Genomic DNA, 57,429 nt, shown 5'->3' with positions numbered 1-57,429 from the left:
CCGTCTTCTTCAGCCAGTACTTCCAGCTGGCCCGCGACAAGTCCCCGACGATGTCGGGCGTCATGACCATCCCGATGATCGGCGGTCTGTTCGTCTCCTCCACCGTCTCCGGTCAGCTCATCACCCGCACCGGCCGCTGGAAGGCGTGGCTGGTCAGCGGTGGCGTGCTGGTGACGGCCGGCCTGGGCCTGCTCGGCACCATCCGGTACGACACCGACTACTGGAAGACCGCCGTCTTCATGGGCCTGCTGGGTCTCGGCATCGGCATGATGATGCAGAACCTGGTGCTGTGCACGCAGAACCAGGTCGCACCCGGCGACCTCGGCTCGGCCAGCTCCACGGTCACCTTCTTCCGTTCCCTCGGCGGTGCGGTCGGCGTCTCCGCGCTCGGCGCGGTGATGGCCCACCGGATCACCGACTACGTCAAGGACGGCCTGGCGGACCTGAACCCCGAGTACGCCCGCGCCCTGGCCGGTTCGGCCTCCGGCGACAGCATCCCGCACATGGACGCGCTGCCGAGGCCGCTGCGCACGGTCATGGAGAGCGCCTACGGCCACGGCATCGCCGACATCTTCCTGATCGCCTCCGGGCTGGCCGCGGTCGCCTTCCTGATCACCCTGTTCATCAAGGAGGTCCCGCTGCGGACCAAGGGCGCTCTGGCGCAGGCCGCCGACGGCGAGTCCCTCCCCGTCGACCCCGCCGCCACCCCCGCCGTCGCGGAGGCCCAGGCTCCCGCCGCCGAAGTCCCGGCCGAGCAGCACGCGCCGAGCCCGGCACCGGCCACCACCACGGAGGCCGGCCCGGAGGGCACGCAGCGGCTCGCCGCCGTCGCCATCGCCGCTCCCCCGGAGACCGGCGCCGGGGGCGGGATCCCGGTCCGCGGCTTCGTCCGCGGCGCCGAGAGCGCGCCGGTGCCGCGGGCCGCCGTCACGCTGATCTCGCTGACGGGCCGCCAGCTGGGCCGCTCCGTCGCCCAGGCCGACGGTGCCTACGCGGTGGACGCGCCGGGTGCGGGCTCGTACGTGCTGATCGCCTCCGCCGACGGCTACCAGCCGCAGGCCTCCACGGTCGTCGTGAACGGCGAGCCGGTGGCGTACGACGTCCTGCTCAGCGGCACCAGCGGGCTGAGCGGTGTGGTGCGGGCCACGGAGGGCGGGCTGCCGGTCAGGGACGCGATGGTGATCGTCACCGATGTGCGCGGGGACCTGCTGGCCACCGGGACCACCGGTGAGCAGGGCGAGTTCTCCTTCGCCGAGCTGGTGCCGGGCGCGGTGACGGTGGCGGTGAACGCCGCCGGGTACCGGCCGCGGGCCCTGCCCGTCGAGGTCGGCGGCACGGGGGTCACCCGGGTCGAGGTCGACCTCGACGCCGGCGCCGAGGTGCAGGGTGTCGTGCGGGCTCCGCACGGTCCCCTCGCCGACGCCCGCGTGACGCTGGTCGACGCGGCGGGCAACGTGGTCGGCACGGCCACCACCGGCGCGGACGGGGCGTACGCCTTCACCGACCTGAACAGCGGCGAGTACACCGTCATCGCGACGGGCTACCCGCCGGTGGCGACGGCGCTGACGGTCTCCGGCCGCGGCGTCGACGACCACGACATCGAGCTCGCCCACCCCGGCGAGTAGCACGGCCCCGGCCCGCGGCGGGCGCGCTCCGAACGGAGACGTGCCCCCGCGGGCCGAACTGCTTACGACCATTTTGTATGGGTTTCCAGGGAGAAAACGGGATGGGACTGACCGCGAGGATCCGCACCCGGGACGGATGGGCCGTGTCGCACGCGGTCGTCACGGTGACCGACATGACGGGCACGCAGGTGCTGCGCGCCGAGGCCGACCAGGAGGGCGCCGTCCGGGACGCGACCGCTCTGGCGCCGGGGGCGTACACGGTCATCGTCACGGCGGTCGGCTACGCGCCCGCCGCCGCGAGCGCGCTCGTCACCGCGAGCGGCAGGGCCGAGATCGGCACGGTCACGCTGGCCCGGCAGGGCGGCACCGAACTGCCGCCGCCCGGACCGTGGACCGTCGACCCGGCGCACTCCTCGGTGGCCGCGGTCGCCCAGCACCTGGGCATCTCCAGCGTGCGCGGCCGGTTCACGGACTTCGCGGCCACCCTCGAGATCGCCCCGGACGACGTCACCAAGTCCCGCGTGGAGGCGGTCATCCGCGCGGCCTCCATCGACACCGGCAACGGGATGCGCGACGGGCACCTGAAGTCCGCCGACTTCCTGGACGTCGAGCAGCACCCCGAGATCACCTACCGTTCGACCGGCGTGACGGCGGCCGGCGCGGAACGCTGGACCGTCCACGGCGAGCTGGGCATGCGGGGCGTCGTCCGCCCGGTCGACCTGGACCTGGCCTACCTCGGCACCGGCGCCGACCCCTGGGGCGGCACCCGGGCCGCCTTCCGCGCGACGGCCGAACTGCACCGCGAGGACTTCGCCATGAACTACAACCAGGTCCTCCAGGCGGGCATCGCGGCCATCGGCACGACGCTGAGGGTGGAGCTCGACATCCAGGCCGTGCAGGGCGAGGCGCTGCCGGCCGTCTGAGACGCGCCGGCCCACCGGGGGCACCGCGCCCGCGCGACCGGGCCGGGCGGGTGGTAGGCACGACAGGGTCACCCTCCGCGGCCCCTCCACCCGCCCTCCGGCCCCTAGGCTGCGGGCATGGCACCGAACATCGCGACCAACACCCGCGTCTCCCTCGACGAACTGCTGGACTTCGTACGCCCCCGGCACCACGCCCTGCTGCTGACCCGGCGGTCCGACGGCGGCCCGCAGGCCTCGCCGCTGACCTGCGGGGTGGACGACTCGGGGCGGATCGTGATCTCCACCTACCCGGAGCGCGCCAAGACGCGCAACGCCCGGCGGGACGCGCGGGTGAGCGTCGTCGTGCTCAGCGACGACTGGAACGGGCCCTGGGTGCAGATCGACGGGACCGCCGAGGTGATCGACACGCCGGACTCCGTGGAACCGCTGGTGGAGTACTACCGGAACATCGCCGGGGAGCACCCCGACTGGGACGAGTACCGCCAGGCCATGGTCAAGCAGGGAAAGTCGATCATCCGGGTCACCCCGGAGCGCTGGGGACCGGTGGCCACCGGCGGCTTCCCGGCGCGGCTGGTCGAGGAGGAGGGCTAGGACCGGGCGGACTTGGGGTCCGGCGACCGGCCGGACGAGGGGCCCTGCGGCCGGCCGGACGAGGGGGGCCGGGGCGCACGATCCGCCGTCGTCCGGCGGACCATCGTCTCGATGCCCGCCACCAGCAGGTCCAGGGCGAAGGTGAAGTCGCGGTCCAGCATCTCCTGGACCGTGTCGCCGCCGCGGGCCGCCATCAGGCTCGCGGACTCCGCCAGGACCTCGGCGGCGTCCGGGGCCCGCGTCGCCGCGCTCATGGCGTGCCGGAAGTAGTCGTCGGGGGCCATCCCGGCGTCGGCGCAGCGGGCGACGAAGTGGCCCTCGATCGTCCCGTAGCCGTAAACGAACCGGAAGACGGCCGAGATCGCCCCGGTCAGCGCGTGCTCGGGCAGTCCGGTGCGGCGGACGACGCGCTGGACCGTGCCGGAGAAGGCGAGCGCGTGGGGGCCGATGTTGAGGAAGGTTCCGGCGAGCGGTGACAGCCACGGGTGGCGCACCAGCAGCGACCGGTACTCGACGGCGAGCCGGCGCAACTGGTCGCGCCAGTCCTCGCCGGCCTCCGCGTCGGGCAGGCGCAGTTCGCCGAAGGCGGCGTCCAGGGCGAGTTCGAGCAGGTCGTCCTTGGTGTCGACGTACCAGTACAGGGACATCGCCGTGACGTTCAGCTCGGCGGCGAGGCGACGCATGGAGAACCCGGTCAGTCCCTCGGCGTCCAGCAGGCGGACCGTGGTCGCGGTGATCCGCTCCCGGTCCAGTCCGGAGGGCTGCCCGCTCCCGCGCCCGGCGCCGCGCGCCTTGCCCTCCAGCCAGACGCTGGTCCGCGCCGCGCCCTTGGCCCTCGGGGCTGCCTTCGCCATGGCGCACCTTCCTCAGCTTCTCACCGCCGGCTCCGCGGGGCGCCCACCTGGGCCGCGCCCTCTCCGAGTCTGCCCGCTCCGCCCCGCCCGGCAACAACACCGCCACCGGCCGGGCGCGGTGCGCGCCGCTCCCGTACGGCGGAAAGGCGGTGGCCCGGGGAGTACGCACCCCGGGCCGCCGCCCGTCTCCCGCGCAGCTTCCGCGCTTCCCCCGTCCGTCTCCCGCGCGGATCGCATCCTCGTCCGTGGCGGACCGTCAGCCGTCGCGGACCGTCAGCCGCCACCGCTCGTGCGCCGCGTGAGGTCGTAGAAGGTGGCCGAGCCGGCCGTGACCTTCTTGAAGTTCTTCTCGACCCAGGAGGTGATCCGCGCGGAGGTCCCGTCGTCGCCGCCCATGCGACCGCCCATGCCGCCGCCCGCGATGAAGTAGTGGATCCTTCCCGCTGCCACGTACGTCTGGAACTGCGCCAGCGTCGGGGACGGGTCGGTGCCGTTGAAGCCGCCGATCGCCATCACCGGGTCGCCGGTGGCGAGTTGGTAGCCGGCCGCGTTCTGCGATCCGACGGAGGCGGCGACCCAGGTGTAGCGGGAGGCGTCCTTCTCCAGCAGCTTCTTGGCCGCGGAGCCGACCCGCGCCCCGTTCAGCAGGCCGCCGGGGCCGCCGCCCGTACGGCGCCCCTCGCCCAGCGGTCCGCCCCCGGGGAAGCCGTTGCCGTTCCGGCCCTGGCCCTGGCCCTGGCCCTGGTTCTGGCCCTGGTTCTGGCCCGGCGCACCTCCCCCGGGGAGACCTCCGGGACCGCCGCCCGGGAATCCGTTGCCGTTCCGGCCCTGCCCCTGCGCGGCGCCGTTCCCGTTGCCGTTCTGCTGGTTCCGGCCGGGCATCCCCCCACCGGGTGCGCCGCCGGGGAAGCCGCCGGGAGCGCCGCGACGCCCGCCGAAGCCCATCGTGCTCGCGCCCGCGGGCCCGGCCGTCGGGAGGGAACCGGTGTGCGCGGAGTTCACCGTGCTCAGCGTGTACGCGGTCGGACCGGCCAGCGAGGTCACGATGCCCGCGGCCACCGCGGCGAGCGCGAGCCGCCGGCCCAGCCGGGCCGCGAAGATCAGGCCGAGCGCGGCGGTCAGGCCCCCGACCAGGACCAGCCACTTCAGCCAGGGCAGGTAGTCGGGCGTGCGGTCGAGCAGGACGTAGCCCCAGGCCGCGGTCGCCGTGACAGCGGCCGCGAGGGTGAGCGACGCCCACGGCCGGGAGCGCTCCTCCCACAGCGTCGTCGCGCCCATGCCGACGACGGCGGCGATGCAGGGAGCGAGGGCGACCGTGTAGTACTGGTGGAAGATCCCCGCCATGTAGCTGAAGACGACGGCGGTGACCAGCAACGAGCCGCCCCAGGCCAGGAAGGAACCGCGGGCCGGGTCGGTCCGCCGGGCCCTGAGGGTCAGGACCAGGCCGGCGACCAGCAGGATCAGCGCGGCCGGGAGCAGCCAGGAGATCTGGCCGCCGATCTCGGAGTCGAACATCCGGTCCCAGCCGGTCTCCCCCCAGCGCCCGAGGCCGTTGCCCCCTCCGCCACCGCCGCCGACGCTGCCGGTCTCGTCGCCGTTGATGCGGCCGAGGCCGTTGTAGCCGAAGGTCAGCTCCAGGAAGCTGTTGTTCTGCGAACCGCCGATGTACGGCCGCGAGGAGGCCGGCCACAGCTCGACGACCGCGACCCACCAGCCGCCGGAGACCACCAGGGCGACCGTCGCCAGCGCCAGCTGGGCCAGCCGTTTGCGCAGCCGCACGGGCGCGCAGACCCCGTACACGAGGGCCAGCGGGGGCAGGATCAGGAAGGCCTGCAGGGTCTTGGTCAGGAAGGCGAAGCCGACCGCGACCCCCGCCCACACCAGCCACCTGGTACGGCCGTCCTCCAGGCCCCGGATCACGAGGAACACGGTGAGCGCCATCAGCAGCGCCAGCAGCGCGTCCGGGTTGTCGAACCGGAACATCAGCGCCGCTACGGGGGTGAGTGCCAGCACCGCGCCCGCGATCAGTCCCGCCGCGGGGCGGAACCGGCGGCGCACGGCCGCGTACACCACGGCGACCGTGAGGACGCCCATGAGGGCCTCGGGGACGAGGATCGCCCACGAGTCGAGGCCGAAGAGCCGGACGGACAGCGCCATCGGCCAGAGCGCGGCCGGGGGCTTGTCGACGGTGATGGCGTTGCCCGCGTCCAGCGAGCCGAAGAACATCGCCTTCCACGACGTACTGCCCGCCTGGGCGGCCGCCGAGTAGAAGGAGTTGGCGTAGCCGGAGGCGCTCAGGTTCCAGAGGTAGAGCAGCGCGGTCGCGAGCAGCAGCGCGAGGAACGCGGGGCGCGCCCAGCGCGGGTCCTCGGGTCGGCCGCGCCACAGCCGGCGCCCGAAGGGCTGCCGCGGCTCCCCGGCCGAGGGGGAGCCCGGTGAGGGGGAGTCCGGCGAACCGGGGCCCGACGAGGGGGAGTCCATCGAGGGAGGGTGCGGTGAGGGGGAGTCCGTCGAGGTGGAGTCCGTCGACGCGGTGGCCTGGTCGGTCGGCGGGGGATTCGGGGGAGCGGCCGTGGGCGGCCCCCAGGAGGACGGGCTCGTGCCGCCCTGCCCGCTCGGACGGTCGTGGTCAGTGGTCATCGCGGGTCCCTCGGGTCGTGTCGTACGGACGCACCGGCCGCAGTGGCATGGCCGCGTCGCGCCGGGCGCGGTCCGCGACGTCACCGGCTCGGAGGCGGTGGAGGTCGAAGTCGGTGCCGAGACCGGTGTCGTGGTCGGGGCGGGCCACCGGGCGCCGGGGCCGCGGGGCGGCCGGCGGGGCGCCCTGGTCGCGCTGCTCGGGGAACACCCAGGCGCGGAAGAGCAGGAACCGCAGCACCGTCGCCGCGAGGTTGGCCGCCACCAGGACCGCGAGCTCGGTGGAGTGCGCCGGGCTGTCGGCCGCCGTGTTCAGGGCGGCCAGCGAGCCGCTGGTCAGCGCGAGGCCGATGCCGAGGACGACGAGTCCCTGCGCCTGGTGGCGCACGGCGCCGCCGAGGCCGCGCACCCCGAAGGTCAGCCGCCGGTTGGCGGCGGTGTTGGCGACCGCCGAGACGAGCAGGGCGAGCGCGTTGGCGGGCTGCGAGCCGGCGAACTGCCGGAAGGCGCTGTAGAGCAGCAGGTAGAACAGGGTGGACAGCCCGCCGACGACGCAGAAGCCGACGAGCTGGCGGGCCAGTCCCCCGGGCACGTCGGCCAGGCCGCGGTCGCGCGGGTCGTCGCCGAAGGGGCGGGTGAGCCGGTCCAGCGGCAGCGAGCCGGTGGCCAGGGCCCTGCCCACCCGCCACACCCCCTTGAGGTCGTCCGTGGCCGTCCGTACGAGGTCCACCGTCGAGTCGGGGTCGTCGACCCAGTCGACGGGCACCTCGTGGATGCGCAGCCCGGCCCGCTCGGCGAGCACCAGCATCTCGGTGTCGAAGAACCAGCCGGTGTCCTCCACCAGCGGCAGCAGCGCCTGCGCCACGTCACGCCGGATGGCCTTGAAGCCGCACTGCGCGTCGGAGAAGCGGGCCCGCAGCGAGCCGCGCAGGATCAGGTTGTACGAGCGGGAGACGAACTCCCGCTTGGCGCCGCGCACCACGCGCGAGCTGCGCGCCAGCCGGGAGCCGATCGCCAGGTCGGAGTGGCCGGAGATCAGCGGCGCCACCAGCGGCAGCAGCGCGTTGAGGTCGGTGGACAGGTCGACGTCCATGTACGCGAGGACCGGAGCGTCCGAGGCCGCCCAGACGGTCCGCAGCGCCCGGCCGCGGCCCTTCTGCTCCAGCCGCACGGACCTGACCTCGGCGATCTCCGCCGCCAGCCGGGCCGCCACCCGCGGGGTGGTGTCCGTGGACGCGTTGTCCGCGACCGTGATGCGGAACGCGTACGGGAAGGTGCGCGTGAGGTGCGCGTGCAGTCCGCGCACACAGGGCGGAAGGTCCTTCTCCTCGTTGTAGACGGGGATCACGACGTCCAGTACAGGCGTGCCGGCGTCTGCGGCCGGGAGGTGCTCCCGCACCGGCAGGGTGCCGGGAGAAGAGTCGGTTCGCATGGGACCGACTCTTCTCAAGTGCCCTGTCCCACCCGTGTGGTGACGCTGTGCCCTGCCTGTGAGTGCGCTCGCCGGACGGTCGCGGCCACCGGGTGCGGGGCGACCGTCAGCGGGGCGACCGTCAGCGCGGGCAGCCGCACGGTGAACACCGTCCGCCCGGGAACGCTGTCGACGGTCACGGCACCGCCGTGCGCGGCCGCCACGGCCCGCACGATGGCCAGCCCCAGACCGGTCGAGCCGGTGGCGCGGGAGCGCGCCGAGTCGCCGCGCGCGAACCGCTCGAAGACGTGCGGCAGCAGCTCGGCCGGGATCCCCGGCCCGTCGTCCTCCACGTCGGCGCACAGCCACGTCCCGTGCCGCCGGACCCGGGCGGTGACGGTGGTGCCCGGGGGTGTGTGGGTGCGCGCGTTCGCCAGCAGGTTGACGAGGACCTGGTGCAGCCGGGCCGCGTCCGCCGAGACCGGGGCCGGTTCGTCGGGCAGGTCCAGCCGCCAGGCGTGGTCCCGGCCGGCCGCGTGGGCGTCGCTGACGGTGTCCACGACGAGCGGGACCAGGTCGGTCCGCTCGAACCGGAGCGGCCGGCCCGCGTCCAGGCGGGCGAGCAGCAGCAGGTCCTCGACGAGCAGCGTCATGCGCCCGGCCTCGGACTCGATCCGGCCCAGCGCGTGCCGGGTGTCGGGGCCGACCCGCTCGCGTCCGCGCCGGGTCAGCTCGGCGTACCCGCGGATGGAGGCGAGCGGGGTCCGCAGCTCGTGGCTGGCGTCCGCGACGAACTGCCGTACCCGCGTCTCGCTCCGCTGGCGGGCGTGCAGGGCGCCGTGGACGTGGTCGAGCATCCGGTTGAGGGCCGCGCCGACCTGGCCGACCTCGGTGTGCGGGTCGGTCTGGGGCTCGGGCACGCGCTCGCTGAGATGCACCTCGCCGGTGTGCAGCGGCAGTTCGGAGACGTGGGTGGCGGTGGCGGCGATCCGCCGCAGCGGACGCAGCGCGACCCCGACGATGGCGGCCCCGGCGAGCGAGGCGGCGATCAGCCCGGCGGCGGTCACGCTGATCTCGACGAGGACGAGGGTGGTGAGGGTCCCGTCGGCCTCGCCGGTCGGTATGGCGACGTAATAGGCGCCGTGGGGGCCGGTGGCGTACTGGACGCGGTAGCCGCCCAGGCCCGGGAGGTCGACGGTGTGCTTCGGGTCGTCTCTGGGCACCGCGCCGAGCGCCTCGCGCTGGGCCTCGGTGAGCGACTCGGGGCTCATCTGCAGAACGCCGTTGCCGTCCCTGGTCTTGTCGCCGACCTTGGCCTCGGTGATGGATCCGTTCTCGACCCTCGCCGCGACGGTGCCGCTCGGCTGCGGCCCCCTGGTGACGAAGTCCGCGAGACTCGTCTCCTTGGGCTCCCTGTCCTGCCGCCCGGGCGCCTCGAACTTGTCGGGCTGGCCCGGCGGGCGGAACACACCGGACGCCCGCGCCGCGATCTCGTCCAGCTGGCCGTCCAGCTGCTCGTACAGATGGGACCGCAGGGCGAGCGTCGTCACCGTGCCGATCACCGCGCAGACCACGGCGATCAGCACCACCGACGCGACGACGAGCCGGGCCCGCAGGGTGCGCTGCCGCCCCGCTCGCCGCCGCGGACGTCGCCGCGGACGCGGCCGCCGTCGCACGCTCACGACGTGGCGGGCTTGATGAGGTAGCCGGCGCCGCGCCGGGTGTGGATCATCGGCTCCCGGCCCGCGTCGATCTTCCGCCGCAGATACGAGACGTACAGCTCGACCACGTTGGCCTGGCCGCCGAAGTCGTACGACCACACCCGGTCCAGGATCTGCGCCTTGCTCAGCACCCGTCGAGGGTTGCGCATCAGGAAGCGCAGCAGCTCGAACTCCGTGGCCGTCAAATGGATGTGCTCCCCGGCCCGCGCCACCTCGTGGCTGTCCTCGTCGAGGGTGAGGTCGCCGACGACCAGCACGGAGTCGGAGCGGCGGTCGGCCGCGCCCGACCGCCGGATGAGCCCGCGCAGCCGCGCGACGACCTCCTCCAGGCTGAACGGCTTGGTGACGTAGTCGTCCCCGCCGGCGGTGAGCCCGGCGATGCGGTCCTCCACCGCGTCCTTGGCCGTGAGGAAGAGGACGGGCACGTCGGGCAGCTCGCGGCGCAGCCGCCCGAGGACGGCGAGACCGTCCATGTCGGGCAGCATCATGTCGAGGACGACGGCGTCGGGCCGGAACTCGCGCGCGGCCCGGACGGCGCCCTGCCCGTCGCCCGCGCTGCGGATCCGCCAGCCCTCGTAGCGCAGGGCCATCGAGAGCAGTTCGGTGATCGACAGCTCGTCGTCCACCACGAGCACCCGGACGGGGCTCCCGTCCGGCCTCAGCAGTTCGGTGCGCCCCTGGGGCGAGATCGTGGTCATGGTGCACACCCTGTCGGGGGCCTCTGAGAGCACGCTTTCACGTGTCTGTGATTTCCCTGAGAAACGCACAGGCGCCGCTCAGGGAACTCCTGGGAACCGCCTGCCCGATGGGCTGCCTCGGCCGGGCCGGACGGCCGTCCCGGTACCCGCCGGGCTCAGGACAGGCCGAAGAGCCGCGCCCCGTTGTCGTGGCACACCGCCCGCAGCCAGGCGTCGCCGAGGCCGAGACGCTCCAGGGCGTGCAGCTGATGGACGTACGGATAGGGGATGTTGGGGAAGTCCGAGCCGAGCAGGACGCGGTCGCCGAGGCCGGCCAGCCGGGGCAGGGCGTGCCGGGGGAAGGGGGCGAGCCGCTCGCTGAAGTCGGTGAACGCCATCGTGGTGTCCAGCCGCACCTCGCCGTAGCGCTCGGCGAGGTCGAGGAAGTCCTCGTACTCCGGCATCCCGCAGTGCGCGACCACCAGCCGCAGCCGGGGGTGCCGGGCGAGCACCCGCCCGATCGGCTCCGGCCCGGTGTGCTTGCCGGGGGCGGGCCCCGAACCGCAGTGGACGACGACGGGAACACCGGCGTCGGCGAGCAATCCCCACGCGGCGTCGAGGAGTTCGTCGGCCGGGTCGTACGCCCCCACCTGGACGTGTGCCTTGAACACCCGGGCGCCCGCCTCGACGGCCTCACGGACGTACGTCTCGACGTCCGCCTCCGGGAAGAGGGTCGAGGTGTGCAGGCAGTCGGGCGTGCGGCGGGCGAAGTCGACCGCCCAGCCGTTCAGCCACCGGGCCATACCGGGCTTGTGCGGGTAGAGCATCGCGGTGAAGGCGCGGACGCCGAACTCGCGCAGTCGGGCCAGGCGTTGGTGCTCCTCCTCGCGATAGGCGATCGGCCACTCGACACCGCCGGTGAGCGGGCCGAGCCCGTCGAAGTAGTCCCAGACCTTGCGCAGCACCCGCTCGGGCATGAAGTGCGTGTGCACGTCGACGAGTCCCGGCAGCCCGAGCCGCTCCCAGAACGCCCGCACCTCGGCGGCGTGCCCGGCCCGTGCTGTGCGTTGATCACTCATGCCGACCACGATGAGGCCGGGCGCCGCACGACGTCCAGCCTCCCGGGCACGGGAGGCCCTCCTCGGCACACGCCGCGCCCCCGGTGCCGCTCAGAACAACCCGTCCTGCACGCCGGGCGGCTCCCTGAACTCCCGTACCGGCACGGTGAGTCCCCCGCCGGAAGCCGGCCCGAGCGCCCACCCGGTCACCAACCGGGTGTCCAGCACCACGATCCCCGCCTCCGACGCCAGGTGCAGATCCGGTCCTGCGGCGGCGACCAGCTCGCCGCTCACCACGCCCCCGGCGACGAGCTGGCGCACCTCGCCCACGGCGGCGGGCAGCCCCGGCAGGCCGAAGGCGGCGGCGTGATCGACGGGCCGGAACGGCTCCCGCCCGAGCGACTCCGGCCAGCCGCCGAGCGCCACGGCCCGGCCGTGCAGGTCCGCCACCTCGGCCGCGCGCTCCGCCGCCGTCGCGGGCAGCGCGGACCGTACGGCACGCTTCTCGGCGTACGGAACGCGGTCCGGGACGCCGAGCGCGGCGCGCAGCAGCTCCTCGGTGCGGCGCGCGGCCATCAACGGCCCGGCGCCGAGCCAGGTGAAGCAGACCGCGCCCTGCTCCAGCAGCCGCGCCGGGCCCCGCTCCAGCGCGGTGATCCCGACCTTGACCATGCCCGGCCCGAACCAGGCCAGGTACACGCGGTACGGCCGTGGGTCGTCCGCGATCGTGTCGGCGGCCACGGAGTGCGCCCGGTCCAGCCGCGCGCACTCCTCGCACCGCGCGCCGGTGCTCCGCCCCGGTACGGCCGCCCGTGCCGGACACGCGTGCCCCCGCGCCCCCACGCAGGTCCGCACTCCCCCTCCCACGACCTCGAAGGCCACCCGCTTCCCCCACGACAGCGCGCTCGTGCGCCCCCCGTGCCACGCCAGCACGGGACCGGCCGCCGTCCACCGCAGCCCCGCACACTCCCACGCCCGTGCCATCGCTCCCACGGTAGAGGCACCCACTGACAACGCCCGAACGATCGCGCCCGACCGGACCGCCCGGGACCGGCCACGTTCGGCCGTGGCGCCCCGACGGGTCGCGCCCCTCTCAGCTCCGGCCGCCGTGCCCGCCCGTCCCCTCGTGCGCCGCTGCCAGCGCCTGCCGGTACAGGTGATGGGCCCACACCTCCAACCCCAGCGTGGCCTCGACGTAAGCCCGGGCGGCGCCCACCCCGTCGGCGGCGTGCTCCTTGCACTCCACGGCCCGCCGGTGACGGTCCTCCACCTGCTCCCGGACGATGTCGCACAGCAGCCGGGTCAGCTCCTCGGCGGAGCCGGTCTCCACGGCCCGTTCCGCCGCCGGGATCACCGGCCCGACGTCGAGCCCGGCCGGCTTCAGCCCCGTGAACGGCGCGCCCTCCCCCGCCCGGTGCACCCGGACGACCGTCTCGAAGAACCAGCGATCGGCCACGTCCCGGGCCGTGGCCCCGGCCGCCCGCGCCTCGACGGCAAGCCGGAACGCCTCACGGACGTCCGCCTCCCCCTCCTCGTGCACATAGGGGAGGACGAGATCGACGTCCTGCTTCATCAGAGCCTCCCGCGCGGCCGTGACCACGGGCCCGTCGAGGGAGTCGCAGTGCGGTGGCATCACGGATCACCTCCTCCCTCCACCATGACGACGGGGAGGGCCCCCGGCAACGCGGGCGGGCGGCACCCGGCGACGGCGCGCACACGGGCCCACCCAAGGCGCCGTGAATCCGGTGGACCACCCCCGGGGCCGCCGCCGCACCCTCGGTCCAATCGGACGACATACGTATGGATAAGCAACGAAACGTAGACATTTGACCCTACCGTTTGACCCGCCGTCCAAACGGGGGCGAAAGGAAGGTCAGTACATGCGGAGGTACGTAGAGATGCTCAGATCGTGGGGGAGACCTGGCCGTTTCCCCCGGGCACGGGGTCTCCTGACGGTATGGATGTCGATGGTGACGGCGACGGCGCTCGGACTGGGAGCCGCCCAGTCCGCCGCGGCCGTGTCGCCGTCCCGTCAGCCGGTCAACTGCCCGTCGAGCCGGGCCGTGAACGAGTTCGTCACGGCCGACAACGTCTCTGCCGCGTTCACGAACAATGGGGACACCACCACCTACACGTTCGACTCCCTCAGGGACGAGAACCCCGTCGGCGGTGTTCCGGGGCTGATCGGCTACTGCGTCTATCCGGGAAGCACCCAGCCCACCGACGTCACGGCACAGGCGGTGGGAGCCAACGGCGCGGCATGGTCCGGCACCACGGACACCGACCGTTTCGCCTTCTCGCGCCCCGACGGGAACCCGAGCAACATCCCGCTCGACGGGACCTCCACCACGATGGGCACCGCCGTCTTCCCCGGCACCGCTCCCACCAGCCAGACCATCCTGCTCCACATCAACGACGCAGCGGTGTGCGAGGCGCTCTACGGCCACGGCGGCAAGCCCGGCGACCACGGCGACCACGGCGACCACGGCGACGAACCGGGGAAGCCCGAGAAGCCCGGGGATCACAACAAGCCCGGGGACCACGACAAGCCCGGCGACCACGAGAAGCCCGGCGACCACGAGAAGAAGTCGACGTGCTACGTCAAGCCCACCCCGCCCTCGACCGCCTGCGACTTCGGCGGCCGGGCCCCGGGCACGGTGTACTCCTCCATCCCCACGAACTTCCCCGCCTGCCAGGCCCCGCCCAGCCTCGGCTTCGAGGCGACCGGAACCAGCGAGTTCGGCGACGGGGTGGGGCTCAGCACAACCGGCGTGCTACGCACGCTGAAGGTGGACTTCCAGAGCTACGGGTGCAGCGTCAGCGGGCACTGGAACACCGGTGACTGCGTGACAACGCCGGGGGCGACCTTCACCCACCCGATCACGGCGAACATCTACGCCGTGAACGGTTCCGGGACGCCGGGCGCGCTCCTCGCCACGGTGACCCAGACCCAGACGATTCCCTACCGGCCTTCGGCCGACCCGAGGTGCACGGGTGCCGACGCGGGCAAGTGGCTGAACCCGGCCACCAACCAGTGCGTGAACTCCATCTCGGCCCCGCTGACCTTCACCTTCCCCGCCGGGACGAATCTGCCCAGTCAGGTCATCTGGACGGTCGCTTTCAACACGACGCACTACGGCGCCACCCCGATCGGCGAGCAAGCGGCCTGCTTCTCCACCGCACCGGGCTGCCCGTACGACTCCCTCAACGTCGGGACGCTGACGTACCCCGGCTCGCCCTACGTCGGCACGGACCTCGACCCGAACGGCGCCTACTTGGACTCCGTCGTCCCGAGCAGCTACTGCGACGGCGGAGCCGGCGGCACCGGCAGCCTCCGCCTGGACACGGCACCGACGGACTGCTGGGCCGGCTTCAGGCCCCTCGGAGAGATCCGCATCGCATAGCCGGGAACCCGGCTGCGCCACCCGGCCTTCCACCGCCGGTAGCGGCGCCGTGAGGAACAAGCAACACCGATCGCCAAGAGGCCCTGTGGATCACTCCACAGGGCCTCTGGTCTGCTGTGCACTCGGCAGGATTCGAACCTGCAACCTTCTGATCCGTAGCTCTACAGAAATCGGTCGGCGGAGATCATACAGGTTGCCCGGAAGCCCATGACGGCCCGTGCGGGGTGCTGCCGGTTGCTGGGGTTGCTGTACGTCGCTGCTGTACCGGCAACTCCCTGCCGCCATCCCGTTGACAGTCCCCCCTGCTAGCTTGCCTGGCGGAGTGAGACCGGTCAGAGAACCTTCGAGGTCCGCGGTCAAGGGGGTGGGCACAAAGGTCCCCGGGAGCGACCTCGGGACTATGTTGCAGGCCACAGACCCCACCCCCCTCATCACCTGGCCAACACGCTTTCCAAGCCTGGAGCGGTTGTCAGCTCTCGGAGCTAGCCTGCCGGCTGTTGGTGGTGCCGACCCGATGCCTCGCTCGCTGGGGCATGGCGGCCAAAGGGGGTGGCTCAGAAGAGTTCTCCGGGCCCGATGGCTCCGGGGCCTCGTGCAGCTCCGACCCCACCCCCCTTTCCAGCACTTGGCGCCCCGCCGGCCCTCTGTTCCGTAGCTCTGTGTGGATGGTCGGTGAGGGGCATGATGACGGGGCGAACGTCGCCTTTGGGGCACTGGTCGCCAGTCTCGGCTTCGCGAGGCGGCGGGCGCGGCAGACCTGGTGGGACCCGCCGCGCCCGCGCTCTTGGCCGGACTGGGAAAGGGCGATCTACGTCGTGGTGGTGATCGCGCCCAGCGGCCGGAAGTCGGCGAAGCCGGAGTCGGGCCGGAGTGTGCCTGTGATCGGCGGGGTGCTGAGGTAGGCGATGTCGGGATCGACGTCGGTCCCGGCATAGGGCGCGTTGGGGAAGCTGGTCGCGCCGACGTTCAGGCTGTCGTACGGGCAGCCGCCCGGCTCGGTCGAGCACGCGGCCGTCCCGATCGGGTCGTACCCGGAGTGCGAGGTGTTGAAGGCGACTGTCCACACCACCTGGTCGGGGAGCGTCTGTCCGCTGAAATCGAAGGTGACCACGGTGCCGATCGAGTTCTGGCAGCGATTCCCTGCCGGGTTGTACCACTGCGAAGGGTTCCGTGGGCAGTTGGCCGGATCCGAGGACGGCCGGTAGGGGAACGTCACCGTCCGGGTCAGTGTCGCAAGGGGGTGGGTGAGGTCGTCCGGCGCGTAGACGTTCGCCGTGATCGGGTGGTCGAACGTCGCCCCTGGAGCCGACGTGCATCTGGAGGTCCAGGATCCGGACTGGCAGGCGTAACTGGCGAACATCACCTGCAGGGTGTCAAGCCGCCGCCCGGTTCCCGCGAGAGCCACCTCGTCGCCGAACTCGTTCACGGACTGCGCCTCGAAGCCGAGAGCAGCGGTGTAACAGTCCGTGACCCCGTACGGCATCGCGTTGTACGCCATGTCCGAGGCACCGCGGTTGCAGATCGGCTGCTGCGGATTGTTCGACGGCTTGACGAAGCAGGTGCCCGGGTCGTCGCCGTAGATCCTGGCGCATACTGCCGGGTCGTTGATGTGCAGCAGGATGGTCTGGGCTCGGGGCGCACTGTTTCGCCACGTCGCCGTACCCATCTGCGTCACTTGCCCGTTCAGCGGGATGTTGCTGGGGTTGCCGTCCGGACGCTGGAAGGCGAAGTTGTTGGAGCCGATGGCCGACAGCCACTGTTGCCCGTTCGCCCCTCGCGCCTCGGGACTCACCGTCCGCGGGCGCGTCGACGGGTACACGCAGTAGTCCACCAGGCCCGGAACGCCGTTGGTCGGGTGCTCATCGGTGAACGAGTAGAAGGTGTACGTCGTGGTGTGGCCCGAGACCGTATAGGTGGCCCCGACGTTGTCGGCGGCCCTGAACTGCCTCAGCGCGTTACTGCGTGGGCACGGTCCGGTTCCCTGCGCGGCCGACGACGGCTGTGCCAGGCCCAAGGCGGCCAGGGCGGTGAGCACGGCGACCGCTACGGCCGCCAAGCGTCGCCGGCCCGGTAGGGACCGTGGCCAGCCTTTCCGAATGATCACGCTTCCTCCTGCCGAGCACCAGTGATACTTTCGTGCCGGTATTCGACGGAATAAGCGCTTTTCTTGAGTCCAAAAGTTGCGAGATCACCCCAATGGTGTTGAGCTCCCCACGCGGGCACTCTGGATCCGCGGTCAGCCTCCGCACAATCCCCCACCAGGCACCTCGGCTCCCATCCAGGGGCGGCATAGGGCGTTCGATGGTGGACATCGGTCGATTGTCGCCAGCGGCCTAAGTCGTCGACAGGTAGGGCCTCACAGCAGGGCGAACGTTCCCTGATGCGGCACTAGAACCAGCTCAGCATCAGGCGGCCGAGCGCTTACGGCGCCGGGCGAGCCCCACGCGATCCGCCTCACGAACGCCATGAAGTGTGAGGATCTGGACGATGAGCAGGCTGCCACGGCGTCCGTGCCGCCGTCCGGCTTCACTCTGACCGGCATCGTCCAGCACATGGCCGAGGTGGAGCGGAACTGGTTCCGCCGCGTGCTCGCCGGGGAACAGGCCCCGCCCATCTACGACCCGCAGGCCGACCCGCACGGCCCCGACGGCGGCTTCGAACTGGCCGAGGGTGCCCCCCTGCGCGGGGCCCTCGCGACCTGGCACGCGGAGATCGCCCGCGCCCCGCGAGCTCTGCGCCCACCGTGCTCTGACCGACACAGGCCGCTTCATGGACCAGGACGTCAACCTCCGCTGGATCTACGTCCACATGATCGAGGAGTACGCCCGCCACAACAGCCACGCCGATCTGCTCCGGGAACGCATTGACGGCACCACCGGCGTATAGCGGCGGGTCGGTTGTGATGTGACGCGCCGCCCAGGTGCGATGCCGGGCGGCGTGTGGTTGTCACCCTGGCCGACGCGGGCCTTCTTGGCTGCGTAGTCGGGGTCGCGGGACCACGCCGACGACAAGCGCCTAGGGGCAGAGCGGCCATGACCTGATCTTCACCACGAAGTACGGCACGCCGATCGAGCCGGGCAACCTCACCCGCATGTTCGCGCTGCGGGCTCGTCGTGCCGGCCTCCGGGTCATCCCGCTGCGGAACACCCGACACACGTGCAGCTCGCTGCTGGTCGCCCTCACGGTGAACCCGAAAGTGGCACAGCGGATCCTGCGGCACTCGCAGATCGCCATGACGTGGAGGTCTACGCAGAGGCGAGCGAGGAAGAGGTGCGGGCCGCGATCGGCCCGACGCGATGGGCGGTAGCGGATGACACGGTTGCTGTACTTCGCTGCGGTACGCCCCTGAAACGCCAGAGGCCCCGGATCTCTCCGGGGCCTCTGATCTGTGTGCACTCGGCAGGATTCGAACCTGCAACCTTCTGATCCGTAGTCAGATGCTCTATCCGTTAAGCTACGAGTGCTTGTTCTGTTGTTGTCTTCGCTTTCGGTCCTTTCGGCCCGCTCGCGGCGACAGGAAGAACATTACATGACTGCCGCCGTCATGTGAAATCCGTTCCCCGCACCGCTTGCGACCTGGGAAAACGCGGTTCGAGGGGCGTCTCGCCGAAGGATGGGAGGCGAGGTGGGGGGCGGACGACAACGAAGCCCCGGTCGGGTGGACCGGGGCTTCGGTGATCAAGCGCGGAGGCGGAGGGATTTGAACCCTCGATGGGCTTTAAGGCCCAAACCGCATTAGCAGTGCGGCGCCATAGACCGGACTAGGCGACGCCTCCAGCACAACCGCTCCCGCGAGCGCGCGAGTGGTGCGTGCAGATGATGACACAGCCGAGCGCGGTGTCACCAATCGCCCCCCACGGTACTAGGCAGGCGGGCCGCAGGGCAAAGTCCTTCCCGGAGCGTCGGGCGCGGCGCAACGTACCGGGGGGGTGGCGCGTTAGTCCGGGCATGGTGCAGGTCAGCTCCCTCGATCATCGTTCCCGACGCCCTGGACTCCCCCGGCTGCCCCGGCTCCTCCGGCGCGCCGAGGGGCCCGGCGCCCCGCGGCCCCTGAGGCGGCTGCTCCTCGGGGCCTCCGCCTCCCTCGTCGCGCTCACGTCGCTCGCCGCCGCCGGGCCGGCCGCCCTCGCGTCCGCCGCCGCGCCCCCGCCCGTCCGCGACGAGGACCGGGCCGGTGACCACCTCACGGTGACCGTGCGGCACGCGGGCGGCGGGCGGGACGGGACGTACGAGCTGTACTGCCATCCCTTCGGCGGCAGCCATCCCGATGCGCGGGGCGCGTGCGGGGCGCTCGACCGGAACACGCGCTGGGGGCGCGACGTCTTCGCACCCGTCCCTGACGACGCCGTATGCACCCTGCGGTACGGCGGGCCGGCCACCGCCCATGTCAACGGGACCTGGGCCGGGCGCCCCGTCGACACGTCGTTCGACCGCGGCGACGGCTGCCGGATCGACCGCTGGGACCGGCTCGTGCCGCTGCTGCCCCGCGCCGGTTCCAGGCTCGCGGGCGCGGCACACGCCGGGCACGGCAAGGCACCCGGCGGGCACGGCACGGGGCCCGCACGGCGGTGACAGCGACCGGAGGGCGTGTGCGCGAGCGCGTCCGTAAAGGTCCGGCGAAGGTCGTGCGAAGTGGAAGCGCAGGGTCACCGGTTCGGCCTCACTTTGTGGTGCGACCTCCCTCTCATCCTGCGTCGCGGGCGCAACCTCAGCGCATAGACTCCCTCGCGTGACACGTCGCGGGCCGGTTGGCAAGATGGCCCCCGCGGTCGGCTAGGTGCGGTAATGCGGTAACAGGGAGGAAGCGTCTCGTGAGCAGCAGGCCATCCCGAGGCGCTGCTCGCCTCGCAGCCATACTCGACGCGCTGCCCGACGCGTTGCTGCTGGTCAACGCCAACGGGACGGTCGTCAACGCCAACACCATCGCCCTGGAGGCCTTCGAGACCCCGGGGACCGCGCTCGTCGGGCGGGGTCTGCTCGACCTGCTGCCGGAGTTCGACTCCAAGCTGATCCCCGGCTCCATGCGGCGCCCCGACCACATCGACCCGCGCGGGCGCACCAAGCCGACCCGGATGACCGCCCGGCGCACCGACGGGACCGACTTCCCGGTCGAGGTCACGAGCGCGAATCTGGAGAACGGGCAGCAGGCCTACGACGGGCACGGCTACAGCGGCGACGAACTGCTGATGCTGGTCGTGCGCGACCTGTCCGGCACCGTCGACACCGAGGCCGAGCTGGCGCGTTCGCAGCGGCAGACCGAGATGATCCTGCGGGCCGCGTCCGAGGGCGTCGTCGGCACCGACACCGACGGGCGGATCGTCCTGGTCAACCCGGCCGCCGCCCAGATCCTGGGCTACCGGGCCGGCGAACTCGGCGGCCGCGAGCTGCACGACCTCGTCCTCCACTCGCGCCCCGACGGCTCGCCCTTCCCGTACGACGAGTCCCCGCTCGCCGACACCCTGCGCTCCGGACGCAAGCACCGGGTGCGCGGGCAGGTGCTGTGGTCCAAGAGCGGCGGCAAGGTGCCGGTCGACCTCACGACCGCCCCCGTCCGCGACGGCGACCAGCTCGTCGGCGCCGTCATGACCTTCGCCGACCGGCGTCCGCTGGACACGCTCACCGAGGAGAAGGCCGCCGCCGACAAGCGGCACGAGGAGGAGCTGGAGCGTCTCGCCGAGGAGCACGCCTCGGAGCTGACCGCCCTGCGCCAGCGGCACGTCGCCGAGATCGAGGAACTCACCGAAGGCCACGCGGAGGAACTCGCCGCGAACGAGGAGCGGTACGCCGCCCTCGGCGAGCGGGAGAAGGACCGCTTCGAGGCGCTGGCCGCCCGGCACGAGCAGCTGCTCACCCTGCTGGGCCGCTCCCTGCGCGGCCCCCTCGACGAACTCCGCCGCGAGCTCGCCGCGCTCGCCGCCGACGACGCCGGGCAGCTGTGGCCCGAGGCCAACCAGGTGCTCCACCATCTCTCGGCCGGCTACTCGCGCATCACCACCCTCATCGACAACGTCCTCGGCTACCAGCGCATCGACGCCGGCAGCGAGGAGATCACCCGTACGAAGGTGATGCTCGACGCGGTCGTCGCCGCCGGCGTCGACGGGGCCGTCGAGCTGGTGGGCCCGGGCCGGGTGCAGTTCGCCGTGCACGCGCCGCCCATCGAGGCCGAGGTCGACCCGCGGCGGCTCGCGACCGCGCTCGCCCACCTCGTCGCCGACGTGGCGGGCGTCGACGCGACCGGCAACGCCCCGGTGTCGGCGGGCGGTTACATGGACAACACCGTCGTGGTGGCGGCGGCGCAGCGCGGCGAGGTCGTACGGATCGAGGTGCGCGGACCGTACGCCGGGGGAGACCCGGTGCACGAGCCGATCGTCCGCGGGATCGTCCGGGCGCACGGCGGTGTGCTGCAGACGCACGAGGTGCCGGGGATGAGCGGCAACGCCTACGTCCTCGAGGTGCCGCTCGGCGCGGGCGCGGGGGCCGTCACGGCCGGCGCCCCCGTTCCCTTCACGGACACGCGGGCGGACCTGGTCCCGGACGCGGCCACGGGGGGAGCGGACGTCTCGGCGGAGGTCGCCCTTGCCGAGCCCGCCCCGAGCGGGGGGCGGCGGCGTGCCCGGCGGTCCTCCACGGACGCGTTCCTCGAGAGCGAGCACGAGGCCGCCGGCGAGGCATCCGGCGCCCCGACCGCTGCGACCGCCCCGACCGGACGGCGCCGCCGGCGTGCCGCCGAGCAGTCCGCGCAGACGGCCGACCAGGGTGCCGACGCCTCCGGCGGCACGGGACGGCGCCGCGGACGGCCCGCCGAGGGCGCCGGGGACGCCGGGGACGCCGAGGGCGGGACGGACGACGTGACCGAGGGCGCCGTCGTCACGGCGGCAGAACACGCCGCCGGGACCGCGGCGTCCGGCAACGGCCTGGGCGGCACGGTGCCCCCGCAGGGCGTGCCCGTGCCCGCCGGGCGGCAGGCCCGGCGCGACGCCGGTGAACCGCAGGCGCTGCCGCCCGCGCTGCCCGCGGTGGCGGAGCAGCGGACGGACGGGACGCAGGCGGCGCAGCCGACCGGGCGCCGTCGGCGTGCCCTCGCCGCGGCGACCGAGCGTGCCGCCGCGCAGGAGGCGGCTCCCCGTGCGGTCTTCGCGCTGCCGCCCGCCGAGGCGGACCGCCCGTCCGGCGCCCCGCAGGGACAAGGACAGGGGCAGGCCCCGGTCCAGGTGCCGCCGCAGGGCGTCGCGCCCGGCGCCGGTACCGACGGCGGCCGGCACGACGCCGTGCCCCACGACCAGGCCGACGACCACACCCCGCCGCAGCCGCATCCCACGAGCGCGCCGACGGGACGCCGTCGGCGCGCGATGGCCCAGCCCGCCGACTCGACTGCCCAGGGAACGACGCCCGCCCAGGGGATTCCCGCGCAGGGCGCGGCCGCCGCGCAGCCCGCGCCCGTACAGGCGGCGCCCGTGCCGGGCGTCCCGCCGCAGGCACCGGCGGCCGCCGCGGCCCAGCCTCAGGCCCAGGGTGCCGTACCGGGGCAGGGCCGTGTGGTTCCGCCGCAGGGCGCTCCCGTCCCGCAGGGCGGCCTCGTGGCTCCGGGACAGCAGGCGCCCCAAGCTCTGCCCGGCCGGCCGGAGGTGCCGGGTCAGCCCGTACAGCCGGGCGCGCCCGTGCCGGCACACGGCGCCCCGGGCCAGGTGGCACCAGCCGCACAGGCCGTCCCGCAGGCGGTTCCGCAAGCCGTCGTTCCCACCATCCCCCCGGTCGCGCCCGGGCAGCCGGTCGTGGCACCGGTGATTCCCGGGCAGCCGGTCCTGGCCCAGGCCGCCCCCGGCCAGCCGGTCGTCGCCCAGCCCGTCGCGGCCCCGTCCGGTGTCGTCCAGCCGGTCGTCGTCCCGCAGGCACCGGCGCAGCAGCCGGTGCCGGTGCAGCAGCCCCCCGCGCGGAGCATGGCCGGGCCGGTCCCGCCGCCCGCCCAGGGCGGTCCCGCCCAGCCGCTCCCCCCGCAGGGTGCCGGTGCCGTTCCCGCCCCGCCCCAGGCGGTCCCCGGCGGCGGCCTTCCCCCGGAGGCGGTCCCCGGCCAGGCGGTCCCACCGCAGGCGGTGCCCGCCCCGGGCGTCCCGGGACAGGGCGTACCGGCGGGACAGCCCGTCGCGCCGCAGGGCGCGGCGGCTCCGGGCATCCCGGCTCCGGGTGTCCCCGCCGGACAGCCGGCCCCGGGCGTCCCGGCCCCGCAGCCGTGGCCCGGCGCCGACGACACCTCCGGCACGGGCACCCCCGTACCGCCGGACGGTGCCGCCGTGCCCGTACCGCCCCACGCGCCCGGCGCACCGGCGTCCACCCCGCAGAGCGCGCCCGGCGCCCCCGTGCCGCCCGCTCAGGGCGCTTCGCAGCCGGCCGGGCCCGCCCCGGCCGCCGGTACGCCCGCGCAGGGCACGCCCGCCCAGGCGGCCCCGCTCCCGCCCGAGCAGACCCCCGGACGGCCCGCGGCTCCGCCGGCCGGGCAGCCGGCCGCCGGCGGTGCGGCCGCGCGGGCGTCGCAGCCGCTGCCCGCCGAGGCCGCCGCGCCGGTCGACCCCCACTCGACGCAGGGGCGGGCGTTCAGTGTGCGGACGCTCGGTCAGGGCGTCCCGTTCAGCCGCCAGGCGGCGCAGGTGCAGGTCCCCCAGCCCGGCGGGGCCACGCCTCCGCACGGGACCGGCGGTTCCGGTTCCGGACGCCGGCGCAAGCTGGGCACCCCGCCCGACCCGGCCGCCGCCCGCCCGGAGCAGACGGGCCGCCAGGCGCAGAACGTCCGGCCGGAGCAGACCGCCCGGCCGCATCCGCAGGCCGAACAGCCGCCCGCGCAGCCCCCCGTGGGCGGACAGCCCTCGCAGGCCGGGCAGCCGTCCCTGCCCGCGCAGCCGTCCCTGGCCGGGCAGTCCCGGCTCGCGCCCGCCACCGAGGGTGCCGGACGGTCGTACGCCATAGGAGCACCGGACGAGAACGCGGCCGAGGGGCCCGAGCCGCTGGACGGTCCGGGCGGTGCCGTGGAGATCGCGGACACGCCGCGGCCGCAGCCGATGGACGACGAGCTGCCGCCGGAGCCGCTGGACAACCCGCGCCGGCTGCTGGTGTGGCCCGCCCCGGACGTCGACACGCAGCAGGCGCTGAGCGACCGCGGCTACCGGCCGGTCATCGTGCACTCCCGCGAGGAGGTCGACGCGCAGATCGCCGCCTTCCCCGCCGCGCTGTTCGTCGACCCGCTGACCGGGCCGATCACGCGCACCGCGCTGCAGTCGCTGCGGCAGGCCGCGGTGGCCGCCGGGGTGCCCGTGCTGGTGACCGCGGGACTCGGACAGGCCACCCGCGAGGCGGCGTACGGCGCCGATCCCGCCGTCCTGCTGAAGGCGCTCGCCCCGCGCGACAGCGAGCAGCACCCGCCGCGCGTGCTGCTGATCGAGGAGCACGCGGAGATCGCGCTGGCGCTGACCTCGACGCTGGAGCGGCGCGGGATGCAGGTGGCGCGGGCCGCGAGCGACACCGACGCGGTGACGCTCGCCGGGCAGTTCCGGCCGAACCTTGTCGTGATGGACCTGATGCAGGTGCACCGGCGCCAGTCCGGGATCGTCGACTGGCTGCGCGCGAACGGGCAGCTCAACCGCACGCCGCTGGTCGTCTACACGGCCGCGGTCGACCAGGCCGACCTGCCGCGGCTGGCCTCCGGCGAGACGGTGCTGTTCCTTGCGGAGCGGTCCACCAGCGCCGAGGTGCAGGACCGGATCGTCGACCTGCTGGCCCGGATCGGGACCAACTGACCGCGGCCGGGACCGCGTGGGTCCCGGCCGCGTGCCCCACGGGGGGGGTGTCAGAGGTTGGTGACGTCCAGGTCCCCGGCGGCGTACCGGCGGCGCAGCACCTTCTTGTCGAACTTGCCGACGCTGGTCTTCGGGACGGCCTCGATCACCGTCCAGCGCTCGGGGAGCTGCCACTTGGCGATCTTGCCCTCTTCCAGGAGGAAGGTGCGCAGGGTCTCGAAGTCGGCGCCGGCGCCCTCCTTGAGGACCACGGTGGCCAGCGGCCGCTCGCCCCACTTGTCGTCGGGGACGGCGACGACGGCTGCCTCAGCGACGGCCGGGTGGGACATCAGGGCGTTCTCCAGCTCGACCGAGGAGATCCACTCGCCGCCGGACTTGATGACGTCCTTGGCCCGGTCGGTGAGGGTGAGGAAGCCGTCGGGGCTGATGGTGCCGACGTCTCCGGTCTTCAGCCAGCCGTCCTCGCTGAACTTGTCGGCGGGGCGCAGCGGTTCGGCGTCGGGGCCGTTGTAGTAGGCGCCGGCGATCCAGGGGCCGCGGACCTCCAGCTCGCCCGCGGACTCGCCGTCCCAGGGCAGCCGCTCGCCGCCGGGGCCGGTGAGCCGGGCCTCGACACCGGCCGCGAAACGGCCCTGGGTGAGCCGGTAGGCGAACTCCTCGTCCGTGCCGACGGCGTGGGCCGGGGGACGGGCGACCGTGCCGAGCGGGGAGGTCTCCGTCATGCCCCAGGCGTGGCAGACCCGCATGCCCAGCCGGTCGAAGGCCTCCATGAGGGAGGGCGGACAGGCGGAGCCGCCGATGGTGACCTGGGTGAGGGAGGAGACGTCCCGGGGCCGGGCGGTCAGTTCGGCGAGCAGGCCCTGCCAGATGGTGGGGACGGCGGCCGCGTGGGTCGGCTTCTCGCCCTCGATCATCTCGGCGAGCGGGGCGGGCTGCAGGAAGCGGTCCGGCATCAGCAGGTTGACACCGGTCATGAAGGTGGCGTGCGGCAGGCCCCAGGCGTTGACGTGGAACTGGGGGACGACCACGAGCGAGGTGTCCTGGTCGGTGAGGCCCATGGACTCGGTCATGTTGACCTGCATGGAGTGCAGGTAGACCGAACGGTGGCTGTAGACCACGCCCTTGGGGTCGCCGGTGGTGCCGGAGGTGTAGCACATGGAGGCGGCCCGGCGTTCGTCCAGCTCGGGCCAGTCGTACGCGGTCGGCTTCCCGGCGATCAGGTCCTCGTACTCGTGGACCCGGACGGAGGCGTCCGCGAGCAGCGCGCGGTCGCCGGGACCGGAGACGACGACGTGCTCGACGGTCTTCATGTGCGGCAGCAGCGGGGCGAGCAGCGGCAGCAGCGAACCGTTGACGATGACGACCCGGTCGGCCGCGTGGTCGACGATCCAGGTCAGCTGCTCGGCGGGCAGGCGCAGGTTGAGCGTGTGCAGGACCGCCCCCATGGAGGGGATGGCGAAGTAGGCCTCGACGTGCTCGGCGTTGTTCCACATGAGGGTCGCCACGCGCTCGTCGTCCACCACCCCGAGGTCCTCGCGCAGGGCGTGCGCCAGCTGGGCCGCCCGGGTGCCGATCTCGGCGAAGGAACGGCGGTGCGGTTCCCCCTCGCCGGTCCAGGTGGTCACCTGCGAGGTCCCGTGGACCGTCGACCCGTGGGTCAGGATCCTCGAGATCAGCAGCGGTACGTCCTGCATGGTGCTCAGCACGGCGTCCTCCCGGGGGCGACATTGCCTACGCGGCGGTAAGGGCTGCGCTGATTCTGCTCACATACCACGCGGTATGTCACTAGGGGCGGGCCATCGATCACGTGACCTTTCGCACTGGTGGACCGTGCCACAGGACACACGGGCCGCCGCGGAGGGGCGCGGGACGACGCGCGGGACGGACGATCAGCGTACGAGGCCCAGCTCGGGATTCTCGCGCAGTTTGCCGAGCGCCCGGGAGACCGCCGACTTCACCGTGCCCACGGACACCCCGAGCACCTCCGCCGTCTGGGCCTCGGAGAGGTCCTCGTAGTACCTGAGGACGACCATGGCCCGCTGCCGGGCGGGCAGCTTCGCGATCGCCCGCCACATCGCGTCGTGCAGCGCCTGCTGCTCCGCCGGGTCGGGCGCGCCGGGCACGGGCTCCGGTTCGGGCAGCTCCTCGCACGCGAACTCGTCGACCCTGCGCTTGCGCCACTGGGAGGTGCGTGTGTTCAGCAGCGCCCGGCGCACATAGCCGTCGAGCGCCCGGTGGTCCTCGATCCGCTCCCACGCCACGTACGTCTTCGTCAACGCGGTCTGCAGCAGGTCCTCCGCGTCGCTCGCGTTCGCGGTCAGCGACCGGGCGGTACGCAGCAGCACCGGCCGGCGGGCCCTCACGTACGAGGTGAACGACGGATACGCCGGGGTCCGCGTCATCGGGGCGGCGGCGTGCGACGCACTGGTGCAGACGGGTGTGGTCATGGCTCCACGCTAGGAGCGCGCCCGCCCCCGCGGATCGGCCCCAGGTCCCGAAGCGGGGTCCCCCTCAGGTTGTAGGGGTGGGGCCCGCCGCACCTCCTGAAGGTGGACGAGCGGGCCGCGCGCACTGGGGGTTCACCCCGGGGCCCGGCCACCCTTCTGACCATCCGTCAGCCGGTTGCAGCCCCAATCCCGTCGCGGCCGCGTGAAAGCGCCTGCGCGGCGGCGCCGAAGCACCGCCGCGCAGGCGTTGTGCAACCCCACAAGCACACCCCACAGGGGCGCTCAGGACCGGCGGATCCCCAAATGCGCCGGTCCGACCCGGCTCACCAGAGGCGGGTGAAGTGGACGGCCGTACGGATGCTTGCCATGTGCGCTCCTCCAGTACGAGGTAGGAACCGGCTTCCCTGCCGGAGACATTGAGGCGTGAGGTACCTGAACTTCGGCTGTCACCAGGGCGGTCGGCCGACCGGCCCCGGGTTTCTCCACGACGTCGCAGGATCAGGGTTGCCCAGGGAATCCCGGATGATTCATCCCGGACGCCATGATTCGCACGCAAGCGTGAGGACAAGTCGATAAACCCCCTTCGCCACCTTTCATGGCCCAGAGGCCACGATTCGTACCACCACGGGCACCCCGCGCCCGGCCACCGCACACGCTGAAGCGTTTCGGCAACCAGGGCGTCCGCATCGACGGCCCCCGGTGTGTCGAGACGGCCGACGGGCACCCTCTTCCCTTTTTCGAACGTGAGTACGAACATAGGGGCATGGCCACCATCGACCGGCAGGCCGCGACGCTGGCCCTCGCACACGCCCTGTCAGCCGCCGAACGCGGACTGGCCGTCATCCCCCTGTCCCGGACGAAGCTGCCGGCCCTGCGCTCCCCGCACCGCGACGACCCGGCCCCGGCCCCCTGCCACGGCGAGTGCGGCCGCTTCGGCCACGGTGTGTACGACGCCTCCACCGACCCCGCGCGCATCCGCGCCCTGTTCGCCGCGGCCCCCTGGTCCACCGGCTACGGCATCGCCTGCGGACTGCCGCCGTACCACCTCATCGGCGTCGACCTGGACACCAAGTCCGGCACGGACTCCTCGGCGGCCCTGCGCGAACTCGCCCTGCGCCACCTGTTCACGATCCCCCCGACCGTGGTCGTGCTGACCCCCAGCGGCGGCCGCCATCTGTGGCTGCGAGGTCCCGCGGACGCCGTCGTCCCCAACTCGGCGGGGCGACTCGCCCCCGGCATCGACATCCGCGGTGCGGGCGGCTATCTCGTCGGTCCCGGCTCCCGCACGGAGCACGGGGTGTACGGCACGGCCCCCGGCACCGCCCGCCTCGCGCCCGCGCCCTGTCCGCCGGCCCTCCTGCGGCTGCTGCTGCCGCCTCCCCGCCCGGCGCACCACCCGGCGCCCGCGTCGGCGGGCCGGCACGGCCAGGGGCTGGTGCAGTTCGTCCTCGGGGCGCACGAGGGCCAGCGCAACACCCGGCTGTTCTGGGCGGCCTGCCGCGCCTACGAGGACGGCATCGGACCGGCCCTCGTCGATCCCCTGGTCGACGCGGCCGTACGCGCGGGCCTGCCCGAGCACGAGGCTCGCGCGACCGTCGCCTCGGCGGCCCGCATGACGGCTCACCGGCCGTGACAGCGGCCCGTACCCGCTACGGCGTGAACACCTCGTCCAGCCGGTGGATCGCGCCGTCGTCGCCGGTCTCGTACCGGAACACCAGGCCGGAGTCCGGATGCGCCTCGATCCAGTCGATCAGCTCCTGCACGCCGATCCGCCGGTTCTCGCTGCTGTCGGTGACGGGGTTGGTGGCGGTGACGTACGCGGCCTGGTCGAGGGCCCAGCGGCTCTCCTCGCCGGTGACGACGAAGGGCGCGCCGTCCGTGTCCTTGCCGGGACACCCCCAGGCCCCGTGCTGGATCACGAGGTTGACCTTGCCGGTGGCGCCGTCGAGTTCCTCGACGCGGTAGACAGCGAATTCGTCGGGATCGACGTGGTCCGGGTCCGGCGCCTTCCCGGCGCAGTCGGCGGCGGGCGCGCCGCTGGCGGCCGGTCCGGGGCCGGCCTTCCCGGCGGGTCCGGCACCCGTCTTCCCGGCGGGTGTGGTGCCGGTCTTCCCGGCGGGCGTGGCGCCGGCCGTCGCCCCCGCGCCCGCAACCGCACCGGGCTTCTTCGCGGCGGCGCCGGAGGACGGGACGGTGGTGGTGGCGGCGGTGGCCGCCGCGTCGGGCGAGGCGGTGGCCGTGCCGCCCGCACCCGGCTTCGCGGCGGCCCCGGCGGCGCCCGCGCTCCCCCCGCATCCGGTGAGCACGGCGGACAACGCGACGGCCGCGAGCGCGACACCGGCGGGTCTGAGACGGCTGGCCTTCATCTGGGACGCCCCCCTGTTGTGCATACGGCTGTGCACACAGCCGTTGGTACGGCGGCCCGTCCGGGCCACCCGGACCGGGACCGTAGCAACGCCCTTCTCCGGCCGCAGCACACCGACCGCCGATGTCACAGACCCGGGACGCGACCGTCACGGGGCGAGGACGGTGCGACACCCGAGCGGAGGGTGTCCTGGACCACGCCCGCTCCACGGTCTGTCGGGCGACGGCGGACGGGATGGGAGCGGGGAGGGTGGTGGGGTCGAGGAACTCGCTTCTCGCTACCGGTGGCCGAGGACAGGAATCCCAAGGCGGGCAAGCGGGGCTATTGGGACGCCCGGCATAGGATTCTTCACATGAAAGATCTGATGACGGCTGCTGTGCTCACCGGCCACGGAGGCCTGGACAAGCTGGAGATCCGCCGCGACTGGCCGGTACCCGTTCCAGAGCCGCATCAGGTGCAGGTCCGGGTCACGGCCGCGGCGGTGAACAACACGGACCTCTGGACGCGGGAGGGGGCCTACGGCAGCCCCGACGATCCGAACGCCGTGTCCGGATGGCTGGGGCCGATCGACTGCCCCCGGATTCAGGGGGGCGACATCGCGGGCGTGGTCAGCGCCCTCGGCCCTGGGGTCCCGCCGGACATGCTGGGGCGACGCGTCCTGGTCGACCCCGGGCTCTACCGTGACAGCAGTGCGGACAAGCCGCCGGTGGGGTTCCTGGGCAGCGAGGCCGACGGTGGATTCGCCGAGTTCGTCACCGTTGACGCCGATCATGTGCACGATATGACCGGCAGTCCCCTGACGGACGAACAGTTGGCCTGTCTGCCCGTCGCCTACGGCACCGCCACCGGGATGCTCGACCGCGCAAGGGTGCGCTCCGGGGAACGGCTGCTGGTCACCGGCGCCTCCGGAGGCGTGGGACTGGCCCTCGTTCAGCTGGCGTCCGCACGAGGCGCCGAGGTGGTGGCCGTCACCAGTGCGGCCAACGCCGAGGCGGTACGGGAATCCGGAGCCGCGCACGTCCTCCTGCGGGATGCGGAGGATCTGGCCGCGCAGGTGAGGGCCCTCGCCCCGGACGGCCTGGACGCGGTGGCCGATGTCGTCGGCGGGCCACTCATCGGCACGCTGATGCCTACGCTACGGGACGACGGCCGCTGGGTGATCGCAGGGGCTGTGGCCGGCAGAGTCGTGGAGTTCGACCTTCGCCGACTCTACCTGCACAACATCACGCTCATCGGTTCCTCCATGCACACACGGGCGCACTTCGCCGCTCTGGCCGACGCGGCACGAGCAGGGGTTCTGGCCCCTCGCATCGCCGCGCGCTTCCCGCTGACCCGTCTGCACGATGCACAACGAGCATTCGCCGAGACGCGTGGTGCCGGGAAGATCGTCATCAACATGGACGAACCGAGCGACGCCCCCGTCGAAAGGCATGCCGACCAGGGCACTTGCTGACGTGAGGCCTGACGGCTACACGCTGTTGCATCTGGTCCGGTGGTTCTGCGGTACAGCAGCGGAATGCAGCAACCCCTGCAACCGGCAGCATCCCGTTCGGGCCGTCAGGGGCCTCCGGGCACCCTGCATGACCGCCGCTGACCGATCTCTGTAGAGCTACGGATCAGAAGGTGTCCGTGCCATAGGCGTGCCAGAAGGGGAACAGCGGGGAACAGCGGACAGCGACGGTGACCGGACATGAGAGTGGCCCCTGACCGAATCTTCCTGGTCAGGGGCCGTTCTCACTGCTCGCCGTGCGGAGGCGGTGGGATTTGAACCCACGGTGACATCGCTGCCACGACGGTTTTCAAGACCGTTCCCTTCGGCCGCTCGGGCACGCCTCCCCGCGCTGCCCGTGATCGGCGGCGCGGGGACAAGACTAACCGGTGGGCGCGGGCGTGTGGGGTCAGCCGTTGTCGCCGATGCGGGCGCCCAGCGTGACCTCGGTGGTGCGCTCCTTGCCGTCGCGCAGGTAGGTGATGGTCACCTTGTCGCCCGGCTTGTGGGTCCAGATCTCGCCGATCAGGGTCGGGCCGGAGTCGATCACGCGGTCGTCGAGCTTGGTGATGACGTCGCCCGGCTTGAGGCCGGCCTTGTCGGCGGGGCCGCCCGACTCGACCGGGGCGGAGCCGCTGACGCCCTGGTCGGTGATCTTCGCGCCGTTCGCGCGGTCCTCCAGGGACACGGAGGCGCCGATCTTCGCGTAGACCGGCTTGCCGGTCTTGATCAGCTGCTGGGCGACGTACTTGGCCTGGTTGATCGGGATGGCGAAGCCGAGACCGATCGAACCGGACTGGCCGGAGCCGCCCAGGCCGCCGCCGCTGCCCGTGGACTGGATCGCGGAGTTGATGCCGATCACCGCACCGCGCGAGTCCAGCAGCGGGCCACCCGAGTTGCCCGGGTTGATGGAGGCGTCCGTCTGCAGGGCGCTCATGTAGGACGCCTTGCTGTCGGAGCTGCCGTCGCTGGAGGCGACCGGGCGGTTCTTGGCGCTGATGATGCCTGTCGTGACCGTGTTCGACAGGCCGAAGGGGGCGCCGATGGCGATCGTCTCGTCGCCGACGGCCACCTTGTCGGAGTCGCCGAGGGCGAGGGGCTTGAGGTCGCCCGGTGCGTTCTTGAGCTTGACGACGGCGACGTCGTAGCCCTGCGCGTGGCCGACGACCTCGGCGTCGTACTTCTTGCCGTTGGGGAAGGTCGCGGTCAGCTTGCCGCCGTCGACCGCCTCGGCCACCACGTGGTTGTTGGTCAGGATGTGGCCCTGGGTGTCGAAGACGAAGCCGGTGCCGGTGCCACCCTGGCCGCCGGCGCCCTCGGCCTCGATGGTGACGGTGCTCGGCAGTGCCTGGCCGGCCACGCCCGCGATCGAGTTCGGGTCCCGCTTGACCTGCGAGGCACCGGTGTCGGAGGCGGAGACGGTGGTGGAGCCGCCGGCGTCGTTGTTCTTGGCCAGGGTGTAGCCGAGGCCGCCGCCGAGGCCACCGGCGACCAGCGCGGCCACCAGGACCGCGGCGACCAGGCCGCCACGCCGGCCACCGGGCTTCGGCGCGGGCTGCTGGTACGTCGAACCCCACCCGGAGCCCGAACCGCCGCCGTCCCCGTAGGACGGGCCGGCGGGCGGGGCAGGAGGGGGCCAGGAGCCGTCGACGGGCCCGCCGGGGCCCTGCGGTCCGGGCGCGCCGGTCCCGCCGTGGCCGCCCGCCGACGCGTGCGCGGGCGGCGGCCCGCCGTGCACCGCGTCCTGCTGCGGGGCGCCCGGCACGTGCGGAGGCGTGCTCGGCGGCGGGGGCGTCGGGCCGCTCCGGGGGGCGGTCGTACCGGGGGAAGCAGCGGGAGATTCCACCGGCACGGGAGGTGCGGACGGGGCCGGGGGTACCGCGGTGCCCTCGTTCTCGGTGCTCACAGCTCTTCTCCTCGAATCACGGCTGCTGGTGCAGGCCTCACTCGGTCACACTCGATCACGCCTGTCGACGACCCGGCGCGCTTCAGCATGTGCATGTGCCTGTGTATGTCCTCAGCTTTTCCCACGGGCCGTCAGAGCACCATAAGCGGTGGCTGTGGGTCCGGGGCCATCCCTTACATAGGTCATCTCACACGAAACGGACACATTGTCTACGCCCGCCCGCCGTCACGCGTACCCCCGAGCGGTGGCACCATGACGCCGTGACCCACGCACGGCAGCAGCACCCCATTCAAGTCGTCGCCCACCGCGGAGCCTCCGAGGACGCCCCCGAGCACACGCTGGCCGCCTACAAGAAGGCCATCGAGGACGGCGCGGACGCCCTTGAATGCGACGTACGCCTCACCGCGGACGGCCACCTGGTCTGTGTCCACGACCGTCGTGTCAACCGTACGTCCAACGGCCGCGGAGCCGTGTCGGCCCTGGAGCTCGCCGACCTGACCGCGCTGGACTTCGGCTCCTGGCCGGCGCGCGCCTCCCGGCGCGGCCGGGACGAGGAACCGGACTGGGAGGTGCGCCCCGAGGACCCCCAGGAGACCGCCGTGCTCACCCTGGAGCGGCTGCTCGAGCTCGTCGCCGACTCCGGGCGCCGGGTGGAGCTGGCGATCGAGACCAAGCACCCCACGCGCTGGGCGGGGCAGGTCGAGGAGCGGCTGCTGTTGCTACTGAAACGGTTCGGCCTGGACGCCCCGGCCTCCGCCGAGGAGTCCCAGGTGCGCGTCATGAGCTTCTCGGCGCGCTCGCTGCACCGGGTACAGGCGGCCTCGCCGACGCTGCCGACGGTCTACCTGATGCAGTTCGTCTCGCCCCGGCTCCGGGACGGGCGCCTTCCGGCGGGCGTCCGGATCGCGGGGCCCTCCGTCCGGATCGTGCGCAAGTATCCGGCCTACATCGAGCGGCTGCAGCGGGCCGGGCACCGGGTGCACGTGTGGACCGTGAACGACCCCGAGGACGTCGACCTCTGCCTCGACCTGGGCATCGACGCCATCATCACCAACCGGCCGCGCGCGGTTCTGCATCAGCTCGGCCGCTGATCGGCCGCACCCCTTGACCCGGGGGCCGTACTGCACCATCCTCCGGAATCGGCCACACCGCAGCAATCCAGCCACACCATGACAGGGAGTGCTCCGGCGCGTTCGGAGCGTGTTCGACCGTTGCCAGTGCGTCACCGGACGGGGATTGGCCGGTTTCCGGTTCAGGCCAATGGGGCATCCACACCGTGGCGTGGGGCGAAGGAGGTCTCGGGGGTGGCGTTGGTGGTGGCACAGGAGGTGCCCGCGTCGTCGAGCATGGCCGTACCCCATGGCCCTGCGGGCGTGGGGGCAGCAAGACACCGGATGCGTGAGCAGTTGCGCGGCGATGGCGTGGCGGAACCGGTCATCGACGACGCCGTACTGATCCTTTCCGAACTTCTCAGCAACGCCTGCAAGCACGGGAGGCCCCTGGGCGGCGCCCTGACCGGCGACGGCGCCATCCGGGCCGCGTGGCGCGTGGACACCGGCGGCCGGCTGGTCGTCGAGGTGACGGACGGCGGCGGACCGACCCGCCCGGCCCCGGCCACCCCCTCGGTCACCGCGCACGGCGGCCGCGGGCTCAACATCATCACCGCCCTCGCCGACGACTGGGGGGTGCGCGACGACGTCCGCGGCGAGGTCACGGTGTGGGTCGTGGTCCACGACGACGTGCACGATCCCGACGCCGGACACCGCCGCGACGACTTCGCTACGCGCGTCACCGCCCCGCCGGTGTCGGCGATACCGGAGCTGAGCTTCGCGGACGCCTTCGACGACCTGGACTGAGGCGACGCCCGGAAGCGCAGCGACACCCGGGGACGAGACGACATCCGGGGACAAATGACGTTCGAGGTCGAGGCGAGGCGCCGCCGGCCGCCGCTGTTCACCGCCGCGCCCCCTCACCCACCGCCGGACGAGTTGTCCACCGTCGGTGCGTTGTCCACAGGATCCCGTCGCTGATGGCCTGAACGGCTAGGCTCCCGCCGTACGAGACGAGCCGTAACCGGGAGACAGCCAGATGGCCAAGAAGCGACCCCAGACGAAGGCCAAGCGCCCGCAGCTCACGGACGGAGAGATCCCGGTCGTCGGCGCCCGCGAGCCCTGCCCCTGCGGCAGCGGGCGCCGTTACAAGGCCTGCCACGGCCGGGCCGCCGCGCACGCGGCCACCGAGCTGGTGCGACGGCCGTTCGAGGGTCTCCCCGGCGAGTGCGACTGGGTGGCGCTGCGCGAGCTCGTCCCCGCCGCCACGGTCCGGCTGACGCTCCGGGAGGACCTGCCCGAGGGCGTCCCGTCCGTCACGCTGGCCACGGTCCTGCCGATGGCCTGGCCGGCGCTGCGCCGCGACGACGGCTCGGTCCTGCTCGGCCTGCAGAACGACACGGCGTCCGGCGACATCAGCCGCGACCTCGCCGACACGCTCCAGCAGGCCCTGGAGGCCGAGCCGGGCACGCCGGTGCAGGGGCGCCGCGCCCCGGCCGACGGACCGCGGCTGCAGGACCTGCTGGACCCGAAGGCCCCCTTCGAGCCGGATGTGCACGAGGGCTTCGAGTTCTGGGTGCCGGACGCGGAGCACGCGACGCCGGAGGTCACCGCCTCCCTGGAGCGGGCCAACGCCGCGGCCATCCCGACGGTGCGCCTGCAGGGCGTGGACGCCGCCTACTGGTGCGAGACGCCGGAGAAGAACCACCTGCGCTGGGTCATGCCGCACCCGGAGGAGCAGCTGCTGGACGCCCTGGCGCGCCTGCACGCGGCGGGCCGTTCGAGCCTGGGCGAGGGCACCCGCCTCGTGGGCTCGTTCCGCGCGCACGGTCTGACGGTGCCGGTCTGGGACCTGCCGAGCGGAGTCGGCGCGGAGGACGTGGAGAAGCCGGCCGCCGAGTTCGCCGAGCGGCTGGCCGCCGCCCTGGCCACCGAGGCGCCGCTGACCGCGGAGGAGCGCCGGGCGCGGGGCGGTCTGACCAACCGTCAGGTCACGCTCAGCTGACCGCCGGTTCGGGGTCCACGGAGGCCGCTCTGCGGCCTCCGGCCCACGGACGCCGCCTTTCCGTTTCAGGAGCGGCGGACCCGGGTCCCGGGCTCGTGAGCCACGGCTTCGGCTGACCGGCCGGTCAGCCGAAGCACCCGCCCGGCGTGCGTGACACCGGTCACAACTCACGCTCGGGAAAAGGGAGTCGGTGTCCGGAATGGCGGCACACGCGATGACTGGAAAGCCGAGATCGAATTTGCGAACCGCCGATCTCTTGTTACCGTTCCACTAGCCCGGTTGCTGGTGCATCCCCCGTCGCCAGCAACCGGGTCTTTCCATGCGCATCGGTGTTCACGGTGCGCATCCGGCACCTCAACCGCCCGTGTCCGCCGCCTAGTTGCTGCCGGAACGCAGCAGCAGCGGCCCGCGCCCGCCGGGTGCCGCGAACTCGGCGACGGCCGAGTACGCCGCCGGCGTCCCCCGGGTGTGCTCCCGGGGCGTCTCGCACGTCCCCGGCTCGTCGCTCCCGTCCAGCGCGCAGCGCGTCTGCACCGCCCGGTCGCCGGGGGCCATCAGACTCAGGGCCGCGTCCAGGGCCTTGCCGGTCGCGTTGCGGTAGTAGGCGCGCGCCCAGGTGTCCTCGCCCTGGGTCAGTACACAGGTCTGCGCCTCGACGCCGCCGGGAGACGTGACCTCCGGGCCGCAGCGGGCGGCGGTGGCCAGGCCGAGTCCGAGCAGCAGCGGGGACGCGGTGCGCGCCTTCGAGGGCGCCCCGTCGTCGCCGGAGGGCACGCGGTGGCCGTCGCGCGGCATCTTGTCATCGCCTCGCGACAGCGGACGCGGGGCGGCGGCGCGGCCCTCGCTGTCCACGGGACCCGCGGACGCCACGGCGAACGGCAGCACGACGGCGCCCGTCACGACGCCCAGGAGGGCGAGCAGACGGAGGTTCATGAACGGAAGATAGCGACCGCGGCCCACCCACCCCTCCGGCGCGCCCGGCACCCCTACAACTCGGGGGCGCTCACACCCGTACGGGTGAGGGCGTCCACCGCGGCGTCCACGACGGCCTCCACGTCGGGCACCCAGGGCGAGGCGGAACCGGGCAGCGGGGCACGCTCCCAGCGGATCGATCCGGTGCCGGTCTCGGAGGGGGGCAGGGCGAGGTAGCCGCCCTCCCCGTGGAACCGGAGAGAGCCGGGCACGAAGTCCTTGGCGTAGAGCAGTTCGCCCAACTGCTCCATGGAGTACGGCTTCACCAGCAGCGCCCAGCGGGTGGGCGAGGCGACGACCGGGCCGAGGCGCATGCCGACGCGGTCGAGTGCGTCGAGGGCGCGGGCGGCCGGGAGGGCCGGCAGGCTGACGGCGCACGGGGCCGTGCCGCCGGTGGCCAGGACGATCGGCGCGGTGGGCCGGTTGGCCCACCACCAGCGCACCATGCGGGCGTCGGTGGTGGCGGCCAGGAGTCCCGGGTCGAAGGGATGCGCGCCGGGCACCGTGCACTCCGGGTCCGGGCAGCCGCAGCGGCCGCGGCCCTGCGGATCCGGTGCCACGCCCGGGAGTACGGGCCACCGCCACCGTGTCGCGTAGGTCAGGGCCGCGCTGATCTGCTCAGGCCTCCCGTCGCTGCGCCGGGACAGAAGCCTGCGTCGCCTTCCGGGGATCTCGCGCATGAGCGCTCGTCCTTTCCGTTGCACCGCTGGCAACACCGTGGGTCGTATCACGCCATGTGTCGATCACTTCACTGTGCGTACCTGGTGGCGCATCACACCCCTGCCGTCAGGCACGGGGAACCCCTGTGGGTCGAGCGTGGGCTGCGTCCGCGGCGGCCCCGTCCGTACTGCGTCTACCTGCGTCCGGCAAAAGTATGGGCGTGGCGTGGGGTGGCGGAGCGTGGCGTTTTGCCGTTGCGCGTTTTGCTCTCCGCCTCCACCGCGGAGGATGGGGCACGGTCGTCGGTGGCTAAGACGCCCGGGTCCGTCGCCAGGTTCCGGGCGGTTCCCACCACCCCTGGCCTTCACCGAGTACGTACCCATCACGACCGCTGTGACGCTCCGTGGAGCAAACCCAGTCGACCGCAATAGACCGTTACCCGAGGCAGTTTTAAGCCAACTTCGCTATTTCGCAAGGGGTCCGTCGGAGAACCCCTGGAGTCCCTCTGACACCAGGAATACCGGCAGGACAATGCTGGACATCCCCTTACGAGTGCGTGTACATGTGGAGACACTGCTGGCGGCGCAGAATGACATGGGGGTTTTGCGATGCTTTTGAGCAATCCGCACCGGTCGGAAAGCCGGACGCCATGAACGCCCCTCACCCTCCGAAAGTGGCTGGAATCGATTCAGCGGTTCCGACCCCCGCACACACTGTCGCCTCCGTGTCCGCCGCTCCGGGTACCCCCGAGGCCGCCGCCCCGAACAGCCCGGACCCCGCACCCGCCCCGTACCCGCCGGGAGCACTGCTCCAGGACCGGCTCGCGGGCTGGGTCTCGGACCTGACGACCCTGCACGAACTCACCGAGCGGCTGGCCCGGACGAACGGGCTCGACGCAGCCCTGGCGGAACTGCTGCGCGCCGGCGCCGCCCTGGTGGGTGCCCGGCGCGGCCTCGTCGTCCTCGAACCGGGCGACGGGCTCGGCCCCCGCACCACGGTCGGCCTGGGCCTGGGCCGCGCGGACCTCGGGCACATCGAGACCGTGCCGCGCCGCGCGCTGCCCTACGGGGCGCTCCTCGGCACCGGGGTCGTCCCGCCGGGCGGCGCCGGCGAGATCGTGCACGCCGACCTGTTCGCCGAGGACGGCCTCGACCCCCGCCACCGCGAGGTGGCCACCCGCCTCGGCTACGCCGCCAGCTACGCGCTCTCCCTGTCCGCCGAGTCCGCCGGCCGCCTCGGAGCGGCGGTGTGGTTCTACGACGAACCCGCCGAGCCGTCCGACCGCCGCCGCCATCTCGCCGGACTGTACGTCCGCTACGCGTCCGAGCACCTGGCCCGGCTGCTGGAGGTGGAGCGCACCCGCGCGTGCCTGCGGACGATGTCGGAGGAGCTGCTGCCCTCCCGGCTGCCCCGGGTCCCCGGCGTCCAGCTCGCGGCCCTGCACCGCACCGGCCCGCGCGGCGGCGGCGACTGGTACGACGCGCTGCCGCTGCCCGAGGGCGCGCTCGGCCTCGCGGTCGGCTCGGTCACCGGGGCGGGGCCCGGCGCGGTCGCCGCGATGGGCCGGCTGCGGGCGTCGCTGCGGGCGTACGCGGTGATGGAGGGCGAGGACCCCGTCGCCGTCCTGTCCGACCTCGAACTGCTGCTGCGGCTGACCGAGCCCGCCCGCTCCGCCACCGCCCTGTTCGCCTACTGCGAGCCCTCCCTGGGCAAGATCACCCTCGCCGGGGCCGGGCACAGCCCGCCGCTGCTGTTCGGCGACCGGCGCACCGAGTTCGTGGAGACGTCGGTGTCCGCCCCGCTCGGGATGCTCGCCTGCTGGGAGGCGCCGAGCCTGGAGTTCGAGGTGGAGCCGGGCGAAACGGTGCTGCTCTACACCGACGGGCTGCTGCACCGTACGGGCGAGCCGGTGGACCGCGCCTTCGCCCGGCTGCGCACGGCCGCCGCGAGCGTTCCGCGGGCGCTGCGCGACGACCCGGCGGCCGTCGCCGACCACGTCCTGCGGACGGTCCTGCCGGAGGGCCTGGACGCCACGAACGGCGCGGAGGACGTGGCCCTGCTGGCGGCACGCTTCGAGTGACGGCCGGCGCCCGGGCGGACGCCGCCCGGGCGTGTGCGCGCCGCCGCGCTCCGTGACCGGCCCCTTCCCGGCCCGGCACCCCCGCCGCCCGACCGTACGATGGGGGCGGTCCAGTGCCGTATCGAGGAGGAAGACCGTGGCCGACGAGCTCACTGCGACGGTGTCTGATCCTGCTGCTGACGCAGCGGGCCCGGAGACAGAGCCGGAAGAGCCGATCAAGCAGCGTAAGAACGGCCTGTACCCGGGCGTGTCCGACGAGCTCGCCGAGAACATGAGGAGCGGCTGGGCCGACACCGAGCTGCGCGGCCTGGAGCCCGTCGAGCAGGCCGGGCACACCGCCCGCCGCCGTGCCGCGCTCTCCGCGCGCTTCCCCGGCGAGCGCCTGGTGATCCCCGCGGGCAACCTCAGGACCCGGTCGAACGACACCGAGTACCCCTTCCGGTCGTCGGTCGAGTACACGTACCTCACCGGCGACCAGACCGAGGACGGCGTCCTCGTGCTGGAGCCGACCGCGACCGGCCACCGCGCGACGATCCACCTGCTGCCGCGCTCGGACCGCGAGAGCGGCGAGTTCTGGCTCTCCGGCCAGGGCGAGCTGTGGGTCGGCCGCCGCCACTCCCTGACCGAGGCCGAGCGGCTCTACGGCATCCCCGCCGCCGACGTGCGCGAACTGGCGGACAGCCTGCGCGAGGCCACCGGCCCGGTCCGCGTGGTGCGCGGTCACGACGCCGGCGTCGAGAAGGCGCTGACCGACAAGGTCACCGCCGAGCGCGACGAGGAACTGCGGGTCTTCCTCTCCGAGATGCGGCTGGTCAAGGACGACTTCGAGGTCGGCGAGCTGCAGAAGGCCGTCGACTCCACCGTGCGCGGCTTCGAGGACGTGGTGAAGGTCCTCGACAAGGCCGAGGCCACGTCCGAGCGCTACGTCGAGGGCACCTTCTTCCTCCGCGCGCGCGTGGAGGGCAACGACGTCGGCTACGGCACCATCGCCGCCGCCGGCCCGCACGCCTGCACCCTGCACTGGGTGCGCAACGACGGCCCGGTCCGCTCCGGCGACCTGCTCCTGCTGGACGCCGGCGTGGAGACCCACTCGCTCTACACCGCCGACGTCACGCGCACGCTGCCGGTCAACGGCGCCTACAGCGAGATCCAGAAGAAGATCTACGACGCCGTGTACGAGGCCCAGGAGGCCGGGATCGAGGCCGTCCGGCCGGGCGCCAAGTACCGCGACTTCCACGACGCCGCGCAGCACGTGCTCGCCGAGCGGCTCGTCGAGTGGGGTCTGGTCGAGGGCCCGGTCGAGCGGGTCCTGGAGCTCGGCCTGCAGCGCCGCTGGACGCTGCACGGCACCGGCCACATGCTCGGCATGGACGTCCACGACTGCGCCGCCGCGCGGACCGAGACGTACGTGGACGGCACCCTGGAGCCGGGCATGGTCCTCACCGTCGAGCCGGGCCTTTACTTCCAGGCGGACGACCTGACCGTGCCGGAGGAGTACCGCGGCATCGGCGTCCGCATCGAGGACGACATCCTGGTCACGGAGGACGGCAACCGGAACCTGTCCGCCGGGCTGCCTCGCCGGTCGGACGAGGTCGAGGCATGGATGGCGTCCCTGAAGGGCTGACGTCACGGCGGTGGCCGGGTACCGGGGAGGTGCCCGGCCACTCGTCTGCGGGCGTCCGGACGGCCGCCCGCGTGCGCGCGGCCGGGCCGCGTACGCACCTTTCCGCGCTCCTTTCGGGGCGCGTTCTTCACGTGGGGGGATCGTGGACGACTTCTGGTCCGGTGTCGGGGTGGACCTGCATCTCGAGCCGGACGCGGCGGCGGGCCGGCGGGCGGGACTGGAGCGGGCGCTGCGGGACGCCGTACGGGACGGGCGGCTGACGCCCGGGACGCGGCTGCCCGCCACCCGGCGGCTCGCGGGCGAGCTGGGCGTCTCGCGCGGCACCGCGAAGGCCGCGTACGACCAGCTCGTCGCCGAGGGTTATCTGACGGCGCGGCAGGGCTCGGGCACCCGGGTCGCCGCGCTGCCGAGCGTCGACGCGGAGGAGCCCGGCGCGGCGGCCCGCGCGCGTGCGCCCCGGCTGGATCTGCGGCCCGGCAGCCCGGACGTCGGGGCGTTCCCGGCGGCGGCCTGGCTGCGGGCGCTGCGCCGCGCCATCGCGACGGCGCCCTCACTGGCGTACGACTACGGCGACCCGCGCGGCCGGATCGAGCTGCGCACGGCGCTGTCGGGCTACCTGGGACGGGCCCGCGGGGTGATCGCGCCGCCGGAGCGCATCGTGATCACCTCCGGGTATGTGCAGGGTCTGGCGCTGCTGACGCGGGTGCTGGAGGGCGGCGAGGTCGCCATGGAGGACCCCGGGCTGCCCTTCCACCGGGAGGTGGTGCGCCGCAACGGCGGCGATGTGGTGCCGGTGCGCGTCGACGAACGGGGGACCCGCGCGCAGGAGCTGGGCGAGGAGAACGCGGTGGTCGTCACGCCCGCCCACCAGTACCCGACGGGCGTGACCCTGCACCCCGAGCGGCGCCGGGCGCTCACCGACTGGGCACGCTCACGGGGCGGGCTGATCGTCGAGGACGACTACGACGGGGAGTTCCGCTACGACCGTCAGCCCGTCGGCGCGCTCCAGGGCATGGCGCCGGGCCTGGTCGCCTACCTGGGCACCGCCTCCAAGAGCCTCGGGCCCGCCCTGCGGCTGGGCTGGATGGTGCTGCCGCCGCACCTGGTCGACGTGGTGGCCGACGCCAAGCTGCACAGCGACCACCACACCGAGACCATCGGCCAGTTGGCGCTCGCCGAGCTCATCGACAGCCACGCGTACGACCGGCACGTGCGCGCGTGCAGGCTGCGCTACCGGCGGCGCCGGGACCAGCTCGTCGCCCGGCTGGGCGGACGCCGGCGGGTGCGGGGGATCGCGGCCGGCCTGCACGCCCTGGTGGACGTCACCGACGAGGCCGGGGTGCTGGCCCGGGCGGAGGCCGAGGGGCTCGCGCTCGGACGGCTCGGCGACCACTGGCACACCCCGGGCGGGGACCGCCCGCAGGGACTGGTCGTCGGCTACGGGACGCCCCGCGAGAGGGTGTACCCGGAGGCGCTGGAGGTACTGGCGAAGGTCCTGGAGGGGAACTGACATGCGACTGCGGTGCGCCGTAATCGACGACTACCAGAACGTGGCGACCACCGTCGCCGACTGGTCGCCGCTCGACGGCCGGGTGGAGGTCGTCCCCTTCACCGGCCACTTCGGATCCGAGGACGAACTCGCCGCGGCTCTGGCGGACTTCGACATCGTGGTGACCCTGCGCGAGCGGGTGCCCTTCCCCGCCTCGCTGCTCGGCCGGCTGCCCCGGCTGAGGCTGCTGGTCGCCTCCGGGATGCGCAACTCGGTGATCGACCTCGCCGCCGCCCGGGCGGCCGGGGTGACCGTGTGCGGCACCGAGAGCTCCTCGGCCCCGCCTGCCGAACTCACCTGGGCCCTGTTGCTCGGCCTCGCCCGCGGCATCGTCGAGGAGGGCAACTCCCTGCGCGCGGGCGGCCCCTGGCAGTCCACCGTCGGGGCCGACCTGGAGGGCCGCCGGCTCGGCCTGCTCGGGCTGGGCAGGATCGGCGGCCGGGTGGCGCGGGTCGGTCTCGCCTTCGGCATGGAGGTGCGCGCCTGGAGCCGGAACCTCACCGCGGAGCGCGCGGCCGAGGTCGGCGTGCGGCGGGCCTCCTCCAAGGAGGAACTGCTCGCCGAAAACGACTTCGTCTCCGTCCACCTGGCGCTGAGCGAGCGGACCCGCGGTCTGCTGGGCGCCGCCGAACTCGCCCTGCTCAAGCCGACCGCCTACCTGGTCAACACCTCGCGGGCCGCGATCGTCGACCAGGACGCCCTGCTCGCCGCCCTGCGCGAGGGCCGTATCGCGGGCGCGGGCGTCGACGTCTTCGACACCGAGCCGCTGCCCGCGGGTCATCCGATGCGCACCGCCCCGCGCCTGCTGGCCACCCCGCACCTGGGCTATGTCTCCCGCGCCAACTACGCCCGCTACTACGGGCAGGCGGTGGAGGACGTCCTGGCCTACCTCGCGGGCGAACCGGTGCGGGTCCTCGGCTGATCGGGGGCGGTCGCCGTACGGCCCGCGGCCGGTCGTGCGCCGGACGGCCGGGAGCGGCGGAGACGCGGCCAGGAGCGGGGCTCGTCGGACGGCCGGGGGCGGCGCGAGCCGCCGGCGGGCCGGGGGAGGGTGCGTCAGACCGCGATGAGCGGCGCGTCCTCGCGCCACTTGAGGAGCTTGTCGAAGGACACCACGGTCCCGCCCAGTCCGGGCTTGCCGCCGATGTGGACGTGGTCGGCGAGCGCCTGGATGAGGAACAGGCCCCGCCCGTGCTCGTCCTCGACGGAGGCGACCCGGACCGGGAGGGGGCGGCTGGGCGGCCGGAAGCCGGGACCCGAGTCGGCCACCTCGATACGGCACTTCTCGCCGTCGAGGTAGGCGGTGACGCGGTAGGCCTCCGCGGAGTCGCCGTCGCCGCCGTGCTCGACGGCGTTCGCGCAGGCCTCGCTCAGGGCGACGGACAGGTCGTAGGAGATGTCGGGGTCGACGCCCGCGGTCTCCATCGTGCCGAGCAGAAGCCGCCGGGCGAGCGGAACGCTCGCAGCATCGCGACGCAGATGGATGGACCACCAGATGCTCATGCTCCAGCCTCCCGGCTGCGGCTCGACATACCGTTACGTATTGCCCCGGGTTGACCGCCGTAAGCACATTTCCGATGCATGGCCGCCCGATCGGCGGATGCGGCCGGAAGGGAATCGGTGTATGTGCGTGCCTGTGGTGGCAGACCGGGACCTTCCGGTCGTACGTCATCTTGCGGACCTGCCGTACGGAACGCGGAGGCCCGGTGGGATGATGGGGCCGCCATGACTGCCCCCCACCCGCGCACGGCGCACGCCGGAGGCGACCTCCGGATCCTGCGGGCCGCGATGTTCGCCGCGGTCTGCGTCGTGCTGGCCGCGGGCGGTCACACGCTGGCCTCGTGCGCCACGGTCCCGCTGTGGAGCCTGGGCGCCGGGTTCCTGGGGGCGCTCGTCGTCGTGGCGCCGCTCGCCGGACGTACGCGCTCGCTGCCGGGGATCGCGGCGCTGCTCGCGGTCGGCCAGACCGTGCTGCACACCCTGTTCGGGCTGGCCCAGCACGGCACGGGAGCAGCGGCCTCCGGCGGTGCGATGCCGGGATCCGCGGGCGCGACGGGCCCGATGACGTCCATGGGATCGATGGGCTCCATGCCCGCGATGTCCGACGCCGCCCTCGTGGAGCGGGCCGCCCGGCTCGTCTGCGGTACGACCGCAGCCGCGATCAGTCCCACCCAGGCCTACCGGATCCTCGTCGACGCGCGGATCTACGCCGGCCCCGCCCCGGCGGCCATGCACCACCCGGCGCACGCCCTGCCCGCCACCGACCCGGCGGTCTCGCTGCTGCCGTCGCTGCCCATGCTGCTCGGCCACGTCCTCGCCGCGCTCGCCGCGGGCTGGCTGCTGCGCCGCGGCGACCTGGCCCTGCTGCGGCTCATCCGGCTGTCGGCGCACGAGGTAGCCGACACGGCGTCGGTACGGTCCCTGCGCGCGGCGCTCGCCCTGGCGCGGGCCCTGCGCGCCGGACTGCCCACCGCGCCCGAGGCGGGCCCGCACTGCCGCCGCACCCCCCACCCGGTGCCCCCGGCACCCACCACCACCGCACTCCAGCACTCGGTGATCCGGCGCGGCCCGCCCGCCGCCCCCTTCCTCACCCTCGCCGCCTGACGCGACGCGACCAGCCTCCACCGAGCGGAGTTCCGCCGGAGGACAGCGGCCGCCGTCGTGCGGCACGCACGCGTGCCCGCTTCCCGGGAGCCGCACCGCCGGCCGCCCCCGCGCACGCGCGTTCCTCCTGACCAACGGAACCCGACGAACCCACTCGAAGTGGAGTGCTTCCTGCCATGAAGGCCTCTCGTCCCACCACTGCCGCCGCCGTCGCCGGGGCGGCCGTGCTCGCCCTGACCGCCCTGGCCACGCCCGCGTTCGCGCACGTCGGCGTGCAGCCCGAGACCACGCCCGCCAAGGGCGGTTACACCGTCGTCGACTTCAAGGTCCCCAACGAGCGCGACGACGCCTCCACCACCCGGCTCGAGGTCAACTTCCCGGCCGACCACCCGCTGGCCTCGGTGATGCCGCAGCCGATGGACGGCTGGACCGTCAAGGTCACCAAGTCCAAGCTCGCCAAGCCGCTGGACCTGCACGGCGAGAAGATCTCCGAGGCCGTCACCAAGGTCACCTGGACCGCCGACGGCAAGGGCATCGAACCGGGCTTCTTCCAGAAGTTCCCGGTCTCGCTCGGCGCCCTGCCCGAGGACACCGACAGGCTCGTCTTCAAGGCGCTCCAGACGTACTCCGACAACGAGGTCGTGCGCTGGATCGAGGTGCCCCAGGAGGGCCAGGCCGAGCCGGACAACCCGGCGCCGGTGCTGGAGCTGGCCGCCGCGACCGGCGACCACCACGGCACGGCCGCCGCGGGCGCCTCCGACGACGGCGAGGCGACCGCGGAGAACGCCGCCGCCGACACCTCCGCCCCGAAGGGCGGCAGCGACACCACGGCCCGCGTCCTCGGCATCGCCGGGATCGTCGTCGGCGCGGCCGGAGTCGCCTACGGCGTGCTCGCCGGCCGCAGGCGCACCACCACCTGATCCGCTCGTCCGCGACGCGCGCCGGGGTCGTACGCCCCTGGCTCAAGCCCCCGGTGCGCGCCGGAGTTCTCACATCTGGGACATTTTTCTATGCGCAACAAGACGTTCGCCGCGGCCGCGCTGCTCGCCGCCGCCACGATGACCCTCTCCGCCTGCGGCAGCGGCGACACCGGCCAGAGCCCCGTCTCGGTCGTCTCCGAGGACACCTCGCGGAAGGCCGCGACCGTCCTCGACAAGCCGTTCGAGAAGCCGGACCTGGTGCTCACCGACACCCACGGCAGGAAGTACGACCTCCGCAAGGAGACCGCGGGCCGGCCGACGCTGATCTACTTCGGTTACACCCACTGCCCCGACGTCTGCCCGCTGACGATGAACAACATCGCGGTCGCCAAGAAGGCGCTGCCCCAGGCCGAACAGGACAAGCTGCGCGTGGTGTTCGTCACCACCGACCCGGCGCGCGACACCCCCGCCGAACTCGGCAAGTGGCTCAAGGGCATCGATCCCCGCTTCATCGGCCTCACCGGCGACTTCGCCACCATCCAGGCCGGCGCCCGCACCCTCGGCATCTCCATCGAGCCGACCCACAAGGACAAGAACGGCAAGCTCGCCTCCGTGCACGGCACCCAGGTCGTCGCCTTCTCGCCGAAGACCGACGGCGGGTACCTCCTCTACGGCGAGGACACCACCGTCGACGACTACACCAGGGACCTCCCCAAGATCGTCAAGGGGGAGAACCCGTGAGGCGTCCGCCCCCGGCGGCCGGAGCCGTCTCCCTGGCCGTGGCCGTGACCGTGGGCTCCGCCGCGCTGGCGGGCTGCGGCGCCCCGGACTCCGGCGGCGGCAAGGCCGAACTGTCCGTCGCCGCCGCCTACATGCCCCAGCCGGTCTCGGACACCATGGCGGCCGGTTTCCTCACCGTCGTCAACAAGGGCGGCGCACGGGACGAACTCACCTCCGTCACCAGTGACATCGCGGGCAGCGTCACCGTGCACCGCACGGCCGGAGGGGCGATGGAGGAGGCCGGCCGGCTCGCCGTCCCCGCCCACGGCAGGCTCGTGTTGCGCAGCGGCGGCACCCATCTGATGTTCGAGGACCTGAAGCGCCGGCCGCGGCAGGGCCAGAAGGTCCCCGTACGGCTGCACTTCGCCGAGTCCGGCACCGTCACGGTTGAGATACCGGTGAAGCCCGCCACGTACAACCCCACGACCGGACACTGAGGAAGGACCACCGTGACGCCGACCATCGTCCCCCGAGTCCGGGCCGTGATGCTGCTGCTCCTCGCCGTCGCCGGCGCGCTGCTCGCGGGCGCCGCGCCGGCCTCGGCGCACGCCGCGCTGACCGGCAGCGACCCCCAGCAGGGGGTGGTGGTCGGCAAGGCGCCCACCCAGGTGTCACTGACCTTCTCCGAGAAGGTCGCCCTGAACGACGGCTCGCTGCGCGTGCTCGACCCCCGCGGCGAGCGCGTCGACACCGGCAGCCCGATCGAGGTGAGCGGGACGACGTACGCCGTGCGGCTGCGCGGCGGGCTGTCCGACGGCACCTACACCGTCGCCTACCAGGTGGTCTCGGACGACAGCCATCCCGTCGGCGGGGCGTACACCTTCTCCGTCGGCGCCCCCTCCAGCACCTCCGTGCCCGTCGACGGCCAGAACGTCGGCGGCGGCCCGGTCGGCGTGCTCTACGGGATCGGGCGGTACGTGTCGTACGCCGGCTTCGTCGTCCTGGTGGGCGGCGCCGCCTTCGTGCTGGCCTGCTGGCAGCGCGGGTCGGGGGTGCGGGCGGTGCAGCGGCTCGTGGTCTCGGGCTGGGTCGCGCTCACCGCGGCCACCCTCGCGCTGCTGCTCCTGCGCGGCGCGTACACCACCACCGGAAAGGCCGGGGACGTCCTGGACCTGGACCTCCTCGGGCAGGTGCTCCAGACCAAGACGGGCGCGGCCCTCGTCTCCCGGCTGCTGCTGCTCGCCGCCGCCGCGCTGTTCATCGCGGTGCTGTTCGGGGCGTACGACAAGCGGGAGGACGACGAGAAGCGCGATCTGGCCTTCGGGCTCGCCGTGGGCGGCGGTGTCGTCGCGGCCGGGCTCGCGGCGAGCTGGGCGCTGGCCGAGCACGCCTCGACCGGCCTCCAGCCGGGGATCGCCATGCCCGTCGACGTCGTCCACCTGCTGGCCGTCGCCGCCTGGCTCGGCGGACTCGCCGCGCTCCTCGTCGCGCTGTACCGGGCCCCCGCGGACACCTCGCTCCCCACCTCGGCGGTACGCCGCTTCTCCAGGGTCGCCTTCGCGTCGGTGCTGGCGCTGGTCGCCACCGGGACCTACCAGTCCTGGCGCCAGGTCGGCTCCTGGCCGGCCCTCACCGGCACCCGCTACGGACAGCTGCTGCTCGCCAAGATCTGCCTCGTGGTGCTGCTGGTCGGCATCGCGTGGACCTCACGGCGGTGGACGGGTCGCCTGGCGGGGACGGTGACGGCCTCCGCGGCGGCGACCCCTCGCGCGGGGGAGAACGAGCAGGAGGAGGGGAAGGAGAAGGAGCCCGCGGGAGTCCGGCAGGCGGCGGTGACGAAGGCGGACGCGGGGGCTGCGGCGGACGCCACGGCTACGGCGGACACCAGGGCTGCGGTGGACGGCGACTCCCCGCAGGCCGATGCGCGGGACGGCGGGGACGTGTGCGCCGACGGCGACTCGCGGCGGGCCGCGCAGCTCGCGCGTCAGCGGGCCGCCGTCGACACCGCGCGGCGCAAGCGGCTGCGGGACGCCGACCCGAACCGGTTCGGACTGCGCCGCTCGGTGCTCGCGGAGGCGGCGGTGGCCGTCGTCCTGCTCGCCGTGACCACCGTGCTCACCCAGACCGAGCCGGGCCGTACCGCGGAGGCGGCCGAGGCCGCCTCCTCGTCCTCGGGATCCTCCTCGGCGTCGTCCTCCGCGGGAGCCGTGACCCTGGACATGCCGTTCGACACCGGCGGCCGGGACGGCAAGGGCGTCGTACGCCTCGACCTCGACCCCGCGCGCGTGGGCGGCAACGAGATGCACGTCTATGTCCAGCGCCCGAACGGCCGGGCCTTCGACGTCCCCGAGGTGAAGGTCGCCCTCACCCTGACCGCGAAGAAGCTCGGGCCGCTCCCCGTGGCCCCCGACCACATCACCACCGGACACTGGGCGGCGAGCGGCGTGCAGATCCCCATGGCCGGCGACTGGAAGATCGCCGTGACCGTACGGACCTCCGACATCGACCAGGCGACCGTCACCAAGAACGCGCAGATCGGCTGAACCCCACCATGGCTGACCAGTCCACCCCGGGAGCCACCTCCCAGGACTCCCCCGCCGCCCCCTCCCGGGACTCCTCGACCGCGGCCGGCCCGCGTGGGCACGTCCCTGCCGGAGCGGGCCTCTCCCGCCGTCGGCTGCTCGGCACCGCCGGAGCCACCGGCCTGGTCCTCGGGGCGGCGGGCGGGGCCGTGGGGTACGCGGCCGCGCCGTCCGGCGCCGTTCCGCTCACCTCGCTCGGCTCCGGCCGGGCGATGTTTCACGGGAAACATCAGCCCGGCATCACCGACGCCCTCCAGGCCCGCGGCCATCTGGTCGCTTTCGACCTGGCCGCGGGGGCGGGCCGCAAGGAGGCGGCCGCCCTGCTGCGCCGCTGGTCGGCGACGGCCGAACGGCTCATGGCGGGCGAGGCGGCCGCATCCGGCGACACCGACGTCGCGCGGGACGCGGGCCCGTCGTCGCTGACGATCACGTTCGGCTTCGGCCACGGCTTCTTCGACCGGACGGACCTGCGGGAGCGGCGGCCGGCGGCCCTGGACCCGCTGCCCGACTTCTCCGCCGACCGGCTCGACAAGGCCCGCAGCAACGGCGACCTGTGGGTGCAGATCGGCGCCGACGACGCCCTGGTCGCCTTCCACGCCCTGCGCGCGATCCAGAAGGACGCGGGCGGTGCCGCCCGTCTCCGCTGGCAGATGAACGGCTTCAACCGCTCCCCGGGCGCCACCGCGCACCCGATGACGGCCCGCAACCTGATGGGCCAGATCGACGGCACCCGCAACCCCAAGCCGGCCGATCCCGACTTCGACCGGCGCGTCTTCGTCCCCGAGGGCGGCGAGCCGGACTGGATGGCGGGCGGCTCCTACGCCGTGGTCCGCCGTATCCGGATGCTGCTCGACGACTGGGAGAAGCTCTCCCGCACCGCGCAGGAGCACGTCATCGGGCGCCGGAAGTCCGACGGGGCGCCGCTGAGCGGGGGCACCGAGACGACCCCGATGGACCTGGAGAAGACGGACGCGAAGGGCGACCTGGTCGTGCCCGTCGACGCGCACGCCCGGATCACCCGCCCCGACCAGAACGGGGGCGCGGCCATGCTCCGCCGCCCGTTCTCCTACCACGACGGCTTCGACGCGGACGGCGTCCCCGACGCGGGGCTGCTCTTCATCTGCTGGCAGGCCGACCCGTCGCGCGGCTTCGTGCCGGTGCAGCGCAAGCTCGACCGCGGGGACGCGCTGTCGCGGTTCGTCCGGCACGAGGCGAGCGGCCTGTTCGCGGTGCCGGGCGGGGCGGCCGCGGGGGAGTACGTGGGGCAGCGGTTGCTGGAGGGCTAGATGTGCCGTCCCGGGACAGCACACCTGGGAGTCACCCCGATTCACCCGCGGGAGGGGCGCCCGTGAGACGCGTGGGCCGAGGCTCCAGAAGGCCATTAGGGTGAGGTCATGCCAGCGAGTTACGCGTATCTCGGTCCCGAAGGCACCTTCACCGAAGTCGCCCTGCGCACGCTTCCCGAGACGGCCACCCGGGAGCTGATCCCCTACGTGTCCGTGCAGTCGGCCCTGGACGCGGTCCGCGCCGGGGAGGCCGAGGCCGCGTTCGTGCCGATCGAGAACTCGGTCGAGGGCGGCATCACCACCACCCTCGACGAGCTGGTCGCGGGCGAGCCGCTGATGATCTACCGCGAGGTGCTGCTGTCGATCACCTTCGCGCTGCTGGTACGGCCCGGCACCGCACTGTCGGACATCAAGACGGTCACCGCCCACCCGGCCGCCCAGCCGCAGGTGCGCAACTGGCTGAAGGCCAATCTCCCGGACGCCCTGTGGGAATCGGCCGCCTCCAACGCGGACGGCGCCCGCCTGGTGCAGGAGGGCCGCTACGACGCCGCGTTCGCCGGGGAGTTCGCGGCCGCGCGGTACGGCCTGGAGGCCCTGGAGACGGGGATCCACGACGCGGAGAACGCGCAGACGCGGTTCGTCCTGGTCGGCCGTCCCGCCCGGCCCGCCGCCCCGACCGGGGCGGACAAGACCTCCGTGGTGCTGTGGCAGCGCGACGACCACCCGGGTGGGCTGCGTGACCTGCTCGGCGAGTTCGCCACCCGGGGCATCAACCTGATGCTGCTCCAGTCCCGCCCGACGGGGGCCGGCATCGGCAACTACTGCTTCTGCGTCGACGCCGAGGGCCACATCAACGACCGGCGCATGGCCGAGGCGCTGATGGGGCTGCGGCGGATCTGCCTCCAGGTGCGCTTCCTGGGCTCGTACCCGCGTGCGGACATCGGCGCGGCCGGCGTACGGCCGACGTCGCGCGGGACCTCGGACGAGGAGTTCGTGGCCGCGGCGGAGTGGGTGGCACGCTGCCAGGACGGCCGCTTCTAGGGCACGTCTCCGCCGGTCGGGGCCGCCCGGCGGCGTTATCCACAGAAGTTATCCACAGGCCCCGTTCTCGACCTGGGGACAAGTCGACACCGAAGTGCCACTCAGTCGACAAATCACCCTTCGAGCCCTCAGTGCGGCCACCGCCGCACGCATCACCCTTCGTCCACCCGTTTCCTTTGGTTCATCTTTTGGGGCGACCCTTTTCCACCCGAACGCGGGTGTCACGGGGGTTTGCACCGGGAATTCTTCCCTCCGGCCCACCCTTCCGGAGTGATCAATTCCGAAGTCCACAGATCTTTCGCACAGCCTGTGGATAACTTTCCCGGCCGGAGGATTCCTGTGGACAAGGGGCCGGCCAAGTCCCCGTTCCCGCACGGAAGTCCAGTCAACACCACGCCCGCCGACTGCTCCGTCCCAGGGAGTGAGACACGACTTATTGACACTGGGGGCAATTCCTCCATAACGGTGGGTAAGCCGCGGTTCGGAATACAGGGTCGTGAGCCGGAACGCGGCACCGGTAGCCTTGGCCGCGTGATTGACCTTCGCCTGCTCCGTGAGGACCCCGACCGTGTGCGCGCGTCGCAGCGCGCCCGTGGAGAGGACGTCGCGCTCGTCGACGCTCTCCTGTCTGCCGACGAGCGGCGCAGGTCGTCCGGCGTCCGCTTCGACGAACTGCGCGCCGAGCAGAAGGCGCTCGGCAAGCTCATCCCCAAGGCCGCCGGGGACGAGAAGGCCGAGCTGCTGAAGAAGGCCGGCCAGCTCGCCGCCGACGTCAAGACGGCCGACGCCGAGCGCGACGCGGCCGCCCACGAGACCCAGGAACTCCTCCAGAGGCTGAGCAACCTCGTGCACCCCGACGTCCCGGTGGGCGGCGAGGAGGACTTCGTCACGCTGGAGACGCACGGCACGATCCGCGACTTCGCCGCCGAGGGCTTCGAGCCCAAGGACCACCTGGAGCTCGGACAGCTCCTCGGCGCGATCGACGTCGAGCGTGCCGCCAAGGTGTCCGGCTCGCGCTTCTACTTCCTCACCGGCGTCGGCGCCCTGCTGGAGCTCGCCCTGGTGAACGCGGCGATCGCGCAGGCCACGGCGGCCGGCTTCACGCCGATGCTGCCCCCGGCGCTGGTCCGCCCCCAGTCGATGGCCGGCACCGGCTTCCTCGGCCAGGCCGCCCAGGACGTCTACCACCTCGAGAAGGACGACCTCTACCTGGTCGGCACCTCCGAGGTGCCGCTCGCCGCGTACCACATGGACGAGATCATCGACGCGGACCGCCTGCCGCTGCGCTACGCGGGCTTCTCGCCCTGCTTCCGCCGCGAGGCGGGCTCGCACGGCAAGGACACCCGGGGCATCTTCCGCGTGCACCAGTTCGACAAGGTCGAGATGTTCACCTACGTCGCGCCGGAGGAGTCGCAGGAGGAGCACCGGCGTCTGCTGGAGTGGGAGAAGCAGTGGCTGTCGTCGCTGGAGCTGCCGTTCCGGGTCATCGACGTCGCCTCGGGCGACCTCGGCGCCTCGGCCGCGCGCAAGTTCGACTGCGAGGCCTGGGTCCCCACCCAGGGCAAGTACCGCGAGCTGACCTCCACCTCGGACTGCACCGAGTTCCAGTCCCGCCGCCTGCAGATCCGCGTCCGCGACGGCAAGACCGTCCGTCCGCTGGCCACGCTCAACGGCACGCTGTGCGCCGTCCCGCGGACGATCGTCGCGCTCCTGGAGAACCACCAGCAGGCCGACGGCTCCGTGTGGGTGCCGCCGGTGCTGCGCCCCTACCTCGGCGGCCGGGAGGTCCTGGAACCGGTGACCAGGTGAGCGCCGCCGCCGAGGCGTTCCCGTACAAGCTGATCGCGACCGACCTCGACGGGACGCTGCTGCGCCCCGACGAGTCGGTCTCGTCACGCACGCGTGAGGCACTCGCCGCGGTCACCGCGGTGGGCGCCGCGCACATCGTGGTGACCGGGCGCGCGGTCCCCTGGACCCGGCACATACTCGACGACCTCGGCTACCGGGGCCTCGCGGTCTGCGGGCAGGGCGCGCAGGTCTACCACGCCGGGGAGCACCGTCTGCTGACGTCGGTGACCCTGGACCGGCAGCTGGCGGCCGTGGCCCTGGCCAAGATCGAGGCCGAGGTCGGCGCGCTGTACCTGGCGGCGAGCCGTGACGGCCTGGACGGCGAGGTGCTGGTGGGGCCCGGTTACGCGGTCACCGGCGCGCTCCCGGCGACGCCGTTCACGGACGTCTCCGACCTGTGGTCGGCGCCCCTGAACAAGATCTACGTCCAGCACCCGACGCTGTCGGACGACGAGCTCGCCGAGGTGGCCCGGCAGACCGCGGGCGGCTTCGTCTCGGTCACCATGGCCGGGGAGGGCATCGTCGAGCTCCTCCCGCTCGGCCTGTCGAAGGCCACCGGCCTGTCGCTGGCGGCCCGCCGACTGGGCGCGAAGGCCGCCGACACCCTGGCCTTCGGCGACATGCCCAACGACATCCCGATGTTCGCCTGGGCGTCCCGGGGCGTGGCCATGGCCAACGCGCACGAGGAGCTGAAGGCGGTGGCCGACGAGGTGACGGCCTCCAACGAGGAGGACGGCATCGCGGTGGTGCTGGAGCGGCTGCTCGGGTAGCGCCCGCGGGCGCTCGGGCGGCACGCCCGAGGGCGGCCCACGCGACGGCGCGTCGCGTGCTCGAAGCGGCCGCCCCGGGCGGTGCGCCGGTTGCGTCGCGGCGCCGTCCGCACCACCACTGTGCCCGGACGCCGCCGCGTACGCCATCGAATAAGGGCAGGTCGCCGGCCCCGCCGCGGACGGCGGGACCAGCGGGTCACTCCTCGCCGGCCAGGGTCAGCGAGCGCAGCTTCTGCCCGGCGAACCAGGTGGCCAGCACGGTGACCGCGACCAGCAGCACCGTCGCCGTCGTCAGTCCGACCTCGGAGGTCACGAGGTCCCCACCGGCCACCTGGTGCGCCACCGCCAGCGACCACTGCTGGACGCTCAGCGTGCGCGCCCCGGGCACCAGGGAGCCGAACAGCGCCTCCCAGACCAGCGCGTAGACCAGGCCGAAGACCACCGCGTGCCGGGAGACCGTGCCGAGCAGCAGGAAGAGCGCCGCGTAGGCGATCGAGGCGACCAGCGCGGCCACCGTGTAGGCCACCGCGATCTGCTGGCCGTTGCCGTTGAGGATCAGGCCGGCGATCAGCGTCGGCACGGCGGAGAACACCATCGTCACCGCGATCGCCACGATCAGCTTGGTGAAGATGATCGTCGGCCGCTTCAGCGGCTTGGACAGCAGGTACACCACCGAGCCGTCGTCGATCTCCGGTCCGATGGCGCCGGTGCCGGCGATGACGCCGATGAGCGGCACCATGGTGGCGAGGGCGAACCCGCCGAGGACGTTGACCGCGGTCTGGTCGTCGGCGCCGGCGAGGGCGCGGACGGCGACGGCGATCACGATCAGCAGCAGCGGCAGCGCGCCGAGGACGAGGGCGCGGCGGCGGCCGAGCAGGCCGCGGTAGGTGAGCCGGGCGACTGTGGGGTCGTACATCTTCGGCCTCCTACGCCGCGACCAGATACGAGAAGACGGACTCGAGGGACTCGTCGGACGGCGAGACCGTGAGCAGGCGGATGCCGTGGTCCCGGGCCACCCTCGGCAGCAGGGCGGTGAACCGGCCGAAGTCGACGGCCTGGATCCGCAACGCGCCCTCGGCGAGGTCGACCTCGATGCCGGACGTGGACGGGTCGGCGATCAGCGCGGCGGCGAGGGCGCGGTCGTCGCTGGAGCGGACCAGGTAGCGGTGCGGCCGGTCGGTCATCAGGCGGCGGATGCGGCGGAAGTCGCCGCTGGCCGCGTGCCGTCCGGCGACGACGACCTCGATGTGCCGGGCGAGCTGCTCGACCTCCTCCAGGATGTGCGAGGAGAACAGCACCGTGCGGCCCTCGTCGCCCATGCGCCGCAGCAGGTCCATCAGCTGCATCCGCTGGCGCGGGTCCATGCCGTTGAACGGCTCGTCGAGCAGCAGCAGCGAGGGGTCGTGGACCAGTGCGGAGGCCATCTTCACGCGCTGCCGCATGCCCTTGGAGTACGTGGAGATCTTCCGGTCCTGCGCGTACTCCATCTCGACCGTGGCGAGGGCGCGCTGGGCGGCCTTCGCGCCGAGGCCGTGCAGTTCGGCGTTGGCGAGGACGAACTCACGGCCGGTGAGGAAGTCGTACATCGCCTCCCTCTCGGGGACGACGCCGATGTGCCGGTAGATGCGCTCGTTGCGCCACACCGGCTGCCCGTCGAGGGTGACGGAGCCGGTGGAGGGGGCGAGGAACCCGCCCATCATGTTGATCAGGGTGGACTTGCCGGCGCCGTTGGGGCCGAGCAGGCCGGTGACGCCGGGGCCGATCGTCATGGTGACGTCGTTGACGGCGACCACGTTGCCGAACCAGCGGGAGACGTGGTCGATGCTGAGGGTCGTCACAGTCCCACCTTCTTGTAGCGGCGCACGAGGAGGCCGTGGCACGCGGCGATGAGTCCCAGTACGGCGAGGACGTAGACGGCGCCCTCCGCGTGGGAGGGGCCCGCGCCGGCCCCGCCGGGGAAGGACGAGGTCGCGCCCAGGAAGGCCGTCTGCACGCCGTCGATGAGGGTGAGCGGCGAGAAGAGGCCGATCCAGGCGATCGCGCCGGTGCTGCCCTGGGCGTCGGCGATGGCCTGCAGGGTGGAGACGGCGCCGTAGGAGATGGTCAGGACGGCGATCACGGCGGCGATGCCGAAGCCGCGGCGCGGGGTGACGGCGGCGACGACCAGGCCGATCCCGGCCAGGAGCAGGGAGAGCAGGGTCACGGAGACGAGTCCCTCGGCGAATCCCCTGGTCTGGTGGGCGAAGTCCATCTTGGCCAGCAGGGCGCCCACGTAGAGCACGAGCAGCGGCGCGGCGGTCAGGACGAACAGCGCCGAGGCCAGGGCGGCGTACTTGGCGCGGACGTAGTCGACGGTCTCGATGGGCCGCGAGAAGTACAACGGCACGGTCTTGAACCGCAGGTCGCGGGAGACCGACTGGGGTGCCTGCGAGGCGACGTACAGGCTGATGACGCCCTGCATGATGATGGCGTAGCGCGTGTAGTCGACGGGCAGGTCCTTCATCTTCGTGGCGACCGCGACGGCGACCATGATCGCCGCGGGCACGCACATCACCACGAACAGCAGCATCGGCAGCACCTTGGACTTCAGCGAGCGGCCGAGGCCGTAGGCGCCGCGCAGGGACTGCGAGTACAGCGAGCGGCGGGCGTAGGCGCGGCCGAGTCGGGGGCCGTCGTAGCCGCGGTAGCCGATGTCGTGGATGCGGGTCTGGTCCCCCGAGGGCGGGACGGGTGTCCGCGTGGGCTGCTCAACCGCCATGGCCGACCGCCTCCTTCCGCTCTGCGCCGTGCCGTGCGTCGTCGTCCCGGAAGACCTCCGAGATGTGG

The 57,429-nt window shown here is 73.3% G+C and carries 45 protein-coding genes, 3 tRNA genes and 2 pseudogenes (2 of these 50 cut by a window edge); 27 read left to right on the top strand and 23 right to left on the bottom strand.

Annotation, left to right across the window (positions count from 1 at the left end; all coding sequences use genetic code 11):
• From ACIPM1_RS12935 to ACIPM1_RS12925, 3 genes are all read left to right on the top strand, one after another.
• Positions 1-1,625, top strand: the 3' portion of a protein-coding gene (locus ACIPM1_RS12935; protein WP_402432882.1) for an MFS transporter. The gene continues 919 nt to the left of window position 1, outside the view; 1,625 of the gene's 2,544 nt are visible here — the last part of the coding sequence; its start codon lies beyond the left edge, outside the window; the stop codon is at positions 1,623-1,625.
• 101 nt (positions 1,626-1,726) lie between these two features.
• Entirely contained in the window at positions 1,727-2,548 is an 822-nt protein-coding gene (locus ACIPM1_RS12930; RefSeq protein WP_402432879.1) for a YceI family protein, read from the top strand.
• A gap of 117 nt (positions 2,549-2,665) precedes the next feature.
• Positions 2,666-3,139: a PPOX class F420-dependent oxidoreductase gene (locus tag ACIPM1_RS12925; RefSeq protein WP_402432876.1), complete on the top strand. Its 474-nt coding sequence runs from the start codon at positions 2,666-2,668 to the stop codon at positions 3,137-3,139.
• On the opposite strand, the gene ACIPM1_RS12920 is transcribed toward ACIPM1_RS12925, so the two are convergent.
• From ACIPM1_RS12920 to ACIPM1_RS12885, 8 genes are all read right to left on the bottom strand, one after another.
• Positions 3,136-3,993: a TetR/AcrR family transcriptional regulator gene (locus tag ACIPM1_RS12920; RefSeq protein ID WP_402432873.1), complete on the bottom strand. Its 858-nt coding sequence runs from the start codon at positions 3,991-3,993 to the stop codon at positions 3,136-3,138. The two genes, ACIPM1_RS12925 and ACIPM1_RS12920, sit on opposite strands and share 4 nt — an antisense overlap.
• A 273-nt stretch (positions 3,994-4,266) precedes the next feature.
• The gene (locus ACIPM1_RS12915; RefSeq protein ID WP_402432870.1) at positions 4,267-6,633 is read right to left on the bottom strand and encodes a glycosyltransferase family 39 protein; all 2,367 of its coding nucleotides are present in this window, start codon (positions 6,631-6,633) and stop codon (positions 4,267-4,269) included.
• Positions 6,623-8,062 (bottom strand): glycosyltransferase, encoded by a 1,440-nt coding sequence (locus tag ACIPM1_RS12910; RefSeq protein ID WP_402432867.1) that lies wholly within the window; start codon positions 8,060-8,062, stop codon positions 6,623-6,625. The genes ACIPM1_RS12915 and ACIPM1_RS12910 overlap by 11 nt, the downstream gene beginning before the upstream one ends.
• Positions 8,063-8,076: 14 nt before the next feature.
• Positions 8,077-9,723, bottom strand: a complete 1,647-nt coding sequence (locus ACIPM1_RS12905) for a sensor histidine kinase (protein ID WP_402432864.1) — start codon at positions 9,721-9,723, stop codon at positions 8,077-8,079.
• Positions 9,720-10,460, bottom strand: a complete 741-nt coding sequence (locus ACIPM1_RS12900; RefSeq protein ID WP_356181153.1) for a response regulator transcription factor — start codon at positions 10,458-10,460, stop codon at positions 9,720-9,722. Before ACIPM1_RS12900 ends, ACIPM1_RS12905 begins: the two co-directional genes overlap by 4 nt.
• Positions 10,461-10,615: 155 nt before the next feature.
• Positions 10,616-11,518 carry an amidohydrolase family protein gene (locus ACIPM1_RS12895; RefSeq protein ID WP_402432860.1) on the bottom strand — a complete coding sequence of 301 codons (903 nt, stop codon included), beginning with the start codon at positions 11,516-11,518 and terminating at the stop codon, positions 10,616-10,618.
• A 90-nt stretch (positions 11,519-11,608) separates the two neighbouring features.
• Positions 11,609-12,481, bottom strand: a complete 873-nt coding sequence (locus ACIPM1_RS12890) for a DUF2797 domain-containing protein (RefSeq protein WP_402432857.1) — start codon at positions 12,479-12,481, stop codon at positions 11,609-11,611.
• Between the two features lie 109 nt (positions 12,482-12,590).
• Entirely contained in the window at positions 12,591-13,130 is a 540-nt protein-coding gene (locus tag ACIPM1_RS12885) for a DUF6448 family protein (protein WP_402432978.1), read from the bottom strand.
• A 328-nt stretch (positions 13,131-13,458) separates the two neighbouring features.
• On the opposite strand from ACIPM1_RS12885, the gene ACIPM1_RS12880 reads away from it, so the two are divergent.
• Complete coding sequence (locus ACIPM1_RS12880) at positions 13,459-14,901, top strand: hypothetical protein (protein ID WP_402432855.1); 1,443 nt, start codon at positions 13,459-13,461, stop codon at positions 14,899-14,901.
• An 808-nt stretch (positions 14,902-15,709) separates the two neighbouring features.
• Here the strand turns inward: ACIPM1_RS12880 and ACIPM1_RS12875 are convergent.
• The gene (locus ACIPM1_RS12875; RefSeq protein ID WP_402432852.1) at positions 15,710-16,957 is read right to left on the bottom strand and encodes a hypothetical protein; all 1,248 of its coding nucleotides are present in this window, start codon (positions 16,955-16,957) and stop codon (positions 15,710-15,712) included.
• A 409-nt stretch (positions 16,958-17,366) separates the two neighbouring features.
• Here ACIPM1_RS12875 and ACIPM1_RS12870 point away from each other — a divergent pair.
• The 3 genes and pseudogenes from ACIPM1_RS12870 to ACIPM1_RS12860 all read left to right on the top strand — a co-directional run.
• Positions 17,367-17,645 (top strand): annotated as a pseudogene (locus ACIPM1_RS12870) (DUF664 domain-containing protein); the annotation flags it as partial.
• A gap of 25 nt (positions 17,646-17,670) precedes the next feature.
• Entirely contained in the window at positions 17,671-17,787 is a 117-nt protein-coding gene (locus tag ACIPM1_RS12865) for a DUF664 domain-containing protein (RefSeq protein ID WP_402432849.1), read from the top strand.
• Between the two features lie 136 nt (positions 17,788-17,923).
• Positions 17,924-18,215: pseudogene (locus ACIPM1_RS12860) on the top strand (tyrosine-type recombinase/integrase); the annotation flags it as partial.
• 77 nt (positions 18,216-18,292) lie between these two features.
• Here ACIPM1_RS12860 and ACIPM1_RS12855 read toward each other — a convergent pair.
• Positions 18,293-18,365, bottom strand: a tRNA-Arg gene (locus tag ACIPM1_RS12855).
• A gap of 221 nt (positions 18,366-18,586) precedes the next feature.
• Positions 18,587-18,677: transfer RNA gene (locus ACIPM1_RS12850), tRNA-Ser, on the bottom strand.
• Positions 18,678-18,849: 172 nt separating this feature from the next.
• Between ACIPM1_RS12850 and ACIPM1_RS12845 the strand changes: the two genes are divergently transcribed.
• Positions 18,850-19,473: an SSI family serine proteinase inhibitor gene (locus tag ACIPM1_RS12845; protein WP_402432846.1), complete on the top strand. Its 624-nt coding sequence runs from the start codon at positions 18,850-18,852 to the stop codon at positions 19,471-19,473.
• Between the two features lie 239 nt (positions 19,474-19,712).
• Positions 19,713-24,686 carry a PAS domain-containing protein gene (locus tag ACIPM1_RS12840; RefSeq protein WP_402432843.1) on the top strand — a complete coding sequence of 1,658 codons (4,974 nt, stop codon included), beginning with the start codon at positions 19,713-19,715 and terminating at the stop codon, positions 24,684-24,686.
• A gap of 50 nt (positions 24,687-24,736) precedes the next feature.
• Here ACIPM1_RS12840 and ACIPM1_RS12835 read toward each other — a convergent pair whose 3' ends face one another.
• Together ACIPM1_RS12835 and ACIPM1_RS12830 are read right to left on the bottom strand one after the other, a co-directional pair.
• Positions 24,737-26,380: a long-chain fatty acid--CoA ligase gene (locus tag ACIPM1_RS12835; RefSeq protein WP_402432975.1), complete on the bottom strand. Its 1,644-nt coding sequence runs from the start codon at positions 26,378-26,380 to the stop codon at positions 24,737-24,739.
• Positions 26,381-26,575: 195 nt separating this feature from the next.
• Positions 26,576-27,133 carry a SigE family RNA polymerase sigma factor gene (locus ACIPM1_RS12830; RefSeq protein ID WP_402432840.1) on the bottom strand — a complete coding sequence of 186 codons (558 nt, stop codon included), beginning with the start codon at positions 27,131-27,133 and terminating at the stop codon, positions 26,576-26,578.
• Between the two features lie 763 nt (positions 27,134-27,896).
• On the opposite strand from ACIPM1_RS12830, the gene ACIPM1_RS12825 reads away from it, so the two are divergent.
• Complete coding sequence (locus tag ACIPM1_RS12825) at positions 27,897-28,766, top strand: bifunctional DNA primase/polymerase (RefSeq protein WP_402432837.1); 870 nt, start codon at positions 27,897-27,899, stop codon at positions 28,764-28,766.
• Between the two features lie 16 nt (positions 28,767-28,782).
• Here ACIPM1_RS12825 and ACIPM1_RS12820 read toward each other — a convergent pair whose 3' ends face one another.
• Entirely contained in the window at positions 28,783-29,499 is a 717-nt protein-coding gene (locus ACIPM1_RS12820; protein WP_402432834.1) for a hypothetical protein, read from the bottom strand.
• Positions 29,500-29,850: 351 nt separating this feature from the next.
• Between ACIPM1_RS12820 and ACIPM1_RS12815 the strand changes: the two genes are divergently transcribed.
• Positions 29,851-30,951, top strand: a complete 1,101-nt coding sequence (locus ACIPM1_RS12815; protein WP_402432972.1) for a zinc-binding dehydrogenase — start codon at positions 29,851-29,853, stop codon at positions 30,949-30,951.
• A gap of 296 nt (positions 30,952-31,247) precedes the next feature.
• Here the strand turns inward: ACIPM1_RS12815 and ACIPM1_RS12810 are convergent.
• Both ACIPM1_RS12810 and ACIPM1_RS12805 read right to left on the bottom strand, forming a co-directional pair.
• Positions 31,248-31,334 (bottom strand) — tRNA-Ser (locus tag ACIPM1_RS12810).
• Positions 31,335-31,396: 62 nt separating this feature from the next.
• Entirely contained in the window at positions 31,397-32,893 is a 1,497-nt protein-coding gene (locus tag ACIPM1_RS12805) for a S1C family serine protease (RefSeq protein ID WP_402432831.1), read from the bottom strand.
• A 260-nt stretch (positions 32,894-33,153) separates the two neighbouring features.
• On the opposite strand from ACIPM1_RS12805, the gene ACIPM1_RS12800 reads away from it, so the two are divergent.
• The 3 genes from ACIPM1_RS12800 to ACIPM1_RS12790 all read left to right on the top strand — a co-directional run bounded on the left by ACIPM1_RS12800 (position 33,154) and on the right by ACIPM1_RS12790 (position 35,947).
• On the top strand, positions 33,154-33,984 hold the full coding sequence (locus ACIPM1_RS12800) for a glycerophosphodiester phosphodiesterase (RefSeq protein WP_356181193.1): 831 nt from the start codon (positions 33,154-33,156) through the stop codon (positions 33,982-33,984).
• A gap of 126 nt (positions 33,985-34,110) precedes the next feature.
• A complete protein-coding gene (locus ACIPM1_RS12795) occupies positions 34,111-34,749 on the top strand; it encodes an ATP-binding protein (protein WP_402432828.1) in 639 nt (212 codons plus the stop codon).
• Positions 34,750-34,981: 232 nt separating this feature from the next.
• Complete coding sequence (locus tag ACIPM1_RS12790; RefSeq protein ID WP_402432825.1) at positions 34,982-35,947, top strand: DUF5926 family protein; 966 nt, start codon at positions 34,982-34,984, stop codon at positions 35,945-35,947.
• 375 nt (positions 35,948-36,322) lie between these two features.
• Here the strand turns inward: ACIPM1_RS12790 and ACIPM1_RS12785 are convergent, their stop codons facing one another.
• Together ACIPM1_RS12785 and ACIPM1_RS12780 are read right to left on the bottom strand one after the other, a co-directional pair.
• Positions 36,323-36,880, bottom strand: a complete 558-nt coding sequence (locus ACIPM1_RS12785; protein ID WP_402432822.1) for a hypothetical protein — start codon at positions 36,878-36,880, stop codon at positions 36,323-36,325.
• Positions 36,881-36,933: 53 nt separating this feature from the next.
• On the bottom strand, positions 36,934-37,599 hold the full coding sequence (locus ACIPM1_RS12780) for a bifunctional DNA primase/polymerase (protein ID WP_356181205.1): 666 nt from the start codon (positions 37,597-37,599) through the stop codon (positions 36,934-36,936).
• Between the two features lie 704 nt (positions 37,600-38,303).
• Here ACIPM1_RS12780 and ACIPM1_RS12775 point away from each other — a divergent pair.
• From ACIPM1_RS12775 to ACIPM1_RS12760, 4 genes are all read left to right on the top strand, one after another.
• On the top strand, positions 38,304-39,659 hold the full coding sequence (locus ACIPM1_RS12775) for a PP2C family protein-serine/threonine phosphatase (protein WP_402432817.1): 1,356 nt from the start codon (positions 38,304-38,306) through the stop codon (positions 39,657-39,659).
• A gap of 136 nt (positions 39,660-39,795) precedes the next feature.
• Entirely contained in the window at positions 39,796-41,283 is a 1,488-nt protein-coding gene (locus tag ACIPM1_RS12770; protein WP_402432814.1) for an aminopeptidase P family protein, read from the top strand.
• A gap of 142 nt (positions 41,284-41,425) precedes the next feature.
• Positions 41,426-42,793 carry a PLP-dependent aminotransferase family protein gene (locus tag ACIPM1_RS12765; RefSeq protein ID WP_402432811.1) on the top strand — a complete coding sequence of 456 codons (1,368 nt, stop codon included), beginning with the start codon at positions 41,426-41,428 and terminating at the stop codon, positions 42,791-42,793.
• Position 42,794: 1 nt separating this feature from the next.
• Positions 42,795-43,754, top strand: coding sequence for a D-2-hydroxyacid dehydrogenase family protein (locus ACIPM1_RS12760; protein WP_402432809.1), 960 nt, complete (start codon positions 42,795-42,797; stop codon positions 43,752-43,754).
• A gap of 134 nt (positions 43,755-43,888) precedes the next feature.
• Here ACIPM1_RS12760 and ACIPM1_RS12755 read toward each other — a convergent pair whose 3' ends face one another.
• The gene (locus tag ACIPM1_RS12755) at positions 43,889-44,335 is read right to left on the bottom strand and encodes an ATP-binding protein (RefSeq protein WP_402432805.1); all 447 of its coding nucleotides are present in this window, start codon (positions 44,333-44,335) and stop codon (positions 43,889-43,891) included.
• Between the two features lie 222 nt (positions 44,336-44,557).
• Between ACIPM1_RS12755 and ACIPM1_RS12750 the strand changes: the two genes are divergently transcribed.
• The 9 genes from ACIPM1_RS12750 to ACIPM1_RS12710 all read left to right on the top strand — a co-directional run bounded on the left by ACIPM1_RS12750 (position 44,558) and on the right by ACIPM1_RS12710 (position 54,603).
• Positions 44,558-45,436 carry a hypothetical protein gene (locus ACIPM1_RS12750; RefSeq protein WP_402432802.1) on the top strand — a complete coding sequence of 293 codons (879 nt, stop codon included), beginning with the start codon at positions 44,558-44,560 and terminating at the stop codon, positions 45,434-45,436.
• A gap of 176 nt (positions 45,437-45,612) precedes the next feature.
• The gene (locus ACIPM1_RS12745; protein ID WP_402432799.1) at positions 45,613-46,356 is read left to right on the top strand and encodes a YcnI family protein; all 744 of its coding nucleotides are present in this window, start codon (positions 45,613-45,615) and stop codon (positions 46,354-46,356) included.
• 90 nt (positions 46,357-46,446) lie between these two features.
• On the top strand, positions 46,447-47,097 hold the full coding sequence (locus ACIPM1_RS12740; protein ID WP_402432795.1) for an SCO family protein: 651 nt from the start codon (positions 46,447-46,449) through the stop codon (positions 47,095-47,097).
• The gene (locus ACIPM1_RS12735; RefSeq protein WP_402432791.1) at positions 47,094-47,573 is read left to right on the top strand and encodes a copper chaperone PCu(A)C; all 480 of its coding nucleotides are present in this window, start codon (positions 47,094-47,096) and stop codon (positions 47,571-47,573) included. Before ACIPM1_RS12740 ends, ACIPM1_RS12735 begins: the two co-directional genes overlap by 4 nt.
• A gap of 12 nt (positions 47,574-47,585) precedes the next feature.
• Positions 47,586-49,619 (top strand): copper resistance CopC/CopD family protein, encoded by a 2,034-nt coding sequence (locus tag ACIPM1_RS12730; protein ID WP_402432788.1) that lies wholly within the window; start codon positions 47,586-47,588, stop codon positions 49,617-49,619.
• An 8-nt stretch (positions 49,620-49,627) separates the two neighbouring features.
• Entirely contained in the window at positions 49,628-50,944 is a 1,317-nt protein-coding gene (gene efeB, locus ACIPM1_RS12725; RefSeq protein WP_402432785.1) for an iron uptake transporter deferrochelatase/peroxidase subunit, read from the top strand.
• 108 nt (positions 50,945-51,052) lie between these two features.
• Positions 51,053-51,985, top strand: a complete 933-nt coding sequence (pheA, locus tag ACIPM1_RS12720) for a prephenate dehydratase (protein ID WP_402432782.1) — start codon at positions 51,053-51,055, stop codon at positions 51,983-51,985.
• Between the two features lie 531 nt (positions 51,986-52,516).
• Positions 52,517-53,794 (top strand): serine--tRNA ligase, encoded by a 1,278-nt coding sequence (serS, locus tag ACIPM1_RS12715; protein WP_402432779.1) that lies wholly within the window; start codon positions 52,517-52,519, stop codon positions 53,792-53,794.
• Positions 53,791-54,603 (top strand): HAD family hydrolase, encoded by an 813-nt coding sequence (locus ACIPM1_RS12710; protein WP_356181249.1) that lies wholly within the window; start codon positions 53,791-53,793, stop codon positions 54,601-54,603. Before serS ends, ACIPM1_RS12710 begins: the two co-directional genes overlap by 4 nt.
• A 196-nt stretch (positions 54,604-54,799) precedes the next feature.
• Here the strand turns inward: ACIPM1_RS12710 and ACIPM1_RS12705 are convergent, their stop codons facing one another.
• The 4 genes in view from ACIPM1_RS12705 to ACIPM1_RS12690 are tightly spaced (at most 10 nt apart) and all read right to left on the bottom strand, a layout consistent with a single transcriptional unit that may run on beyond the window.
• Entirely contained in the window at positions 54,800-55,519 is a 720-nt protein-coding gene (locus ACIPM1_RS12705; RefSeq protein WP_402432776.1) for an ABC transporter permease subunit, read from the bottom strand.
• 10 nt (positions 55,520-55,529) lie between these two features.
• Positions 55,530-56,441 (bottom strand): ABC transporter ATP-binding protein, encoded by a 912-nt coding sequence (locus tag ACIPM1_RS12700; RefSeq protein WP_356181255.1) that lies wholly within the window; start codon positions 56,439-56,441, stop codon positions 55,530-55,532.
• Complete coding sequence (locus tag ACIPM1_RS12695; RefSeq protein WP_402432772.1) at positions 56,438-57,361, bottom strand: ABC transporter permease; 924 nt, start codon at positions 57,359-57,361, stop codon at positions 56,438-56,440. The genes ACIPM1_RS12700 and ACIPM1_RS12695 overlap by 4 nt, the downstream gene beginning before the upstream one ends.
• Positions 57,351-57,429 carry the 3' end of an ABC transporter ATP-binding protein gene (locus ACIPM1_RS12690; RefSeq protein WP_402432970.1) on the bottom strand. The gene runs 941 nt beyond the window's last position, so 79 of the gene's 1,020 nt are visible here — the last part of the coding sequence; the start codon falls outside the window, past its right edge; its stop codon occupies positions 57,351-57,353. The genes ACIPM1_RS12695 and ACIPM1_RS12690 overlap by 11 nt, the downstream gene beginning before the upstream one ends.

The organism is Streptomyces sp. NPDC086766, assembly GCF_044746005.1.
Classification (GTDB): Bacteria; Actinomycetota; Actinomycetes; order Streptomycetales; family Streptomycetaceae; genus Streptomyces.
This window is presented reverse-complemented; position numbering and strand designations above follow the sequence as displayed.

What these genes read in the sequence shown, in the direction of transcription:
- ACIPM1_RS12825 (WP_402432837.1), top strand. Translation starts at nt 27,897, where the DNA reads ATGGCCACCATCGACCGGCAGGCCGCGACGCTGGCCCTCGCACACGCC.
- ACIPM1_RS12830 (WP_402432840.1), bottom strand. Translation starts at nt 27,133, where the DNA reads ATGACCACACCCGTCTGCACCAGTGCGTCGCACGCCGCCGCCCCGATG.
- ACIPM1_RS12930 (WP_402432879.1), top strand. Translation starts at nt 1,727, where the DNA reads ATGGGACTGACCGCGAGGATCCGCACCCGGGACGGATGGGCCGTGTCG.
- ACIPM1_RS12780 (WP_356181205.1), bottom strand. Translation starts at nt 37,599, where the DNA reads ATGCGCGAGATCCCCGGAAGGCGACGCAGGCTTCTGTCCCGGCGCAGC.
- ACIPM1_RS12755 (WP_402432805.1), bottom strand. Translation starts at nt 44,335, where the DNA reads ATGAGCATCTGGTGGTCCATCCATCTGCGTCGCGATGCTGCGAGCGTT.
- ACIPM1_RS12790 (WP_402432825.1), top strand. Translation starts at nt 34,982, where the DNA reads ATGGCCAAGAAGCGACCCCAGACGAAGGCCAAGCGCCCGCAGCTCACG.
- ACIPM1_RS12705 (WP_402432776.1), bottom strand. Translation starts at nt 55,519, where the DNA reads ATGTACGACCCCACAGTCGCCCGGCTCACCTACCGCGGCCTGCTCGGC.
- pheA (WP_402432782.1), top strand. Translation starts at nt 51,053, where the DNA reads ATGCCAGCGAGTTACGCGTATCTCGGTCCCGAAGGCACCTTCACCGAA.
- ACIPM1_RS12835 (WP_402432975.1), bottom strand. Translation starts at nt 26,380, where the DNA reads ATGCAGGACGTACCGCTGCTGATCTCGAGGATCCTGACCCACGGGTCG.
- ACIPM1_RS12885 (WP_402432978.1), bottom strand. Translation starts at nt 13,130, where the DNA reads ATGCCACCGCACTGCGACTCCCTCGACGGGCCCGTGGTCACGGCCGCG.
- ACIPM1_RS12760 (WP_402432809.1), top strand. Translation starts at nt 42,795, where the DNA reads ATGCGACTGCGGTGCGCCGTAATCGACGACTACCAGAACGTGGCGACC.
- ACIPM1_RS12915 (WP_402432870.1), bottom strand. Translation starts at nt 6,633, where the DNA reads ATGACCACTGACCACGACCGTCCGAGCGGGCAGGGCGGCACGAGCCCG.
- efeB (WP_402432785.1), top strand. Translation starts at nt 49,628, where the DNA reads ATGGCTGACCAGTCCACCCCGGGAGCCACCTCCCAGGACTCCCCCGCC.
- ACIPM1_RS12880 (WP_402432855.1), top strand. Translation starts at nt 13,459, where the DNA reads ATGTCGATGGTGACGGCGACGGCGCTCGGACTGGGAGCCGCCCAGTCC.
- ACIPM1_RS12895 (WP_402432860.1), bottom strand. Translation starts at nt 11,518, where the DNA reads ATGAGTGATCAACGCACAGCACGGGCCGGGCACGCCGCCGAGGTGCGG.
- ACIPM1_RS12865 (WP_402432849.1), top strand. Translation starts at nt 17,671, where the DNA reads ATGGACCAGGACGTCAACCTCCGCTGGATCTACGTCCACATGATCGAG.
- ACIPM1_RS12745 (WP_402432799.1), top strand. Translation starts at nt 45,613, where the DNA reads ATGAAGGCCTCTCGTCCCACCACTGCCGCCGCCGTCGCCGGGGCGGCC.
- ACIPM1_RS12900 (WP_356181153.1), bottom strand. Translation starts at nt 10,460, where the DNA reads ATGACCACGATCTCGCCCCAGGGGCGCACCGAACTGCTGAGGCCGGAC.
- ACIPM1_RS12740 (WP_402432795.1), top strand. Translation starts at nt 46,447, where the DNA reads ATGCGCAACAAGACGTTCGCCGCGGCCGCGCTGCTCGCCGCCGCCACG.
- ACIPM1_RS12695 (WP_402432772.1), bottom strand. Translation starts at nt 57,361, where the DNA reads ATGGCGGTTGAGCAGCCCACGCGGACACCCGTCCCGCCCTCGGGGGAC.
- ACIPM1_RS12925 (WP_402432876.1), top strand. Translation starts at nt 2,666, where the DNA reads ATGGCACCGAACATCGCGACCAACACCCGCGTCTCCCTCGACGAACTG.
- ACIPM1_RS12845 (WP_402432846.1), top strand. Translation starts at nt 18,850, where the DNA reads ATGGTGCAGGTCAGCTCCCTCGATCATCGTTCCCGACGCCCTGGACTC.
- ACIPM1_RS12820 (WP_402432834.1), bottom strand. Translation starts at nt 29,499, where the DNA reads ATGAAGGCCAGCCGTCTCAGACCCGCCGGTGTCGCGCTCGCGGCCGTC.
- ACIPM1_RS12750 (WP_402432802.1), top strand. Translation starts at nt 44,558, where the DNA reads ATGACTGCCCCCCACCCGCGCACGGCGCACGCCGGAGGCGACCTCCGG.
- ACIPM1_RS12815 (WP_402432972.1), top strand. Translation starts at nt 29,851, where the DNA reads ATGAAAGATCTGATGACGGCTGCTGTGCTCACCGGCCACGGAGGCCTG.
- ACIPM1_RS12785 (WP_402432822.1), bottom strand. Translation starts at nt 36,880, where the DNA reads ATGAACCTCCGTCTGCTCGCCCTCCTGGGCGTCGTGACGGGCGCCGTC.
- ACIPM1_RS12920 (WP_402432873.1), bottom strand. Translation starts at nt 3,993, where the DNA reads ATGGCGAAGGCAGCCCCGAGGGCCAAGGGCGCGGCGCGGACCAGCGTC.
- ACIPM1_RS12910 (WP_402432867.1), bottom strand. Translation starts at nt 8,062, where the DNA reads ATGCGAACCGACTCTTCTCCCGGCACCCTGCCGGTGCGGGAGCACCTC.
- ACIPM1_RS12890 (WP_402432857.1), bottom strand. Translation starts at nt 12,481, where the DNA reads ATGGCACGGGCGTGGGAGTGTGCGGGGCTGCGGTGGACGGCGGCCGGT.